Origin of the sequence: Mesonia mobilis DSM 19841 (assembly GCF_000423405.1) — a bacterium.
Taxonomy (GTDB): domain Bacteria; phylum Bacteroidota; class Bacteroidia; order Flavobacteriales; family Flavobacteriaceae; genus Mesonia; species Mesonia mobilis.
Genome location: NZ_AUHX01000001.1, coordinates 461372 through 519042, shown reverse-complemented (window position 1 = coordinate 519042; position 57671 = coordinate 461372). Strand labels below are relative to the sequence as shown.

Annotated in this window: 53 protein-coding genes and 1 tRNA gene (2 of these 54 running past the window's edge); 36 read left to right on the top strand and 18 right to left on the bottom strand. The window is 32.5% G+C overall.

Annotation, left to right across the window (positions count from 1 at the left end; translation table 11 throughout):
- From hisG to G551_RS0102290, 11 genes are all read left to right on the top strand, one after another.
- Positions 1-64, top strand: partial view of an ATP phosphoribosyltransferase gene (hisG, locus tag G551_RS0102340; protein WP_027884055.1) — the 3' end only. 788 nt of this gene lie to the left of the window's left edge; the window shows 64 of its 852 coding nt (coding positions 789-852); its start codon lies off the left edge, out of view; the stop codon is at positions 62-64.
- Between the two features lie 233 nt (positions 65-297).
- Positions 298-1581, top strand: a complete 1284-nt coding sequence (gene hisD / locus G551_RS0102335) for a histidinol dehydrogenase (protein ID WP_027884054.1) — start codon at positions 298-300, stop codon at positions 1579-1581.
- A gap of 166 nt (positions 1582-1747) precedes the next feature.
- Positions 1748-2803: a histidinol-phosphate transaminase gene (gene hisC / locus G551_RS0102330; protein ID WP_027884053.1), complete on the top strand. Its 1056-nt coding sequence runs from the start codon at positions 1748-1750 to the stop codon at positions 2801-2803.
- Positions 2804-2920: 117 nt separating this feature from the next.
- Positions 2921-4063: a bifunctional histidinol-phosphatase/imidazoleglycerol-phosphate dehydratase HisB gene (gene hisB, locus G551_RS0102325; protein ID WP_027884052.1), complete on the top strand. Its 1143-nt coding sequence runs from the start codon at positions 2921-2923 to the stop codon at positions 4061-4063.
- 57 nt (positions 4064-4120) lie between these two features.
- On the top strand, positions 4121-4753 hold the full coding sequence (gene hisH / locus G551_RS0102320; protein ID WP_051191196.1) for an imidazole glycerol phosphate synthase subunit HisH: 633 nt from the start codon (positions 4121-4123) through the stop codon (positions 4751-4753).
- A gap of 150 nt (positions 4754-4903) precedes the next feature.
- Positions 4904-5650: a 1-(5-phosphoribosyl)-5-[(5-phosphoribosylamino)methylideneamino]imidazole-4-carboxamide isomerase gene (gene hisA, locus G551_RS0102315; protein ID WP_027884050.1), complete on the top strand. Its 747-nt coding sequence runs from the start codon at positions 4904-4906 to the stop codon at positions 5648-5650.
- 230 nt (positions 5651-5880) lie between these two features.
- Positions 5881-6636, top strand: a complete 756-nt coding sequence (hisF, locus tag G551_RS0102310) for an imidazole glycerol phosphate synthase subunit HisF (RefSeq protein WP_027884049.1) — start codon at positions 5881-5883, stop codon at positions 6634-6636.
- A gap of 157 nt (positions 6637-6793) precedes the next feature.
- The gene (hisIE, locus tag G551_RS0102305) at positions 6794-7390 is read left to right on the top strand and encodes a bifunctional phosphoribosyl-AMP cyclohydrolase/phosphoribosyl-ATP diphosphatase HisIE (RefSeq protein ID WP_027884048.1); all 597 of its coding nucleotides are present in this window, start codon (positions 6794-6796) and stop codon (positions 7388-7390) included.
- Positions 7390-8031: a thiamine diphosphokinase gene (locus tag G551_RS0102300; RefSeq protein ID WP_036243113.1), complete on the top strand. Its 642-nt coding sequence runs from the start codon at positions 7390-7392 to the stop codon at positions 8029-8031. Before hisIE ends, G551_RS0102300 begins: the two co-directional genes overlap by 1 nt.
- 253 nt (positions 8032-8284) lie before the next feature.
- Positions 8285-8566 (top strand): GIY-YIG nuclease family protein, encoded by a 282-nt coding sequence (locus tag G551_RS0102295; RefSeq protein ID WP_027884046.1) that lies wholly within the window; start codon positions 8285-8287, stop codon positions 8564-8566.
- Positions 8567-8710: 144 nt separating this feature from the next.
- On the top strand, positions 8711-9388 hold the full coding sequence (locus tag G551_RS0102290) for a DUF2461 domain-containing protein (RefSeq protein WP_027884045.1): 678 nt from the start codon (positions 8711-8713) through the stop codon (positions 9386-9388).
- A 106-nt stretch (positions 9389-9494) separates the two neighbouring features.
- Here the strand turns inward: G551_RS0102290 and cysM are convergent, their stop codons facing one another.
- The gene (gene cysM / locus G551_RS0102285) at positions 9495-10379 is read right to left on the bottom strand and encodes a cysteine synthase CysM (RefSeq protein ID WP_027884044.1); all 885 of its coding nucleotides are present in this window, start codon (positions 10377-10379) and stop codon (positions 9495-9497) included.
- Entirely contained in the window at positions 10372-11160 is a 789-nt protein-coding gene (gene epsC, locus G551_RS0102280; RefSeq protein WP_027884043.1) for a serine O-acetyltransferase EpsC, read from the bottom strand. The genes cysM and epsC overlap by 8 nt, the downstream gene beginning before the upstream one ends.
- A gap of 152 nt (positions 11161-11312) precedes the next feature.
- On the opposite strand from epsC, the gene G551_RS0102275 reads away from it, so the two are divergent.
- Both G551_RS0102275 and G551_RS0102270 read left to right on the top strand, forming a co-directional pair.
- Positions 11313-12098, top strand: a complete 786-nt coding sequence (locus G551_RS0102275) for a tRNA pseudouridine synthase A (RefSeq protein WP_027884042.1) — start codon at positions 11313-11315, stop codon at positions 12096-12098.
- Positions 12099-12161: 63 nt separating this feature from the next.
- Positions 12162-12857, top strand: a complete 696-nt coding sequence (locus G551_RS0102270) for a TVP38/TMEM64 family protein (RefSeq protein WP_027884041.1) — start codon at positions 12162-12164, stop codon at positions 12855-12857.
- A gap of 2 nt (positions 12858-12859) precedes the next feature.
- On the opposite strand, the gene G551_RS0102265 is transcribed toward G551_RS0102270, so the two are convergent.
- Genes G551_RS0102265 through G551_RS0102255 form a run of 3 tightly spaced genes read right to left on the bottom strand, consistent with a single transcriptional unit; the run spans position 12860 to position 14901 of the window.
- A complete protein-coding gene (locus G551_RS0102265) occupies positions 12860-13375 on the bottom strand; it encodes a DUF3124 domain-containing protein (protein WP_027884040.1) in 516 nt (171 codons plus the stop codon).
- A gap of 11 nt (positions 13376-13386) precedes the next feature.
- Positions 13387-14472 (bottom strand): magnesium/cobalt transporter CorA, encoded by a 1086-nt coding sequence (corA, locus tag G551_RS0102260; protein WP_027884039.1) that lies wholly within the window; start codon positions 14470-14472, stop codon positions 13387-13389.
- Positions 14473-14493: 21 nt separating this feature from the next.
- Positions 14494-14901, bottom strand: coding sequence for a hypothetical protein (locus tag G551_RS0102255; RefSeq protein ID WP_027884038.1), 408 nt, complete (start codon positions 14899-14901; stop codon positions 14494-14496).
- Positions 14902-15082: 181 nt separating this feature from the next.
- Here G551_RS0102255 and G551_RS0102250 point away from each other — a divergent pair, with 181 nt between their 5' ends.
- From G551_RS0102250 to G551_RS0102240, 3 genes are all read left to right on the top strand, one after another.
- Entirely contained in the window at positions 15083-16444 is a 1362-nt protein-coding gene (locus tag G551_RS0102250) for an NAD-dependent succinate-semialdehyde dehydrogenase (protein ID WP_027884037.1), read from the top strand.
- Positions 16445-16563: 119 nt separating this feature from the next.
- A tRNA-Arg gene (locus G551_RS0102245) sits at positions 16564-16637 on the top strand.
- Between the two features lie 232 nt (positions 16638-16869).
- Positions 16870-18102, top strand: a complete 1233-nt coding sequence (locus G551_RS0102240; RefSeq protein WP_027884036.1) for a site-specific integrase — start codon at positions 16870-16872, stop codon at positions 18100-18102.
- 189 nt (positions 18103-18291) lie between these two features.
- Here G551_RS0102240 and G551_RS15280 read toward each other — a convergent pair whose 3' ends face one another.
- The 3 genes from G551_RS15280 to G551_RS0102225 form a co-directional block, all read right to left on the bottom strand.
- Positions 18292-18888, bottom strand: coding sequence for a DUF7010 family protein (locus G551_RS15280; RefSeq protein ID WP_229797285.1), 597 nt, complete (start codon positions 18886-18888; stop codon positions 18292-18294).
- 139 nt (positions 18889-19027) lie between these two features.
- Positions 19028-22018: a KAP family P-loop NTPase fold protein gene (locus G551_RS0102230; protein ID WP_156876740.1), complete on the bottom strand. Its 2991-nt coding sequence runs from the start codon at positions 22016-22018 to the stop codon at positions 19028-19030.
- Between the two features lie 24 nt (positions 22019-22042).
- On the bottom strand, positions 22043-23422 hold the full coding sequence (locus G551_RS0102225; protein ID WP_027884034.1) for an RNA-binding domain-containing protein: 1380 nt from the start codon (positions 23420-23422) through the stop codon (positions 22043-22045).
- Positions 23423-25003: 1581 nt separating this feature from the next.
- On the opposite strand from G551_RS0102225, the gene G551_RS0102220 reads away from it, so the two are divergent.
- The 8 genes from G551_RS0102220 to G551_RS0102185 all read left to right on the top strand — a co-directional run bounded on the left by G551_RS0102220 (position 25004) and on the right by G551_RS0102185 (position 31618).
- Entirely contained in the window at positions 25004-25345 is a 342-nt protein-coding gene (locus G551_RS0102220; RefSeq protein ID WP_027884033.1) for a single-stranded DNA-binding protein, read from the top strand.
- Positions 25346-25424: 79 nt separating this feature from the next.
- Complete coding sequence (locus G551_RS0102215) at positions 25425-25874, top strand: JAB domain-containing protein (protein WP_027884032.1); 450 nt, start codon at positions 25425-25427, stop codon at positions 25872-25874.
- Between the two features lie 15 nt (positions 25875-25889).
- Positions 25890-26087 carry a hypothetical protein gene (locus G551_RS0102210; RefSeq protein WP_027884031.1) on the top strand — a complete coding sequence of 66 codons (198 nt, stop codon included), beginning with the start codon at positions 25890-25892 and terminating at the stop codon, positions 26085-26087.
- 375 nt (positions 26088-26462) lie between these two features.
- Positions 26463-27095: a BfmA/BtgA family mobilization protein gene (locus G551_RS16120; protein WP_051191194.1), complete on the top strand. Its 633-nt coding sequence runs from the start codon at positions 26463-26465 to the stop codon at positions 27093-27095.
- Positions 27061-28095 carry a MobB family relaxase gene (gene mobB / locus G551_RS0102200; protein ID WP_027884030.1) on the top strand — a complete coding sequence of 345 codons (1035 nt, stop codon included), beginning with the start codon at positions 27061-27063 and terminating at the stop codon, positions 28093-28095. The genes G551_RS16120 and mobB overlap by 35 nt, the downstream gene beginning before the upstream one ends.
- On the top strand, positions 28092-29531 hold the full coding sequence (locus G551_RS0102195; RefSeq protein ID WP_027884029.1) for a type IV secretory system conjugative DNA transfer family protein: 1440 nt from the start codon (positions 28092-28094) through the stop codon (positions 29529-29531). Before mobB ends, G551_RS0102195 begins: the two co-directional genes overlap by 4 nt.
- 75 nt (positions 29532-29606) lie before the next feature.
- Entirely contained in the window at positions 29607-30728 is a 1122-nt protein-coding gene (locus G551_RS16115; RefSeq protein ID WP_027884028.1) for an RHS repeat-associated core domain-containing protein, read from the top strand.
- 11 nt (positions 30729-30739) lie between these two features.
- Positions 30740-31618, top strand: coding sequence for a hypothetical protein (locus G551_RS0102185; RefSeq protein ID WP_027884027.1), 879 nt, complete (start codon positions 30740-30742; stop codon positions 31616-31618).
- A gap of 111 nt (positions 31619-31729) precedes the next feature.
- Here G551_RS0102185 and G551_RS16920 read toward each other — a convergent pair whose 3' ends face one another.
- Complete coding sequence (locus tag G551_RS16920; RefSeq protein ID WP_084626361.1) at positions 31730-31966, bottom strand: transposase; 237 nt, start codon at positions 31964-31966, stop codon at positions 31730-31732.
- Positions 31967-32232: 266 nt separating this feature from the next.
- On the opposite strand from G551_RS16920, the gene G551_RS0102180 reads away from it, so the two are divergent.
- The 3 genes from G551_RS0102180 to G551_RS16340 are packed head-to-tail and all read left to right on the top strand — an operon-like array spanning position 32233 to position 34006.
- Positions 32233-32964, top strand: a complete 732-nt coding sequence (locus G551_RS0102180; protein WP_027884026.1) for a toxin-antitoxin system YwqK family antitoxin — start codon at positions 32233-32235, stop codon at positions 32962-32964.
- Positions 32965-32975: 11 nt separating this feature from the next.
- Positions 32976-33269 (top strand): hypothetical protein, encoded by a 294-nt coding sequence (locus G551_RS0102175; protein WP_027884025.1) that lies wholly within the window; start codon positions 32976-32978, stop codon positions 33267-33269.
- Positions 33233-34006, top strand: a complete 774-nt coding sequence (locus G551_RS16340) for a tyrosine-type recombinase/integrase (RefSeq protein WP_084626360.1) — start codon at positions 33233-33235, stop codon at positions 34004-34006. The genes G551_RS0102175 and G551_RS16340 overlap by 37 nt, the downstream gene beginning before the upstream one ends.
- 42 nt (positions 34007-34048) lie before the next feature.
- On the opposite strand, the gene G551_RS0102165 is transcribed toward G551_RS16340, so the two are convergent.
- The 6 genes from G551_RS0102165 to G551_RS0102140 form a co-directional block, all read right to left on the bottom strand.
- On the bottom strand, positions 34049-34366 hold the full coding sequence (locus tag G551_RS0102165; protein WP_156876738.1) for a hypothetical protein: 318 nt from the start codon (positions 34364-34366) through the stop codon (positions 34049-34051).
- 790 nt (positions 34367-35156) lie between these two features.
- Complete coding sequence (locus G551_RS0102160; protein WP_027884022.1) at positions 35157-35672, bottom strand: hypothetical protein; 516 nt, start codon at positions 35670-35672, stop codon at positions 35157-35159.
- On the bottom strand, positions 35672-36745 hold the full coding sequence (locus tag G551_RS16110; protein WP_027884021.1) for an RHS repeat-associated core domain-containing protein: 1074 nt from the start codon (positions 36743-36745) through the stop codon (positions 35672-35674). The genes G551_RS0102160 and G551_RS16110 overlap by 1 nt, the downstream gene beginning before the upstream one ends.
- Before the next feature lie 219 nt (positions 36746-36964).
- Positions 36965-37480, bottom strand: coding sequence for a hypothetical protein (locus G551_RS0102150; RefSeq protein ID WP_027884020.1), 516 nt, complete (start codon positions 37478-37480; stop codon positions 36965-36967).
- Between the two features lie 336 nt (positions 37481-37816).
- Positions 37817-38335 (bottom strand): hypothetical protein, encoded by a 519-nt coding sequence (locus G551_RS0102145; RefSeq protein WP_027884019.1) that lies wholly within the window; start codon positions 38333-38335, stop codon positions 37817-37819.
- A gap of 18 nt (positions 38336-38353) precedes the next feature.
- On the bottom strand, positions 38354-39397 hold the full coding sequence (locus G551_RS0102140) for a hypothetical protein (protein ID WP_027884018.1): 1044 nt from the start codon (positions 39395-39397) through the stop codon (positions 38354-38356).
- 863 nt (positions 39398-40260) lie between these two features.
- Between G551_RS0102140 and dndC the strand changes: the two genes are divergently transcribed.
- Genes dndC through G551_RS0102105 form a run of 6 tightly spaced genes read left to right on the top strand, consistent with a single transcriptional unit; the run spans position 40261 to position 46730 of the window.
- Positions 40261-41619 (top strand): DNA phosphorothioation system sulfurtransferase DndC, encoded by a 1359-nt coding sequence (gene dndC / locus G551_RS0102130; RefSeq protein WP_189394875.1) that lies wholly within the window; start codon positions 40261-40263, stop codon positions 41617-41619.
- Positions 41620-41622: 3 nt separating this feature from the next.
- A complete protein-coding gene (gene dndD / locus G551_RS15260; RefSeq protein ID WP_051191192.1) occupies positions 41623-43722 on the top strand; it encodes a DNA sulfur modification protein DndD in 2100 nt (699 codons plus the stop codon).
- Positions 43706-44104, top strand: a complete 399-nt coding sequence (locus G551_RS0102120; RefSeq protein WP_027884015.1) for a DndE family protein — start codon at positions 43706-43708, stop codon at positions 44102-44104. Before dndD ends, G551_RS0102120 begins: the two co-directional genes overlap by 17 nt.
- Before the next feature lie 8 nt (positions 44105-44112).
- Positions 44113-44913, top strand: a complete 801-nt coding sequence (locus tag G551_RS0102115; RefSeq protein ID WP_027884014.1) for a restriction endonuclease — start codon at positions 44113-44115, stop codon at positions 44911-44913.
- Positions 44914-44917: 4 nt separating this feature from the next.
- Positions 44918-45388 (top strand): hypothetical protein, encoded by a 471-nt coding sequence (locus G551_RS0102110; RefSeq protein ID WP_027884013.1) that lies wholly within the window; start codon positions 44918-44920, stop codon positions 45386-45388.
- Position 45389: 1 nt separating this feature from the next.
- Positions 45390-46730 (top strand): DGQHR domain-containing protein, encoded by a 1341-nt coding sequence (locus G551_RS0102105; RefSeq protein WP_027884012.1) that lies wholly within the window; start codon positions 45390-45392, stop codon positions 46728-46730.
- A 53-nt stretch (positions 46731-46783) separates the two neighbouring features.
- Here the strand turns inward: G551_RS0102105 and G551_RS0102100 are convergent, their stop codons facing one another.
- The 3 genes from G551_RS0102100 to G551_RS15255 all read right to left on the bottom strand — a co-directional run bounded on the left by G551_RS0102100 (position 46784) and on the right by G551_RS15255 (position 50170).
- Positions 46784-47569, bottom strand: a complete 786-nt coding sequence (locus G551_RS0102100) for a DUF2971 domain-containing protein (RefSeq protein WP_027884011.1) — start codon at positions 47567-47569, stop codon at positions 46784-46786.
- The gene (locus G551_RS0102095; protein WP_027884010.1) at positions 47566-49785 is read right to left on the bottom strand and encodes a ParB N-terminal domain-containing protein; all 2220 of its coding nucleotides are present in this window, start codon (positions 49783-49785) and stop codon (positions 47566-47568) included. Before G551_RS0102095 ends, G551_RS0102100 begins: the two co-directional genes overlap by 4 nt.
- Before the next feature lie 91 nt (positions 49786-49876).
- Positions 49877-50170 (bottom strand): helix-turn-helix domain-containing protein, encoded by a 294-nt coding sequence (locus G551_RS15255; RefSeq protein ID WP_051191190.1) that lies wholly within the window; start codon positions 50168-50170, stop codon positions 49877-49879.
- A 711-nt stretch (positions 50171-50881) separates the two neighbouring features.
- Here G551_RS15255 and G551_RS15250 point away from each other — a divergent pair.
- The 3 genes in view from G551_RS15250 to G551_RS0102075 are tightly spaced (at most 17 nt apart) and all read left to right on the top strand, a layout consistent with a single transcriptional unit that may run on beyond the window.
- A complete protein-coding gene (locus G551_RS15250; RefSeq protein WP_084626358.1) occupies positions 50882-53839 on the top strand; it encodes a SusC/RagA family TonB-linked outer membrane protein in 2958 nt (985 codons plus the stop codon).
- A gap of 17 nt (positions 53840-53856) precedes the next feature.
- The gene (locus G551_RS0102080) at positions 53857-55239 is read left to right on the top strand and encodes a RagB/SusD family nutrient uptake outer membrane protein (protein ID WP_036243106.1); all 1383 of its coding nucleotides are present in this window, start codon (positions 53857-53859) and stop codon (positions 55237-55239) included.
- A gap of 1 nt (position 55240) precedes the next feature.
- Positions 55241-57671, top strand: partial view of a M16 family metallopeptidase gene (locus tag G551_RS0102075; protein WP_169558805.1) — the 5' portion only. It continues 392 nt past the right edge of the window; 2431 of the gene's 2823 nt are visible here — the first part of the coding sequence; it begins with the start codon at positions 55241-55243; the stop codon falls past the right edge of the window.

Below are 57671 nucleotides of genomic sequence, written 5' to 3'. Positions count from 1 at the left end.
CGAGTTAAAAACTAACGGCGCCGAAGGAATTCTTATTTGCCCAATAGAAAAAATGGTATTGTAAAATTGAGTCTGTCGAAGTGTATTTTGAGATTAAATACAAATGCGATAATAAAAAATTAGAACGTGTAATGCTGAACTTCTAGGTCATCCCGAGTGGAGTCGAGGGACAGCATCACATCAACAATATAGAATTAGAGATAGTAGGATGAGATCCCGGATCAAGTCCGGGATAACTAAGAATTAAAAAATAGAATTTGTCACCTCGAGCATAATCAAGAGGTAAAAAATATAAGTATGAAAATCATAAAAAATCCATCATCAAAAAACTGGGAAGAAGTTTTAAAACGCCCCACGCAAACGGTAGATGATATTGAAGCAACGGTAAACGAAATCTTTACAGAAGTAAGATCTAAAGGTGATCAGGCTATCGAAAAATACACGAGTTTATTTGATGGGATCGTGATTAAAAATATAGAAGTTTCTTCGGAAGAAATTCAGCAAGCAGAAAAAGAAATTTCAGCAGAATTAAAAGAAGCTATTCAATTAGCGAAAGAGAATATCACTAAATTTCACGCTGCTCAAAAAACCGATCGAGTTGAAGTTGAAACGCAAAACGGAGTAAAATGCTGGCAAGAAAAACGGCCGATTCAAAAAGTGGGATTATATATTCCCGGTGGTTCTGCACCTTTGTTTTCAACTATATTAATGTTGGCAGTTCCGGCGCAATTAGCAGGTTGTAAAGAAATTGTTTTATGCACGCCACCAGATAAAAAAGGCAATATCCATCCGGCTATTTTGTACACTGCAAATTTATGCGGAGTCACCAAAATCTTTAAAGTTGGCGGTATTCAAGCCATTGCAGGATTAACTTTTGGTACGGAAAGCATTCCGCAGGTTTATAAAATTTTTGGTCCGGGTAATCAATTTGTAACGGTGGCCAAACAACTAGCCACAAGATTTAATGTCGCGATCGATATGCCGGCAGGACCTTCAGAATTATTGGTGTTTGCAGATAAAACTGCTAACGCAAGCTTTGTCGCTTCAGATTTACTTTCGCAAGCAGAACACGGAGCCGATAGTCAGGTGATTTTGGTCACTATTTCTGAAGATATTTTAAAAGAAGTTGAAGAAAAAATTCAGCAGCAACTAAAAGAATTACCGAGAAAAGCTATTGCAGAAAAAGCCATTGAAAATTCAAAATTAATTTTAGTTGAAAATGATGAAATCGCTTTACAATTGATCAATCAATATGCTCCGGAACATTTTATTGTAGTCGCAAAAAATGAAGAATTTTTTGTCAACGGAATTCAAAATGCAGGTTCAGTTTTTATTGGCAATTACACACCTGAAAGTGCGGGAGATTACGCTTCAGGAACCAACCATACGTTACCCACAAATGCTTACGCTAAACAATATAGCGGAGTGAATTTGGACAGTTTTCAAAAGAGTATGACCTTTCAGAAAATTAATGAAACGGGAATTAAATCTATTGGAAAAACAATTGAATTAATGGCAGAAGCAGAAGGTTTACAAGCGCATAAAAATGCTGTAAGCTTAAGGTTAAAGAGTTTAGAATAATAATCAGGATGAGATCCCGGATCAAGTCAGGGATGACGATAATTAACCATTCGTCATGCTGAACTTATTGGTCATCCCGAGCGGAGTCGAGGGACAGCATCACATCATCTAAAGTATAGAGATATTAATTTCATCTCAAAAATATTCGAGTGGTAAAAGGACAAATATGAGCGAATTTAATTTACAAAATTTAGTACGAGCTAACGTACAAAAATTACAGCCATATTCTTCGGCGCGTGATGAATATAAAGCTTCAGGTACAGAAATGATTTTTCTTGATGCTAATGAGAATCCCTATGAAAATGGCATGAATCGTTATCCAGATCCGCAACAGCGTGATTTAAAATCGGCTTTAGCAAAACTGAAGAACGTAAAGGAAGAGCAAATTTTATTTGGTAATGGTAGCGATGAAGTTTTAGATTTAATCTTCCGCGCTTTTTGTGAACCCGGTGTTGATAATGTGATTACGCTTCCGCCAACTTACGGAATGTATAAGGTCTTGACCGGAATAAATAATATCGAAAATCGGGAAGTTTTACTCACTGAAGAATTTCAATTAGACATAAAATCGATATTAAAATTGGTCGACGAGCAAACCAAATTACTTTTTATTTGTTCGCCAAATAATCCGACAGGCAACGCTTTCGATGCTCGCGCTATCAAAACCATTTTAGAAAATTTCAACGGAATTGTAGTCATCGATGAAGCGTATATCGATTTTTCTTCTTACGAAACTTGGATCGGTTTTGTAGATCTTTATCCTAATTTAATCGTTACCCAAACGCTTTCTAAAGCCTACGGAATGGCAGGAATTCGATTGGGAATTTGCTATGCTTCCGCAGCAATTATTTCAGTTCTAAATAAGATCAAACCGCCTTATAATGTGAATGAATTAACGCAGCAAAAAGCTTTGGAGCGTGTTTTGGCGGTAGATGAAGTTTTTGATGAAGTAGAAAGCATTTTAGAAGAAAGAAACCGCTTGATGATTGCTTTACAGGAAATTAAATTCATCAAAGAGATTTTTCCGACAGATGCGAATTTTGTTTTGGTAAAAGTAGATGATGCCAATGAACGTTACCAAGAATTAATTGAAAAAGGGATTGTGATTAGAAACCGAACCACACAACCGCTTTGCGAAAACACTTTACGTTTTACCATTGGTACTTCAGTAGAAAATAAAAAGCTAGTAGAAGCTTTAAAATTTTTAAATAAAGAAATTTAGGTAAAAGGAAGTGATAATATTTTCCTGCAAGGTCTTTCCGACCTTGTAGGTATAGAAAACAAGGAATAACAAAAACCTACAAGGTTTTCAAAACCTTGCAGGAATAAGGAAAATAATATGAAAAAAGTTTTATTTATAGATCGAGACGGAACGTTAATTCACGAACCGGAAGATTATCAAATCGATAGCTTGGAAAAGCTTGAATTTTATTCTGAAGTGATTTTCTATCTTTCTAAAATAGCCAAAGAACTCGATTACGAATTGGTAATGGTCACTAATCAAGATGGTTTGGGAACAGAAGAATTTCCGGAGAAAGATTTTTGGCCTATTCAGCATTTTATAGAAAAAGTTTTTGCGAATGAAGGTGCAAAATTTAATGAAAGCTTGATCGATAAGACTTATGCAAAAGATAATGCGGAAACACGAAAACCAAATATCGGTTTACTAGAACAGCAAGGTTATTTAGAAGAGGGAAAATACGATTTGAAAAACTCTTTTATGGTTGGTGACCGCTTAACCGATGTTGAATTTGCTTACAATTTTGGCGGCAAAGGAATTTTTATCAATACCCACGTAGATTTAGGTGCCGATGAAATTCAGAATAAAAAAGAAGAAGTTGAAAATGCGATTGCTTTGCAAACCGATTCTTGGAAAGAGATTTATGAGTTTTTAAAGCTGAAGGATCGAACGTCAAGCATTAAAAGAAAAACCAACGAAACCGATATTGACATCGAGTTAAATCTAGATGGAACCGGAAAAAGCGAGATCGATACAGGAATTGCATTTTTCGATCATATGTTAGATCAGCTTTCGCGTCACGGTCAGATGGATTTAAAGATTCGGGTAAAAGGCGATCTAGAAGTCGATGAACACCACACGATCGAAGATACAGCGATTGCCTTAGGTGAAGTTTTTCAGCAAGCTTTAGGGAATAAATTAGGGATTGAACGTTACGGTTTTTGCTTACCGATGGACGATTGTTTAGCGCAAGTAGTGATTGATTTTGGGGGCAGAAATTGGTTAGTTTGGGAAGCCGATTTTCAACGAGAAATGATCGGGAAAATGCCCACCGAAATGTTTTATCACTTCTTTAAATCTTTTTCAGATGGTGCAAAAGCCAACCTAAATATTAAGGCTGAAGGAAAAAATGAACATCATAAAATTGAAGCCATTTTTAAAGCGTTCGCCAAAGCTATTAAAGCCGCAGTAAAGCGTGATACTGAAAAAATGATTTTACCAAGTACCAAAGGAATGCTTTAGCAGAACTGAGATTTTTAGAGGTGAGCGGTGAGAAATACCAATTTGAAATATAAAGGAATGAAAAGCAAAGAACAAAAGTCTTCCCCCGTGGGGGGAAACAAAGGGGGCTTAGTCATAATAAATTACGGCGCAGGAAATATTCAGAGCATCAAATTTGCGATTCAGCGATTGGGTTTTGAAGCTAAACTTTCTGATGATCCAGAAGAAATTCAGCAAGCCGATAAAGTAATTTTTCCCGGTGTAGGCGAGGCGAGTAGTGCGATGAAAAAATTAAAAGCTACGGGATTAGATCAACTCATTCCGGAGTTAACACAACCGGTTTTGGGTATTTGTTTAGGGATGCAATTAATGTGTAAACATTCTGAAGAAGGCGATACAAAAGGGCTTGGGATTTTTGATGTAGAAGTAAAACGTTTCTCTAATCAAGTGAAAGTTCCACAAATTGGGTGGAATCAAATTTCTAATCTTCAAACAGAATTATTTCAAGGTATAAAAGAACAAGAATTTATGTACCTCGTGCATAGTTTTTATGCTGAAAAATGTGACGAGATGATCTCAGAAACCACTTACGATGTCGCTTATGCTTCCGCTTTAAAGAAAAATAACTTTTTCGGAGTACAATTTCACCCTGAAAAAAGCAGCCAAGCCGGAGAGAGAATTCTAGATAACTTTTTGAATATAAATATTTGAGCTGTTTAATTTAAATCTGAAATAACAAAAATACGTCATGCTGAACTTGATTCAGCATCACATCCTGAATATGTTAATTAAATAAATATGTAATGCGATCCCAGATCAAGTCTGGAATGACAAAAAACCTAAACGAAATCTAACTTAATTATGAGAATCATCCCAGCCATAGATATTATAGACGGCAAATGTGTTCGACTTTCTAAAGGCGATTACAATACCAAGAAAATTTATAATGAAAATCCAATCGAAGTGGCTAAACAATTTGAAGCCTACGGAATTCAATATTTACATTTAGTCGATTTAGATGGTGCGAAAAGCAAACATATTGTCAACTATAAAATCTTAGAAGAAATCGCTTCTAAAACGAGTTTGAAGATTGATTTTGGTGGCGGACTCAAATCTAACGAAGACCTTCGTATCGCTTTTGAAAGTGGAGCGCAGCAAATTACCGGAGGAAGCATCGCTGTAAAAAATAAATCGCTTTTTAGTAATTGGATTCAAGAATACGGAAGTGAAAAAATCATTTTAGGCGCCGATGCAAATGACGAAAAAATAGCGGTTTCGGGTTGGCAAGAAGATTCAGAAGAAAATTTGATTCCGTTCATTCAGCAATACCAAGAAAAAGGAATTCAATATGTGATTTGTACCGATATTAGTAAAGACGGGATGTTAGAAGGTCCTTCTTTTGAATTGTATAAAAAGATTTTGACAGAAACTGTCACTTCGAGCGGAGTCGAGAAGATAAAATTGATCGCTTCCGGAGGAATTTCATCGTTTGGTGAACTTCCAAAACTTGCCGAAATGGGTTGCGAAGGAACCATCATTGGCAAAGCGATTTACGAAAACAGAATTAGTTTAAAACAATTAGAAAGCTATATTTTAGAAAGTCATTAATTAGAAATAAAAAACTGAATTGTCACACTGAGCTTGTCGAAGTGTTATTTCAACTTCATCTAGATAATTAATAACTTAAAATATAACAGGATGAGATCCCGGATCAAGTCCGGGATGACGAATAAACAATTGATGCCTACTCGAGCGGAGACGAGAGTTTTCTTGATAAAAATTAAAATAAAAGTGCTAAAAGCTAGTCGCTGAAAGCCGTAAACTGTAAATTATAAAAAATGCTTACCAAAAGAATTATCCCTTGTTTAGATATCAAAAACGGACGAACCGTAAAAGGTGTGAATTTTCTAGATTTACGTGATGCCGGAAATCCTGTAGAATTGGCTCAGTTCTATGCAGAAAATGGTGCCGATGAGTTGGTTTTTCTAGATATTTCTGCCACCGAAGAAAAGCGAAAAACTTTAGCAAATTTAGTACTTCACGTTGCTGAAAAAGTAAATATTCCGTTTACCGTTGGCGGCGGAATTTCTTCTGTAGAAGATGTAGATGTGTTGCTTCAATGCGGCGCCGATAAGGTTTCCATAAATTCTTCCGCAGTAAAAAGACCAGAACTTATCAATGAGCTTTCAGCTAAATTTGGGAGTCAGTGTGTAGTGGTCGCGATCGACGCTAAACAAGTTGATGGCGAATGGAAAGTGCATTTGGTAGGTGGTAAAGTTGCGACAGAACTTAATTTATTCGATTGGGCAAAAGAGGTTGAAAAGCGCGGCGCCGGAGAAACTTTATTTACGTCTATGAATAATGACGGCACTAAAAATGGTTTTGCTAATGAAGCTTTAGCCAAGCTTTCTGAAGATTTAAATATTCCGATAATTGCATCGGGTGGTGCGGGAAGGATGCAACATTTTGCAGACACGTTTAAAGAAGGCAAAGCCGATGCAGCCTTGGCCGCAAGTGTTTTTCATTTTAAAGAAATCGCAATTCCAGAGCTGAAAGAATTTTTAAATGATGAAGCAATTTTAGTGAGAATGTAATATTTATACGTCATGCTGAACTTGATTCAGCATCACATTCAGATGATAATATATTTAGAAAATATGATGATGAGATCCCAGATCAAGTCTGGGATGACGATAATAAAAAGATAATATAACCTCAAACGGAGTCGAGAGATAATTAAACCTATAAACGATGAACATAGATTTTAGTAAAAACAAAGACGGACTCGTACCTGCGATTATTCAGGATGCGAAAACGATGAAAGTCCTCATGTTGGGATATATGAATGAAGAAGCTTTTCTCAAAACCAATCAAACCAAAAAAGTCACCTTTTATAGCCGAAGCAAGCAACGTTTATGGACAAAAGGCGAGGAGAGTGGTAATTTTCTAAACCTGGTCGATATTAAATTAGATTGCGATAACGACACGCTTTTAATTCACGTAAATCCAGAGGGTCCGGTTTGTCACAAAGGAACTGATACGTGTTGGCAAGAAGAAAATAAACAAGATTATGGCTTTATTTCTGAATTAGAACAGATCATTGAAAACCGAAAAAATCAATCGTCGGCAGAGAAAAGTTATGTCGCTTCACTTTTTGAAAAAGGAATCAATAAAATAGCGCAAAAAGTAGGGGAAGAAGCGGTGGAAGTTGTGATTGAAGCCAAAGACGATAACGAAGATTTATTTTTAAATGAATCGGCAGATTTGTTGTTTCATTATTTAATTTTGCTGAATGCTAAAGGATATCAACTCAACGATATCGTAAAGGTGTTAGAAAACAGAAATTAATGCAAATACATCGAGAAAATTACAAGTTTGAAAGTGAAGTAGTATTGTTTATCAACGGTCAGTTTCCGCAGAAAATTCCCGATATTGCTCAGTTTCAAAAAGTATTTTGTACCGATGGCGCTTACCAAAATTTAGTAGATGTAGATATTCAACCCGATGTGGTTTCCGGTGATTTTGACTCAATTTCTATGGCTGAAATTTCTTCGGAAGTAAAGGTCATTGAAACTCCAGATCAAAATGCGACCGATTTCGAAAAAGCTTTACGAATCATTATTGACGAAGGTTTTAAAAGCGTTTCGGTTTTTGGTTGTAGCGGTTTGGAGCAAGATCATTTTCTAGGAAATTTAACTTCGATGCTCAAACATAAAAATGAAATCGAAATTCGTTGTTTCGACGATTTTGGGGTTTACTTCTTTGCTGAAAATGAAAACGAAATCTTAGGATTTCAAGATGAAATTTTCTCTTTATTTCCTTTTCCCGAAGCGAAAAATATCACTTCTAGCGGAGTCAAATATCCGTTAGTAAACGAGAATTTCAGCATTATTTCCCGAATAGGAACCAGAAATACGATCACAGAAAATCGGGCAACCGTAAGTTTTCAAGAGGGTGATTTGTTGTTATTTATTCAAGATCGGTTGTAACAATTTACTTAATGATCCCGGATCAAGTCCGAGATGACGCAAGAATGAACAAAATAATCATACTGAAATTTATTTCAGTATCGAATTAAAATAATAAAAGTGGTTGCGTAAAAATGTGGATGAGATTCCAAATCAAGTCCGGGATGACGATACTTTGAAAATAAAGAGAATTCTCTACGTCATGCTGAACTTGATTAACTACGTTGAATCTTCGATTTCAGCATCGCATCACATATATTTAAAACAATTTAGAATGAAAACTTCATATGTTTATATTTTAACCAATAAATATAGAACGACATTTTATATTGGGATCACGAGTGATTTGACTAAGCGAATTGCGGAACATCAACTAGGGAAAGGTTCTTCATTCACAGCTAAGTACGATTTGAAATTTTTAATTTATTATGAAGAATTCTTAGATATTCAACATGCGATTAAAAGAGAAAAACAATTAAAGAGTTGGAAGAAAGATTGGAAAATTGATCTAGTTAAAAAGAAAAACCCTGAATTAAAAACTATTGAATTTATTTAACTGGATGAGATCCCAAATCAAGTTTGGGATGACGAGAAGGGATAGATAATATTATTCCATAAAAATAAAGTTCAAATTTTTAGAAATGTTAAGCTGGCGCTTTAGTAGGAAGAAGTTTAATAACTTTGAAGAAAAAGACTTGTCATGAAATCTGTACCTAAAGAAGCACTCTCATTTTTACTTCAGCTTCAACAAAACAACGATCGTGATTGGTTTAACGACCACAAAGCCGAATTTAAATCGATCGAAAGTGAGATGAAAGATTTCTATAAAGAAATAGAATTAAAGCTTCAGCTTCACGATCAGATTGAGAAAACAAAGGCATTCAGAATTTATCGAGACATTCGTTTTTCAAAAGATAAAACACCTTACAAAACTAATTTCGGAGCAAGTTTTACCCGAAGAAAACCAGAGTTACGTGGCGGTTATTATGTGCATATTCAGCCGGAAAATAAATCGTTTATTGCGGTTGGTTTTTGGAATCCGCATAAAGATGATTTGTATCGAATTCGAAAAGAGGTTGAAATGGATGCAGAAGAAGTAAAAGAGGTTCTTCAGCAAAAAGAGCTTAAAAAATATTGGGGAGAAGTGGAGGGCGAACGCTTAAAAACCTCACCAAAAGGCTTTGATAAAGAACATCCTGCGATTGATCTGTTGAATTTAAAACAATGGACGTTCACGAAAAAATTTACCGATAAAGAAGTGATCGCTACAGATTTTGCTGAAACTATAGACAAACATTTTCAGGCCATTAGACCGTTTTTTGATTATATGAGCAGCGTTTTAACTACCGATTTAAATGGTGTTTCTTTAATCGATTGAGTTGTCTTATCGATCGGTGTCGAGAGTTTCAACTATATTGAAAAAAATCGTCATTCTGATTTAATTTAGAATGACGAATTTTTTAAATCTTATCAATTGAAGAAATTTATTCTTCAAATAAATCTGAAGAAAGGTAACGGTCGCCACGATCACAAACGATAGAAACTACGATGCCTTCATCTAGTGTTTCGATTAATTTTAAAGCTGCAGCTGTTGCTCCACCGCTACTCATACCGGCAAAAATACCTTCTTCCTTTGCCAAACGTTTTGTCATTGCACGCGCTTCATCTTCACTAACTTCAATGACCTGATCTACTTTTTTCGGATTAAAAATTTTAGGCAAATATTCTTGGGGCCATTTTCTAATTCCGGGAATTCGTGAATCGTCGGTAGGTTGAACGCCTACAATTTGAATGGCCGAGTTTTTTTCTTTTAAAAATGTAGAAGTTCCCATAATGGTTCCGGTGGTTCCCATTGAAGAGACGAAATGTGTCACTTTTTGATTGGTATCGCGCCAAATTTCTGGTCCGGTGGTTTTATAATGCGCTTTCCAATTATCATCGTTCGCAAACTGATTCAATCCTACAAAACCTTCGTTCGCCACTTTATTTTCAGCATAATCTCGAGCGCCTTCAATACCACGATCGCTAGAAGTCAAAGTAACTTTAGCTCCATAAGCACGCATGGTTTGCACGCGTTCTTTGGTAGAATTTTCAGGCATTACCAATTCAATATTTAAATTGTAGAGATTGGCGATAAGTGCCAGGGCAATTCCCGTATTTCCGCTGGTGGCTTCAATTAGTTTGGTATTTTTATCGATATCGCCACGTTCTACCGCACTTTTAATCATGTTGTAAGCAGGACGATCTTTAACGCTTCCTCCGGGATTGTTTCCTTCTAACTTAAAAAACAGTTTGACATTTTTATTTTTATTCATTTGTTGTGCTTCAACTAAAGGTGTATTTCCTATTAAATCTAATATACTACTCATGGTTTTGTCTAATTTTAATTTCGGGACTATGCGTCACGATCGAATTTTCTGGAATAGAAGCGGTCAACCAAACATTACCGCCAATAATACTGTTTTCGCCTACAGTAGTTTCGCCGCCTAAAATGGTTGCGTTGGCATAAATCGTAACTCGATCTTCAACGGTTGGGTGTCGTTTGGTGTTTTTTAAATCTTTTTCGACATACAAAGCTCCTAAGGTTACGCCTTGATAAATTTTTACTTCATTTTTAATAATAGCAGTTTCGCCAATCACGATTCCTGTAGCGTGATCGATAAAAAAGGAAGTCCCTATTTTTGCTCCCGGATGAATATCGACACCTGTTAAACGATGCGCATACTCCGTCATTAATCTTGGAACTAATGGAAAACCGAAATTATAAAACTCGTGCGCAAAACGATAGATCGCTACTGCAAAAAAACCGGGATAACACAAATAAACTTCTTCGATAGAATTAGAAGCAGGATCGTTGGTATGAATCGCTTCTGCATCTTTGGTGAGTTTACAAAGTAGTTCTGGTAATTTGGTAATGTAATTTTGCCACAATTTACTACAAGGTTTATCGTGTTCCCAACAGGCTAAATCGACCAGTTCTTCAAAATCTTTTTCTAATTCTTCCAGGTTTTTTTCAACAGGAATTTCAGCATCAAAAAGCGTATGAAATAACTTATTGGTAAAGTTTTCTGTAGCGGTTTTTAGCCGAAATTTAAGATGCGGATGTTGTTTCTGGTTTTGTATTTGAGCAATGATGTCGTTTTTATTCATCTATTGAAAATTCTAGCAACTCAAAGTTAAAAATAATTCTGTTGCATCGTTTAATATAGAAGCAACAAAATGTGTTGATTGAATTGTTTTAGACGAAATACTTTCATTTTCTTGACAGTTTTTAAATTGTGTTTATTTTTGAAAGAAAAGAAATGCAGCGCATCCGGTATTATTACCTTATTAAACTTCAATATTTAGGCTTTCGTTTTCACGGTTGGCAAAAGCAACCCGATGTAATCACCGTAGAACGTATGGTAGAACGTACGGTAGCTTTTGTTCTGGGAAGAAAGAATTTTAAGTTATTAGCTTCCGGTAGAACCGATGCAAAAGTATCTGTGAATCAAACTTATGTAGAACTTTTTGTAGATGAAAGTCCGCTTGATCTGGTTGAATTTTTACCAATTTTCAATAAAAATCTTCCGCCAGATATTCGTGCTTTAAGTATTACGGAAACCAATAAAGATTTCAATATTATTAATCATCCGAAGCAAAAAGAATATTTATATTTTTTCGCTTTTAATGAAAAATTTCATCCGTTTGCTGCGCCGTTTATGACGTATTTTAAGCACGAATTAAATATTGAATTAATGCAGCAAGGCGCTAAATTGTTTGAAGGAGAACACGATTTTTGGTCGTATGCCTTTCGACCTAAACCCGAAACGATAACGCAGGGAAAAATAGATTTTTGTGAACTTTCTGAAAATGATATTTACTCCGCAAATTTCTTCCCCGAGAAAAGTTACGTTTTAAAAATTAAAGGAAAAGGTTTTAAGCGTTACCAAATTAGGTTAATGATGGGTGCTTTGTTTGATTTAGGTAGAGGAGAGGTCGATCTTGATTTTATTAGGAAAACGCTAAATGCAGAAAATAGAATTAAACTCGAACACATTGCGCAACCTTCGGGATTAATTTTAAATGAAGTGCAATTAGAAGATTAATTTGATATTTATTTAGGAAATTTTCGTTTTTGGTTTGTTAATTTTGAGAAAAATTCAAAAAAATTGAAAGCAGCCAATATTGCCAAAAACAGTTCTCTATATTTTACACTTACATTAGTTGTTAGTTTAGTGATTCTATATTTTGTTTATCCCGATTTTCAAGATGCGATGAATGATTTATGGAAAGCCTTAATTTCTGGAGAACAAGAACAAATTTCTTCTACCATAAAAAGTTTTGGAGGCTGGGGGATTGCAGCCATCATCTTGATTATTGTCTTGCAAATGTTCTTGGTAATTTTCCCTTCGTGGTTACCTATGATCGCCGCCGCTTTGGTTTATGGTACCATTCCTTCAATTTTAATTTCTTCAGCGGGAGTTTTTTTAGCTTCAACCATTGGTTATTCGATAGGGATTGGCGTGAGTGAAAAAGCGCTACATAAATTTGTGAGTGAAAAGACGTTTGATAAACTAAAATATTGGGTTGGTAATTATGGGTTTTGGAGCATTGTTTTATTCAGGATCTCTCCGTTTTTATCGAACGATGCGATTAGTGTTTTAGCCGGTGGTGTGAAAATGAATTACCTAAAATTTATTAGCGCAACAATGTTAGGTATCGTACCGTTAGCAACTGCTATTGCTTTGTTTGCTGAAAATATTGAAACCTTAAAAACCGGTCTGTATTGGATTGGCGGCGCAGGGATCGTGATTTATGCAGTTTTTGTTTATATCGATCATCAAAAAAGAAAGAAAAAAGACTAAGTTTATTGAATGCGTTTGCCTTGACTGGTAAACGATAAACCTTGCTGACTTGTTGTAGAAATCATGACACTTTCAAAAAGTGGTTCAGTAGCATCTTTATTCAGCATCCAATCGAACATAAAATTTCCACCGGTTCCACTAGAAATTTCTTCTTCATTAATCACAATTTCAAGCGTTTCCATAGGGGCGATGTAAATCGTATTTTCTAAATAAGGCTTAATGAGTTTACCTTCGGTAGAATAATGATCGGCTTTTTTTAGGTAAAGCGTATCGGTAAGGCTCGTGTTTCTCATACTTACCATAACGGTTAGATTGTGTTTACGATGTTCAGAAAGGCTATACACTTGAGAATAAATAGATAGGTAAGTTTTGCCTTTGGTTAAAAGAGAATCTGCTTCAATTTTATTGGCTAATCTTTCTTTAGAATGTAGCGCAGGTATTTTATCTCGTGTCGAAACTTTTTCGGTACAAGAAAATAACAAAATTGATAATAAGATCAAGCTGAAAATAAACTTCATAATAAAATAGATTAAAGCCACTTTTTTCTTCTAAAATACCAAATCATTAAAAAGAATACGATAAGCATAGCTCCCCAAAGGTAAAAGTAACCGTATTGCAGTTGAAGTTCAGGAATATATTCAAAATTCATCCCATAAATACCGGCCATAAACGTTAAAGGAATAAATATACTTGCCATAATGGTTAGTACTTTCATAACTTCATTCATTTTATTGCTAATGGTCGTCATATACATATCCATAAGTCCCCAGATCATTTCTCGGTAAATCTCGATATTCTCTGAAATTTGCGTAATATGGTCTTGTAAATCTCTAAGGTAACTATGGGTTTTTTCGTCGATAAGATGATGTTCACTATTTTCAAGTCGGTTAATTACTTCACGTAACGGATAAATTGCTTTTCTAATACGTAAAACCTCGCGTTTAAGGTCTTGTATTTCTTGCGTCATATCTTCATCTTCTACCGCTTGCGTAAAAAGTAGATCTTCGATCATTTCAATTTTATCGCTAAGACTTTCAATAATAATAAAATAATTATCGACCACCGCATCGATCAAGGCATACATTAAATAATCTGAGCCAGAAGTGCGCATTCTTCCTTTAGTGTTATTAATGCGTTCTCTTACGCCATCAAAAACATCGCCATCGGCCTCTTGAAATGTAAGTACAAAACCATCACCGGCAACAATGCTTAAATGTTCGTTTACAAATTCATTTTGGCTATCGTTGTAAAGCATTTTTACGACCACAAAAATATAATCGTCGTAATCGTCAAATTTTGGACGTTGTTGGGTGTTTACAATATCTTCAATAATTAATGGGTGAAGTTTGTAATGTTTTCCCAGCTCTTCAATTTCTTTGGTGTGATTAAGTCCGTTAATGTTGATCCACGTAATGCTATCTTGACCTTTGTAATGAAAAGCATCAGAAACGCTTTTACTATCTTGGCGATGCACTTTTTCTCTATCAAAATTTATAATTTCAACAGAAGGAGTTTCGGTCACTTTATTACCAACATAGGTAACCTGTCCGGGAATTTGATTAACCGAAGTATTTTTTACTTTTTGCTTTTTTTTATGCTTTCTTCTCACTCTCATAAAAGTAAAAATAGCATAATTTTAGCAAACATAATCTTGTTCTAAGAGCTGAATACTGTCCTGAATTCTTTGGGTAACCAGATTCATCATTCGTTTATTTAAAGCTGAAGAATTTTTGATATAGGTAAGGTATTCATTTACCGTAAATTGACCAATGATCATCCCTTTTAAACTATTTCTAAATTTTTGATCTTTATGGATGGCATTGTCAATATAAATCAAGCGTCGTTCGATCGAAATTTCAAAAAAAACATTCTTATGCTTTTTAATGTAATTTTTAAAAGCTTCAATTAATAAATGATGCTGAAGTTTAATAACCGGTCGAAGCGTAGCATTCTGAAATCGCTCTTCATCAGACATGTTTTCTGAAACTTTTGCTGAAGGGATTTCTGGCCTAATGTGCAGTAAGTATTCGTCGCGAACATCCATAAGTAAGTGATTTTTAATAAATTTACGTAATCCTATTCATCTTTAGTTTTCGTGGCCTTAAACTTATGCACGTAGTTGTTAACAATGCTTCGCGTTAAATTACTCTTAATTGAAAATACTATCAACGCTAGGATTTATAAATTGAGTGGTTGAAATTAATTCAAAGTAAATACTACATAGAATGCTTACATCAATAAACCCTTATAACGGAGAAAAAATAGAAAAATTTAAAGTTCACTCAAAATCAGATGTGACTAAAAAATTAAAAAAAGCAGATAAAACCTTTCAAGATTGGAAACACGTTTCTTTTGATCGTAAAAAAGAGCTCATGCTCAATTTAGCCGATGAGTTAAAAACCAATAAAAAAGATTACGCCACGGCGATTACGAAAGAAATGGGAAAACCTATTACGCAAGCCATTGCAGAAATAGAAAAATGCGCTTGGGTTTGTGAATATTATGCTGAAAATGCTCAAGATCAACTTCAAAAAGAACTTATAGATACCGATGCTGAAGAATCTTACGTACGTTACGATCCGTTAGGTGTAATTTTAGCAGTAATGCCGTGGAATTATCCTTTCTGGCAAGTATTTCGTTTTATTGCGCCGGCATTAATGGCCGGTAACGTTGGCGTACTTAAACACGCAAGTAACGTTATGCGTTGTGCAGAAAACATAGAACAAGCGATCTTAAATGCTGGCTTTCCTGAAGGTTGTTTTCAAAATTTAATAATTAGTAGTAAGAAAGTAGAACAGGTAATTCGAGATAAACGTGTAAAAGCCGTAACGCTTACCGGTAGCAAACCAGCGGGAAGTTCTGTTGCGTCAATCGCCGGCGAAGAAATTAAAAAATCGGTATTAGAATTAGGCGGAAGTAATGCGTTAGTGGTTTTTGAAGATGCAAATATTACTGAAACGGTAAAAACCTGCGTACAAGCCAGATTTCAAAACACCGGACAAAGTTGTATTGCGGGAAAACGTCTTATCGTTCAAGAATCGATTTATGAGCAATTTTTAGAAGAATTTATCACCCAAGTACGAGAATTAAAAAGTGGCGATCCGATGGATGAAGATACGTATATTGGAGTTTTAGCTCGTGAAGATCTCGCGATCGAATTAGAAGAACAATTAGAAAAGTCGAAGAAAAAAGGAGCTAAAGTAGTACTAGGAGGTAAAAGAAATAAAGCCTATTTTGAACCCACAATTGTTATTAATGTCGATAAAAAATCTCCTATTTTCAAAGAAGAAACTTTCGGACCTCTAATCGCGGTAACCAGCTTTAATTCTGATATGGAAGCGATCGATTTGGTGAATAGATCTGCATTTGGTTTAGGAGTTTCTATTTTTACGGAAGATTATGAGCGCGCAAAAGCGTTAATTCCGCAATTTGAAGATGGAGCCGTTTTTGTAAACGATCTGGTAAAAAGTGATCCTAGATTACCTTTTGGCGGAACTAAAGAATCTGGTTACGGTAGAGAGCTTTCATCTCACGGAATTAAAGAGTTTTTAAACCGAAAAACGGTGTACATCAATAAATATGAATAAATTTTAAATTTTTTCTTTCTGAATATGAGTAGATTAATAATTCTTCTCAATTTTTTGAAGTAATTAGTGTTGTTTTATTCAGAAGTATTAATATATTTGCAACCGCTTACAAAGCAAAAGGTCGCATAGCTCAGCTGGATAGAGCACCTGCCTTCTAAGCAGGCGGTCCCAGGTTCGAATCCTGGTGCGATCACTTTTTAAGTATTCAATTCAAACTAAAACCCTGTAAATCGTATGATTTTCAGGGTTTTATGTTTTTATTGGTTATATTTATAATTAATAAAAACCGCTAAAAATGTTCGCAATTCGGTTCACAATTTGAATCTTATAAAATTGTGAACCAATTTAAGTGTAACTGTCTTAATATTAGACACCTGTATTTGACTTTCGTCTTTTTAAAAAATGTATAATTAAAGACGATAAAAATGAAAAATCGATCAACATTCAGCCTAATTTTTTGGATTTATTCTTCTCGCTCCAAAAATAACAAAGTACCAATTTATGCTAGAATTACTGTAGATGGAAATAGGGCAAATTTTAGTCTAAAAAGGAGAATTCCTGCTGAGAATTGGGAAGCTTCCCGAGGTATGATGAAGGGAAAACGTCAAGAGTCTAAACTTGTAAATAAGTATTTAGATCAAGTGAGATCAAATATTTATTTAGCTTATGAAGAGTTGTTGTCCGAACATAAAATGATTACTGCTCAGGCAATCAAAAATCGATATTTAGGAAAAGATGTATTTTACCGCTCATTAAAGGATTTATTTGAATACCATAATGAGATTTCTAAGCAATCGCTTTCTTCTCGTACTTTAAAGCATTATAAAGTTACCCAGAGATATTTGTATAAATTCTTGTCCGCTAAATTCAGTTTAAACGATTATAGATTAATAGATTTAAACTACACCTTTATCAAAGATTTTGAATTTTTTATAAAATCCTATCAACCTCAAGATCATCAGCGCAAAATGAGTCATAATACCGCCGTGAAACATCTTCAGAGATTGCGTAAAATGGTGACTATGGCTTATCATCATGAATGGATACCAAAGGATCCGTTTGTGAGATTTAAATCATCATTTATAAAGAAAAGGAGGGAGTTTCTGACTAAAGAGGAATTGGATTCTATCGAGAATTTTCAATCTTCTATAGATAGACTTAATATAGTTAAGGACATTTTTCTTTTTAGCTGCTATACAGGACTTTCGTATATTGATATAACTAAACTTTCAATAGATAATATAGGGATGGATTTTGAAGGGAATCAATGGATCGAAACGGAACGTCAAAAAACCAAAACAGCGCTTAAAATTCCTTTGCTTAATCAAGCCAGAAATATTTTAAAATCTTATCAAAATCATCCAAAAACTGCTCATTCAAAAACTTTATTACCTCATTACTCGAATCAAAAACTGAATAGTTATTTAAAGGAGATATCTGATTTTTGTGGAATTAAAAAGAATCTGACCTTTCACGTAGCTAGACATACTTTTGCAACAACCATTACGCTGACTAATGGAGTTCCTATAGAAACAGTTTCGAAGCTATTAGGTCATACCAAGTTAGCGACCACACAAATTTATGCGCGTGTGATTGATAATAAAGTTAAGGATGATATGTCATTCTTAAATACAAAACTTAATGGTAATGTTGAATAGGAGAAATCTAATCAAAACTCCAGAAAAAATTAGAATATTAAATTTTCTAATTCTAATCAAAGGACAAAATACTTTTAGTTAGTAACTGATATCCGATTTGTTAACGACTTGTAAATTAAATAAGCAAGATGATTAACATCTAATTTATTTAATTTGAAAATAAATAAATAATCTCAACTAAAATAATATTTACCCTTTTCTTATTTTGAAAAATAACAACAATAATGAGATGGAAGTAAATAAAGCGATGATCCAAATTATTTCGAAAGGAAGGTATAATTTTAAGAAAAGCGATCCTACAGAAATCAATATGGCAATAATGGCATAAGCTATCTCATCATATAACCACGCATAAGGAAATAAATGGGCTCCGGTAATGATAGAATAAACCATTAAAAAATACTCTGGAGATATTAAAAATATAAAAATAAGAATAGGAAAGTAAGCAAGCTGGGCAAAATTTAACCATAAGCCTAAAGGTTGTAGGTGATTAGAGGGAAGCTTCCATTGCGTATTGAAAATTTTAGATCCCAGAAAAGCCAAGGGTAACATTAGTCCGGCAATCATAAAAGTATAAATACTTTTATGATATGGAGAGTTGGTGAAATACCAGATAAATGTTATGAACAACCAAAGTAAGCTACCGGCGCATAAAAAAATCAATTCCTTTTTTGAAGCTTCTTGTACTTCTAACTTTAGTTCCCTATAACTTTTATCGTTGATGGGAGGAGTAATATTGGTTATTAAAAAGTATAAGTTAGTATAGTAGATACTACTAACCTGCATACATTGTCGGTTTAATGTCAATGGTGGTAATAGGTTTTTTATAATTATCGAAATAGTGATTAACTCATTCTCACACTATTTTTTCTAAAATACTGTAAATTGTATGACTAACATCTTTCTTGCCATAATTTTCATTATTTCAAGTTGATTTAATTTTCGAATCATAACTGGTTGGTTGTACTGAAATAATTTTTATGGACTCATCAATATCCTCAACTGTTATCGATTTTTGTTCTAAATCTATTTTAGAATTAATGTTATTATTGGAAAGCATTTCTTTATAATGTTGGAACATCTCGGGTATAGATTTGTGATAATTGCCTGATTGTAATCTAATAAAAGTAAAAAGTGTACCACCTATATTGTATCTTCTTAATTCTATAAACCCAGAAATAACATTAGTATTCATATCTGTATATGTTATGTTCCAAAGGTCTTTATTATCTGATTTTAATACTATTTCAACAATGGTTTCTGCTTCATCTTGGGCAAGGTTATTAAAATCTATTACTCTTTGAAGCTTTAGTTTAATGAAATTAAAACTTGAGAATTCAAATCTAATATATCTACTAAAATCGGTATAGCTTTCTAATTCTAAAAATTGAACATATTCTTTCAGTTCTGATGTTATAGGATTTGGTAAATTATTATTTATAAACTCTTTGTACTTTTGTTTCGATCCAAACAATTGTGCTGCATAGTCCGATGTTTTAAGCATTTTGGTAGTCCAAGCATCATTTTGTATCATTTGAGCACACAATAAAGTAATATCATTTTTAGACCAAAAGTCTATTGTAATTAGATTAATCTTATCAGCTGTATGAAATTTTCGAACATCATGATAGGCATGATAAAAAGAATAGTCATGGATGTCCCATAAATTATTTTGCTTATCGTCTAATAACTTTTTATATAAAGAAAGTGACAGATCTTTAAGATCATCTTCTGTGGTTCCCCAATCAGAAAAATCAAGTCTAATTCTAGACTCACTTATGAGTGCTAAAAATTGGATTTTACTTTTAAGTTTAAAATTATCCTTATCGATAAACTCACTAACTATATATTTCCAAATATTTGGTTTATCATTATCTGTCCAAAAATCATTATTTCCTATTTTAAACTTTAATTGACGCACAATAAATTCAGATAACATATTCCATACAGAAGTTGAATTAAAAGAATAAAATTCTGCATCGTTAAAAATATATAGCAATATTATTATTGCTCTTAAAGCCTCATTTTTATCAATTGTATTAAAGTATTCTAGTCTATTTAAAATACTATTCGTATGACCTTCATTCAATAACTTATTTAAGTTCTCAAAGTTATTATCAAAATTAAATATGCTTTTAAATTTAACTTCACTTAAATCTTTTTCTTGTATTTTTTGTTGAAGTAGTTTTCGAAGATTATTTTCAAACTTTATTGAGGTATGACTGTCAGTAATATTTTCTTTACCAAAAAGCACAATTAATGTTTTTATTAATAAAATATTTTGCTGTTTAGTTAAATTATTTGTTTCGTTAATCTTTGTTTCTTTATCAATATCTTTAGAGATTTCATACTTGCTAAAATCTATATTAAGCTTTTGATTTAAATGAAAAACCTTATATCTTCTCATTACTTTAAAAGTATCACCTTTATCAGAATCATCTTCGGTTTCTACCAATTCACAAAGTTTTTTTTCTGGATTATAAGGAATTATGGTTGACCAATTATTATTTAAAAATTTTATTGCGTAAGGAAACGTCATTTTTAAATATGTGAAATTTAAAAAATCATTTGTATTAAGCTCATCTGGTAAGGATTTAAAATCAAAAACCAATTGATTTACTAAGCGTTTTACACCTCTATAATTTGAAATATAATCATCAAATAAATTATCCTCTTTATAGATACAAGCTTCAACATTTCTAATAAATTCTCCTTCAAAACCTAAATCTGTTTGTTTCAATAAACCTATGAAATCAGTTTTTAATTGGGATTTTTCAATTTCTGGCAAGTAAACTTCTAATTGAAAAAATTTATCTACAAATGTATGGTCAGCAATATCATTTTTCACCAATAAAGATTCAAGTACATAATCTTTATCTAAAGCTATAAGAAAAATGAAGTTTTTAAAATTAGCAGTATTTCTAACTAACTTTAAGACTTGTAAAACTTCACTATTTGAAAGTCTATCAAGATCATCTATAAATACTATATATTTCTTGTCTAATAGATTTAAAGTATCATTAATTTTTTTATAAGTATCGTAAGAAGAAGAATCAGAAAATATACTCGAATTAGGTTTAAAGAATTCAGAAATACTTTTATTCTTGTACAGTTTTAAAAGCTTATCAGAATAACTCAAAAATTGATTTGACAATCTCCCACTATACTTATTTATTTCGGTACTTAACTGTTTGAAAAACTCTGAAATAATATCAGTTTCGCTGTGATTTAGATATGGTAAAAACTTTAAATGAATTGTATGTTCATTACTTTTCTCTTCTAACTTCTCTTCAATTAGGCTAATCAAACTTGATTTACCATTACCCCAAGGACCAACAATTCCAATTGTAAATGAATTTTTAAAGTTTGATCTTTCTAAATATTCGACAATTTTTGCCGCTCTTTTGTGGTAGTTTAACTTGTCATCGCCTTTTAATAAAACAGGGTCATCAGAGATAAACGGATTAGGCTTTCTTTCAAGCTCTTTTTTACTTAATAAATTTATAACAGTCAGTATAATTGCAAGAACTAACAATACTCCTAAAAAGTCAACGTAGAATAATTTTGAAGAAAATAATATGAAGTCCCATCCATCTTTATCAATTCCCCACTTCAATACTACATAAATCAAGCTAGACGCAACTAATGAATGAATCAAAAAGATTGAAGGCTGATACTTTTTTAAAGCTATTTTGTATAAAATATACATTACAGCTACAGCAAATAAAACAACAAAAATAAATTTAGGAATTTGTAATATTAGCTTTTCATCGATAGTAAAATATTTAGAAATTATTCTATTAACTGTAGATGATGCTAAATAGAACATTAAGATTCCTAATACATAAACAGATGAAATCTTAAACATCCTATTTTCAAAAATCTTATCGAAGAAACGTTCTATTTTTATTGTCATTTTTCTACCCACCTTTTTACCCACTTAAGGAAGTATATAATTAATTTGCCAATGACCTCCTTTTGCGCTACCAACTCTTTCTATAAGACCTAAATCTTTTAGGGCATCAAGGTTGTTATCAATAGCAGTAGCACTTAAGCCAACTTTATCTTCAAGTTCTCTTTTAGAAACTTTACTATTTTCGTGAATAGCTTTAATGATATTAACTCTATTATCAGTAAGATTATCAACCCACTTATCTACCCACTTATTAAAATCAAAAGGTCTTCTAACTGTTACAGTAAACATTCCTTCAGTATTAAATTCAGGTTCAGTTAAATCAGCTTCAATCATTAAGTCTCTCATTCTTCCAATACCTGAGCCCACTTGTTCAACCATTCTAATTCTCTCAAATAGACCAAATATTAAAGGATTTCTACTTAAGCTTCTTTTACCAAATTCATTTTTAGGAATACCACTGATTAAACCTCCAGGATTAGAAATCTCAACTCTATCATTAAATACCTCAATAGTAATACGAGCTCCTTTATCGTAATAATCTCTATGCGCCAGGGCATTAATTATAGCTTCTTTGAAAACGGTTTCCGGAATTTCCCAAATTTCTTTTCTTGGTTGGGAACCTTCTCCCTCAATATCATAACGTACATCTAATTTCTTCTTCAACCAAGACATTGCTTGCAAGTATTGATTGTATAAAGAGCCTATCATTATTTTATCGTCTTCAATAAACCGTTTATAAATACCATCAAAAGCGATACAACGTATTACGGCTTTTTCGAAAAAATGTTCAGGATTTTCGGCAAAGAATAATGTGGCTCCATTTTTTAAGAAACCTTCTTTAGTAATTAGTTTAAGGTTATTGAAAACTTGTTCGTTTGAAACTGTAGCACCTAACCCAGCTAAAACTCTAAACTGATTAATATTATTATCAGGAACATCTTGATCTATATCAATTGCCTTACAAGGTGCTTCATCAAAATAAATTTTATCTGCTTGCTGAAAAAAATCTCTCATTTCTTCAACGGTAGTCAATTTTTGCGAATTTGGACCTTGACGAACATAAATTGCACCGGATAAAACATATGGCTTATTTTCTCCAGAAGGCACTTCAATAACTACAACATCTTTGGAGTCTACAGTTACAGTATAAATCTTACAATGTAAAGCGGGTGAAATTTCATTAATTGAATTTTGAAGCGCAGAACGTTTAGCATTATTAAAAGTAACTCCTTGAACAACATTGTTGTCGTTTACACCTAAAAGAAGTGTTCCTCCAGCTGCATTAGCAAAAGCACAAATTTCTTCAGTAACATCTTTAATTTTACTTGGTATACTAACCTTAAATTCAATATTATAACCCTCTCCGGAGGCAATAAATGATTTAATGTTTTTTTCGTTTAACATAACAACAAATCTATGAAATCATTTTCAAGTTTCTTTTAAATTCTTTTGTCCTTACTTTCCTTATCAAAAACAACCAAATTAAAGAGTTGACGTATTATGGCCTGTAAAGGGTTACCATGGCGTTATTCTAATTCCTGTGCGTTAAAGTTTGTTGGGGCATGGGTTTTGACTCCTTGAGTGCACTCGGAGTAGCAGGTACTTAAAAGTATTTCGTTAATAACATTGCATTTTTCACCGAAATTTCTTCCAGTGCTTTTTACACTTAAATTTTCAAAATAATAGAAATTACAGTTATCATATTTTTGGATGGTTTGGTACCAAATACTAGTGAAAGCAAATGTAATGTTTCTTGCTAGAATTAGTTCATAAAACCTTTGGTTTAGTACGATTTACCTAACAGTTTTATTAAACTGGTTTTGTCAAAATTTACAGGACTAGAAAGCAAAACACCTTTGTTAGGGGCGATGTTTAATTTTGTATAAGTCTCAAAATCTCGAATGAAATAAATGAATAATTAGTAAAGCACTACTGCAAAAAAAGCTGTGAGTCACTAAAACGAAAAAATTGGGTAGGATCAAACCAATAGGAACACCTATTCAAACTAAATTCACTTCAATACAAAGACTAGATCAGTATATCCACTCACCGCATATGGTTCTTAATATCTACAGCACTTTACCCAACTATTTGAACAAAAAGGCTAGTGTTGTACCTAAAGAGTTTAGAAATTTGAATTGATATTTGTCTATATATGTGGAATAAGTATTATCCAATGATAGCATAAATTCTTATTCTTTTACAAGAAAAAATGAAGAATGGTAGTTCATAAAATTTGATACGGTCCTATCAAGTTTTGAGTAATTTTCAAAGAATACATATTAAATAAATATTTAACAGGGAGGTATGTCTTGAGATGAATTATGAGTTTCTCACAAGAATCCACAGAAAAATAGGAGTTCAAAGTAGACTTACATTTTAGTTTTCAATTTAGATATAATTAGCAATTCAATATTTCAATTTATTTACTAAATGTTAGATTATTTTTTCAATCCATTAATAAACTGTGTATATGAATTGGTTTTAAAAAGTTATAATTTTTCTAATCTGTTACTCCTATTATTATTTATTTCTCCCCGGTGCATAATTCTTATTCATTTATCACTAGAAGTCAAGTATTCGATTAGATAGACTTTTATAGGAAAGTTATATACTTCCATTTACTTCGCTTCCGGTTGTTTTTCAATTTCAATGGTTTTGTTGACTTCCCGGCTGCTCACTGTCCCTCCCTTTTTTACTATGCAAAATACCAGGAATTGGAAGTTAGTCCAGATGGCATAAGCCAGTCATTCTTCCTTTTTATACATCTTCCCTAATTCCAATTCCTGAAAACGTATCAGCATCAAAAAAGGAAACAGCTCACAGCTCTATGGGAAGTAAATCAAAAAAATATCATTATGAAATCATTTCAAAACAACAACATCGGAAGCGAAGTAAAAATCAAAAAGGAAAACGCTTCAGATATAATAAGTAAATCAATGTTTAACCTTTCTACACTAATGGTAGAATCTAAATTTTAATGTTATGAGTACGATCAAAAATCAAGTTCAATTAATCGGAAATGTGGGGAACACCCCGGAAACCATCACTTTTGACAGTGGTAAAAAAGCGGTTCGTTTATCGATGGCAACTAATGAATATTACCAAAAGGATGGTGAGAAAGTGCAGGATACCCAATGGCACAACCTGATCGCCTGGGGAAATCAGGCGGATCTTATCGAAAAATATGTCGGTAAAGGAAAAGAAATAGCCATTCAGGGAAAATTGACCTCCAGATCTTATGAAACCCAAACGGGTGAAAAAAGATATGTAACCGAAGTTGTGGTGCAAGAAATTTTATTTCTTGGAAATCAAGCTGCGGAATAAGTAAAAAATAAAGAGGGCATTTCCAGTCTAAAGTAGTGCCCTCTTTTTCATTGTTAACCTTTTAAAAAATAAAAGTATCATGAAAACCAAAGTTAATGAAATTCAAATCAGCTACCACGGAAATCAAACGATAAATTCCACTTTTAAAATTGGTTGTTCACAAGATGCTGCACAACTGGCTTTTGAACATTGGGATCAAAACCATATCGAAATGCAGGAGCATTTTAAAATTCTATTGCTCAATAATTCAAATATCGTCAAAGGTATTTACGAGGTTTCAAAAGGTGGAATTACCGGAACCTTAGTAGATCTTAGAATCTTATTTGCCGTTGTATTAAAAAGTTTGTCTACAGCGATCATACTTTTACATAACCACCCAAGCGGTACTTTAAAACCTAGTGAAGCTGATCGACAGCTTACGCAAAAGATTATCAAAGCGGGAGAGTTATTGGATGTCAAAGTTCTTGATCATCTTATCATTACTCCTAAAAAAGAGTATTACAGTTTTGCCGATCAGGGAGTTTTGTAAATTAAAATTTCGTTTATGATCTATTTAAATTATACGAATCTCGATAGCGAAACACAGGAACACTTAATTTCAATTTCTAAAAAGGAAGTGCATCGACGTTATGGTAAAGAATTGATGAGTTATGCTCAGAAAAACCATGTGAATTATGACCAACTCCTAGAAGAGGAAGCCATACGAAACCTATATACTTATCATTTTGTATTTAAGATGTAATTGCTAAATAACAACAAAAAAGCCCTTATTTAATGAGGGCTTTTTTTAATGTTTAATAGACTGAAATTCGTATCTTTAAAGCATTAAAAGATAGAAGTTTTGGTCCTTTTATTTTTTGATTTGACTTTCCTGAACGACCAAATAAATAAGTTTTAATTCGTGGTTTTCGGTGACTGCCGGAGGTTTGAATTTTTGTCCCCCACGGGGACGAAAAGGAAAAGCAAGAGGATAACACGCAGAGCGGTGTTATAGCGATATGTTTTTTCTGAAATCGCCTAGGGATAGGGGGTGCGGTGATTGGTCAGATTGTGTACTTGCCTGTTTTTGCAGCAAATACCTTCGTGAGCCTTAAATATCGGGTAATTTTTACAGCAAATGGAACCTAAACCTTTTAAAAAGTACAAGTTTTCAGCGATTAATTTTAAAAAAGAGGTGGCGGATCAGTTCCGGATTTTCTCCAAGAAATTAAGGACTTCTCATAGTGATAGTCTCCAGGCTATGCTTCGATTTTTTGACACACACCAGCTTTCTCCTTATGAATCTTTAGGGAATAATATGGATACCTTGGAGCGTAGGTTAAAAAAAAGAATGAATGCAATGATCGCTATTATTAAAGATATTGAAAAAAGGCAAACCAAGCCTACTCAGGCTATGCTTCAATTGCTTTTCGAACAGGTAGCGGCTACCGATGAGAATACCCCGGATATTCAGGAAAGAGAATTATTCAACCCGTCTTCCTGTAAGGAAATTCCTGAATTAAAGGTGGAAAAGGAAGCTCCAAGCCGGGAGGTTCCGGAAGTTTCCTCTTGGGAAATCGCCTATCATAGTGAACAGGAGAGAAGTAAGATGCTTTATGAATTATATTCGGCTATTTCATCTAATGTTCGCTACATCAAACCTGGATTAGGGAAGAATTATTTCCGTTTGGAAATGACCCCGAAACAATGGGAGAAAATTCAACAAAAAATAGAGTATGTATATCACCATCACACCACAGAAACTCGGTAGTCATTACCTGCAAAGTGCCAGTGATTTTGTAGACTATCTGGAAAAAGAAAATCAAGGGAAAACCCAAAATGAAATGGAGGCGTTTTTTGATCCATATGATGATAAAATTTCTGCAGAAGAGGTGAAAGTGTCTATCGATCAAAACACGGCTAAACTAAAGAAAAAAGAGCCTAAATTTTATTCGATCACAATCAATCCCAGTGCGAGGGAACTGGCACATATTGCTGATAAGCCTTCCGCCTTAAAAGCTTATACCCGAAGCCTTATGGAAAACTATGCCAAGGCTTTTCATCGGGAAATAGAGGGACGTAAAATTACTAAGGATGATATTCTCTATTTTGCAAAATTAGAACACCAGCGTAGGTATAAAGGTACCGATAGGGCTGTTCGGGAAAATCGACCTTATATTCAAAAAATTGCTCGTTTACAGCATGAGATGGTACTCATCAAAAAAGGGGAGATGGAAGGAAGTATTCAAACGAAACAGCAAAGCATTCGGGAACTTCAGCAAAAATCGCCGCATCAACAGCAAGGGAAGATGATCGAGGAGGGAATGATCAAGGAAGGGGATCAGCGCCATATTCACGTGCTGGTGAGTCGAAAAGATCGATCTAATCGGTATAGTCTTTCTCCTGGGAGTAGGTACAAAGCGTCAACGACTATGCTTCACGGGAAAGAAGTGAAACGAGGTTTCGATCGGGATCAATTTTTTAAAGCGGCAGAAGAAGTTTTTGATCGGAAATTCAATTATCGAAGAAATTATGTGGAAAGCTACCAAGCTCGAAATACTTTTTTAAAACATCCGGAGAGGTATTTTAAACAACTTCTTCGGCTTCCTGCACCAGAGAAGAAAATAGCTTTCCAACTGCTAAAAGAAAGAGGAGTGAAATTACCCTTAACAACTATTCCCTTGACTTCCTCTCAGCTCGCCGGAAAAATTATGGCGAAGCTTAAAAAAGGGATTACAAAAGCCATCCATTCCGGATCTATTGAATTATGAGTATAGATATTGCTTACCTTTTCGTTTATGTAGCTCCTCTTTTGTTTTTGGGAGTGATTTGTTGGGGACTCTTTACCGAAAGAAGCACCTCAAAAGTCCCTGAAAAATATCAAGTAAAACTTAAGCTTCGAGGAGGACGTTTTAAAATTCAGGATATTAGAAAAGGGGTTTCGATCATCGGAGCTGCAGGAAGCGGAAAAACCTTTAGTGTGGTTTATAATTTGTTGCTGCATTTTAGCAAGTATAAATTTTCTGGGGTGATTCACGATTATAAAGATCAGGAACTTACCGAGATTGCTCTACCTTTATTTGAGGCTGCAGGAGTGCGCTTTTATCCTGTTTCTTTTGATCGGGTTCAATACCGAGTAAATCCCATCGCTCCTCGGTATTTGCCGAATGAAGAGAGTGTCAATGAAGTGGCGAAAGTTTTAATGGAGAATCTGTTAGAACAAAATCTATCTTCTTCGAGCGGAAGCAATCGTTTTTTTACAGATGCAGTGGAAGGGTTACTGGCAGCACTTATCTGGAAACTGAAATCAAGGTATCCGCAGTATTGTAGTTTACCCCATCTTATCGCTGTGTTTCAGTATTTGGATACAAAGAGTCTGGTGGCTTTTCTAAGTAGTGATCTCACCGCAAAAAGTATGGCAGGAGCATTTATCAATGGGATTGATTCTGAAAAGCAAACCGCAGGAGTTAAAAGTACACTTGCTAATGCGTTTAAAAAAATCAGCTCTCAGAAAATGTTTTATATGCTCTCCGCTGATCAGATTCCCTTAGATATCAATGCAGTTGAACATCACGCCGTGATTTCCATTAGTAACAATCCGCAATACGAATCTGCTTATTCCCCGATTATTGCCACTATTATTCATACCATTACCAAGCAGATGAGTGTTCGCCAGCGGGAGGGATCTTTTCTATTGATGGAAGAAGCTCCCACCATCAAATTACCACATATGCACCGTATTCCGGCAACTCTTCGGAGCTATAATATTGCAACGATCTATGTGATGCAGGATAAGATACAAAATGATATGCTTTACGGAGATAAGGCGAGTAAGGCGATTCTGAGTAATCTATCTTATCAGTTTTTCGGAAAGGTGAATGATCCCGATACGGCAAAGTATTATGAGCGCTTTTTTGAAATCATTAAATCTCCTACCAAGAGTGTGAGCAAAAGTAGTGGATTAACTTTACAAAGTAGGGTAACCAAAGGGGAGAAAGAGGTTTCGAAACGGAGGGCTCACGAGTTCTTTAAACTCAAAGCCGGGGAGTTTATCGCTTTTGCTGATGGGAAGGATCGAAAAATAAGATTTAGCTTAGAAAAAATCAATATTGAGGATAGGAGAACAAAATTCGAGGTTAGTTTAGAAAGACAGACAATTATTTATAGAAGTATTTATGAAGATCTAAACAATATTTTTAAAAATTAAATTTAACTTTAATTTTGGTTTTTATTGATAAATATTTATATTTCTATTTTATTATAATAAAAATTTAACTTTTTGATGTTAAAAGCTGCTTCGCTTTACTATTCAGTTTTTTTTCTACTTATAGTAGGTGTTTTCTGTTATTTAATTCTAAATTCTTATACTTTTTTTTTAAGAATGGATGACTATTATGACATGCAAGATAGGATGCTCTTACCCGGACGCCACGGGAACACCTCGGACTACCGCTATGGGTTTAATGGGAAAGAGGCTGATAATGAAATTAAAGGGGAAGGTTTACAAATTGATTATGGTTTTAGAATCTATGACCCCAGACTAGGTAGGTTTTTATCTCAAGATCCATTATTTAAAAGCTTCCCATGGTATACTCCCTATCAGTTTGCAGGTAATAAGCCGATTGAATCTGTAGATTTAGATGGTTTGGAAGAGTTAGATTATAGAGTTTTACAAAAAGATGAAGAATTTGTTTATCTCAGAGTTAGTGTTGATAGGGAGGTTCACTATAATTCAAATCAAGGTAAATTAATAATTCATAATTTGGACAGTAATGAAAAATATGATGATTTTGGTTATAAATATCAAGAATTAGATGAGATGTTTTCAACAAATAGTGAAAAAAATCCACATGTAAGACCTTTTAATTTGATTAATGGAAATCTCAATGAGAAAGGAAAATATTCAATTGTTGTAAATAAAGCTGATTATAAAAAATATGTTGATGATGGAATAATTATAGGAATTTTACCATCACCAAACAGAGTTACGGGTGGAATATCTTTACAAACAGTAGATGTAAAACTAAAACGGAGAAAATCGAGTATAATTATAGTAGGAGATATAGAATCAAATTTTATTTCTTTAGATATAAAATTTGACTCTAATACTGCTGATTTTAAGGAAACAAGTGATTATCGCTCAAATATTGACAATGTAATTAAAGAAGCTGGAAAAGATAATATTATTGAAATTACTACTAATGCTGCATATCCAGAAGGCACTACAGAGAGTACTAAAGTAAGCGGTGATTTGACAGCAGGAGAAATGCTTGATAATAGAGGAGAAGCAATCAAAAAAGAATTAATCAAAAAAGGGGTTGATGAAAATCGAATAAAGCTAAAAAGAGGTAATGTTAGTAGTGGAACTACAAATACTGATTTTGAATTTAAGAAGAAAAAATAATAAATGGGCAAATGAAATTATATTTAATTCTATTAAGTTTATTATATAGTGTTTGTGCTTCTTCACAAAGATTTGTGTTACAAAACAAAGACTATTCGCTATCTATTGAAAAAGACACAATTTTTCATCCATTTCAGTTTAAATATGATCCAATTACAGGATTAAAAAGAAAAGTGATTAGATCAGGAGGTCTTCAAAATAAAAATATTTTTGTGGTTGATTCAATTTATAATGGTTATAATAAATTGAGTTCTGTAAGAACTTTTGTGAATACTAATGTGTATATCGAAAAATCTTTTGATAAGAATGTCGATTATATTGATGCTATTAAAGTTGTTGTTATTGATAAAGAATTTTGTTTTAGGATTTTGTATAATTCTGACATTGAAATTACAGAAATCAATGCAACTATTTTAGACTTTGACAATTATATGGAAGTAAAAGAATATTTATATGAAAGTAATCTTAAAAATGCAAAAAAACCGGGAGACTTATCTTTTAATTTTAAGGATATAGGTTTTTTTAATATAACCTTTAACGAAAAAAATAACATGATAAATAGTATTGTTTTTGTTGAAGACATAAACGAAACGATATTAAACTTTGGTTTCATATTATCGTTTTATAAAAACGAACTTTCTTTAAAAAGTAAAGGTGATATTTTTACTACACAGAATAACACTTTTTATTTTTATTCAGGATTAGTTTATGAATATTATTCTAATAGTAATATTAAATCTAAAAAAAAATTTATACTTACTGAAGATTTAAAAGTATGTAAAGATGGTGAGTGGTTATATTATTCAAAGCGAGGTAAGTTAATACGTGTGGAAAAGTATAATTGCGAGGCAATTCCTGAAAATGTTGAATTAAAAAAAATCCCCCGCTAGCGCTGGGTCTGTAAATTAAACTCTGTCTGATCTTTCAATTCTACTGGGGCTAGCCCCAGTGGAATTGGCGTTTATATCCAGTAGTATTCTGTCTCCAAATTAAATATAAAATTACTGGATTGTAAGGCTCCATTTATGCAAAGGAGCTGTCCACTTCTTCTCGATGTTCCTTGTAGCCAAGTAGATCAGCTTTAGCAGTGACATATCATTAGTAAATGCTCCTTTGATTTTGGTAACTTTCCTGATTTGGCAATGGAATTCCTCTACGGTATTGGTGATGTAAATGATCTTTCTAACGGGTGTTGTGTACTCAAAATACTGTGAGAATTGTTCTGAAGACTTACCCATTTTCGGACAGCTCTAAATTACACAATTGTTTGTTTTTTACTGGGTCTATTCGCAATGTAAATTATTTATATACCTGATTTGTTTTTTTTCTTCTCATTGATTCATGTAGATGATATTTGTTGTAATCTTCCCTGAAGTCTTTAGAAAAACCAATTGACACATTCTCAAAATCCTATACAGAAAAAATAAAAAATTTAAATTTAATTATTAAGAATAATCCAAATTAAAAATTTTTTATTAATTTACTTTCCATAACTTTTTTATATATGATGTACAAAATTACTTTTGTTTCTATAATTCTGCTATTATTTGCTCACACCATTCCCAGTACTCAAAAAAAAATAATTAGAGAAGGTAAATATGATATAGAATGTTACATAGCCTCTAAGAATTTAAAAAAATATAAGGAGCATAAAGTATATTTCTGGTATAAAAGTAGAGAAGTACACAATAGTAAGGGTATGTCTGGCGGTCAAGTATTAGATGGAGAGTTTAAAAAGTTTTTTAAATCTAATCAATTAGCAGAGCAAGGCTACTTTGATATGGGATTAAAAAAGGATCGTTGGTATACTTGGTTTGAAAATGGACAAACTAAATCGATCACTAATTGGAAAAAGGGGCTTCGACATGGAAATTATAAAGAGTTTGATTCTTTAGGAAACCTAGTGCTTACCGGGAAATTTAAAAAAAATGAAAAGCATGGTAAGTGGATCAATTATAAATTTAATGATACAATAAAATACAAACGTGGTAAAATTATTATTAAAAAAATAGATAGCACTAAATCGGGTGGTTTCTTTAGGAAACTTTTCCGTTCTAAAAAGAGGGATTCATTACCCTCTTCAAAAACTGATACTTTAAAAAATCGCGGATTTTTTAAAAAATTATTCTCTAAAAAAAATAAGGATACAGAAATTAACAAACCTAAAAAAGAAGAAAAGGGTTTCTTTAAAAGGATATTCGGCAACAAAGAATCTGAAAAAGCTAAGAAAAAATAGGCATTTTTCTTATGAAAAAAGAAATAGCAATACTCCCATTATTTCAATTATTTATAAAAAACAGTGAGAATGGTAAACGTCTAAAGAATAACGGAGAGAAAATTAAAACTGGTACAATAGCCAACTATTACTATACTTATAATAATTTAAAGGCTTTTTGTGATCAAAAAAACATTGAACTTCGAATTTGTGATTATGCTAAATTAACTAAACGAGAGCGAATTTCTGAAAAGAATTACTGGAAAAAGTTCTATAAAAATTTTACTGGATTTTATATAAAAAAGGATGTTACGATAATTATGTAGGCGCAAATATTAAACACATTCGTACATTTTTTAACTGGTTAGCCAACGATCAAGCTATTTCTACGGGTTCTTATCATAAGTTATTTTATGTTCGCAAAGAAACTATAGAGATTTATGTATTATCACCAGATCAATTAAAATTTTTAATCCACGATAAAGGTTTTCACAACTCCCTAACTTTAGCAGAACAACGCATTAAAGATGCCTTTGTATTTGGTTGCACCACGGGGCTACGCTTTTCTGATTTATATAATTTAACCAATAAAAACGTTGAAAATCGAAACGGAGGTTTTTACCTAAAAACGAGATCCCTTAAAACGAAAGTAGAAACAAGCATTAAACTTCCAGCATATGCTATCGAAATTTATAATATATACAGAACTAATAAAAAAAAAGATAAACTTTTTAAACCTATTAGTTTGTTTATATTTAATCGTACATTAAAAGAAATTGGAAAAAAAGCTCATTTTGATCAACCTATTAATTATCATCGAGAAAAGTTAGGTAATTCGTTTATCAAAGATAAACGAGATTTAAAATTTTACGATAAAATGAGTTCACATATGATGAGAAGAACCGCCATTACCACCTTACTTATTCTGGGTATGCCAGAACATTTGGTAAGAAAAATTAGTGGACATAGTCCTTCAAGTTCTTCTTTTAATCGTTATGTAAATTATGCGCAAGTGTACATAGATAATGAAATAGATAAAGTACACGAACAACTTTTAGAGTAATATTAAGGTGTTTTTCGAGAATTATTTTTCATACAATTCAATTTAATTTCCATCGGTATCAGCAAATAACATTCTGGAGAAAATTGAGGTTTTTACAATTTCAATTTTTTTGATACCGATATCATTTAGAATTTCATAAAACCCTTCAAAATCATCAATTTTGAAAGGTAATTTAATATTTCTTGTAGCGTCATTTTTATTATCAACAGATATTAATTCATAAACCAAATCACCTTCTGTATAAGAATAAATCCTAGTACCGTTATTATTATTAATAGATTCAGTGAAAATTATTCCTAATTCTATATAAATAGATAAAAATTCTTTTAAATTTGAAGATTTAATTGTAATCTTATTCAATTTCGGATAACATGAAAACATTAAATTATATTTTTAAATAATTATTATTCAATTGCTGAAAGCCTAAATGTATCCACTGATTACCTGGTAGGCAAAACGGCTCTGGAACTCGATAAACAAGCTTTAAAACGTATCTAGGAAGTATCTAAACTTAACGACGGGGAAAGGGATAGGATCTTTATGGTGATCGATGCCCTTATCCGTGACTTTAAAGCTAAAAAAGCGTATTCTTCTTGAAAAACAAAAAAGCTACCTCTTTTGGGTAACTTTAGCTTCTTATGTTATTCATCTACAATATCTGGAAGATTTTATATCTTCTGATATTCATCATCTGTATAATTATTAGAAGTGTCCCAAGCATCTCTATATTTTCTATATGGATATTACTTTAATAAATAAAAATACATTTCATTGTTCATGTATTTTCTTGCAATGTCATAACCATATTTAGTTTCTATCAACAATTCAAATATTTAAACACTAATTAAATTATATGTATTATCAGTAAATAATTCGTTTAGGAAAAAGAAAATATTTTTTAAAATTATTTCATTTCAACTTTTCCCCTTCAAATAATTGCAATATTAATTCGTTAGTATATTCTCCTGATCTATCAAAATCTATTGAGAGTATAGAAAACTTTTGATATTTGTAAAACTCTGGAACTCTAGCTTTTAATTGTTATAAAATATAGTGCATAACTTTTTTATTTTCTGCTGCTTCCTTTCCAGTATTAAGGCTTACAGTACAGTACCTACGCATAAAAAAGCTACCCTTATTTGGGGTACCATTAATATCCAATAAAATTGGATATTTTATTTCTAATTATATAGTCGAATATTTTTTCAGAAAATAAAAATTCATCCTTCTCAATCCTTAGCAAATTATCAGAATTTTCAAAATTCTCCTTTATTTCGTCATTTAAATTATTAGAAATAATATAAAATTGATAATCTTCTAATAATAATTGTTCTAAATGCTTTAAAATAACATACAGACTCCCAAAATCTCTAGACATACTACTTATGTTTACAGTACACTGAGGGTTATATATTTTATCTATCGTTTTTTTCCAGAAATGTTCGGGATAACCATAATTTTCTATTTCTCCATTGTATTGAATGTAAAAATTATCGTAAATAAAAATCTCTTCACCTCCTTCATTAAACTGATTATTTATCGAAAATTCACTATTAAATAATGAATTAGATTTTTTCTTTTTATAAAAATTCAAATCAGAAAAAAAATTACTCGTCTTAGATACTTTTTTATTGCGAACTATTACTGTTAAATCAAATCCTGACATTATTTTTTTGGTTCTATTTTATTTATTAAATCTGCTGTATTATCAATAATATTTTCTTCTTTAACACCCCAATCAATTAAATTCTTTTTTTGTTGATTAGATAATGTTTCCCCTGTATAATATATATATTCCATATTCTCTTCAGCAGCTGCTTTTACTTGTTTCTGGACTTGCCATTTTGATATTTTAGATCCTTTTTTAACTTCAATCCAAATAGCATTATCAATATTAATATCTATATCTGTTCTTGAATTAAGTCCTAAATTTGTAATATCAGCATCTATTGCTTTTATTTTATTCGGATGACTAAATTCAATAATATTGGCTAAGTTAGCAACAAATCTATCTCCTGCATCAGTAGTTTTAGGCATCCATATTTTTGCAGTTTTGTAAATTCCTTTAGCACTTTTAGAACCATATTTTATTATTATTCCACTTGCAAAAGGCACTACAGATGCTACGGTATAAGAACCTGCACTAAGCCCGTCATCAGTATCCCCTGTTCGAAGATATTTAGCTGTATAATAAGTAGCCAAAATAGGATCCATAGCTGTATCGACGCCAGGCACTGAACCGATTAACTCTAATCCCATTTCCGTTGGATCTATAATAGCGTATTGAGCCAAATCAGAAACACCATCCAATACCATCAAGGTTTTCTCCTGCTCAGTTAATCTCTTCTCCTGAATGTTACCATTATTCATAGTAGGAAGAGTTAAAGTATGGCCGGTACCTTCTAAAATTTTCTGCATTCCAGTAACACCCTTACTCTTCTTCTTTCCTCTTCCGTATTTCCACCATAAATATATTCTGGAGGTCCAAATTCCTTCAAACTCCGAACCTTCTAAGTCAGTACCATCAATCAATCTGTTCTCTGATAATGCATAAGGCGAGTTATGCGGATATCCGGATGCAAGAGGATCCACAGCAAAGAACCTTCCAACCCTTGGATCGTGCATTCTGAACTTATAATTTATACTGTTTCCTTCACCTTTAACCTCGTTGTCCATCTCTTGCCCTTGGAAGCCGTAGCGGTAATCGCCGGTGTTTCCGTGGCGTCCGGGTAAGAGCATCCCAAAAGGATAAAACAATTTTTGTGAAAAAATTAGGCTTAAAGATAAAAATTATCCAATCGCTTCTCCTAAATAAAAGACATGAGCTTATTTAAAAAATCATAACTGTACTTTGAAGTATAAAAAAAACAACTGTTTACGATAGATTTTTAAGCGAGCTTCTATTTTGTATAATCCTCATTAATTGTTTATAAATTCTTATTAACATTTTTTATACTTTCAGCGCATTTTTTTTTTTAATTTATCATACTTGACTTCATCTACACTGCTATACCCTAACAATACATAATTTTTATTATTACGTTTATTAATATTTAATACTATTGACTTACTATTTAAAATCCTGTCATCTATATTGTCTATTATAAATTTATAATCATAACTATATTCTGGATAATCAGGCAGATAATATTTAATCTCTACCCTTAAATAAGAACTGGAAATTAAACCTGATTTATCAACAATCATATAGTCCAAATATTTTTGATGAATTAATGAATCTTTAGTTATAAATTTGGAATATTCCTTTTTATCCGTATTAATTGGTAACTTTGTACCTTGTTTAAATCCTTCAAAATATAAAACAATAGAATCCTTAGATTTTCTGGAAATATTTACATATTCGTCTTTAGTTTCACCACCACATAAATCAAGAAATGATATATGGGAATTACTTCTATCTAAAAATTCAAATTTTATATTTTCTTGCTCTGTAGAACACGAAAAATACACCAAAAGCTTGAGGAATATTGAATGTATGTAATTCTAAAATATTCAATTTTTATACTTGCAATCTTTTCTTTTGAAAAAAGGTTATTTATAATTTCAAACAGAAACGATTGTTTATTGGCTTAATTTAAAACTGTACAGGTGGCTCACTATGTTCCAAATAATGATATGCTTTTGTAATGTAGAGTAGTTTAATCTAATTAAATATCTGGATGAAGAAGATAAAACAACTACCCTTAAAGTTATCAATAATATGCTTACTAAAAAGAAGTTTAAAGACTTCTTTAATAAAATGTTGCTTCACTTCAGAGAATAAATAGACTCGCTCGTGCTAACTGGAAATTAAAAATTAGAACTATCTATCATCTTGTCTCTTATTTTCTGTTCCCAATTTCTAAACCAAATATTTTTTTTCATATTAGGAATCAAATATTCTATCAATTCCATTAATTTATCAAAAAAAAATACAATATCTTTTTGTAATTCTCTTAAACTAATCAGATAACTAGATTTTAAAAAAATCTTTTCTGTAATATTAACTATTTCTCTATTCTTATGAAAATCTATATTAGTTTCTATCCCCTGATTACTTAAATAATAAACAAAACTATTTACGTTTTCTAAAAAAAGAAAATCAACATAGCCAATCAAATCATCAAGAAAATAAGGAAAATCACCCCACATTTCGACAGGTAAGATAGTTGAGTTCAATTTTAAAGAAAATTTAATATTTTCCTCAGAAAAAATATCTGCAATATCACTAGATATTGATGAAAAATCATCTAATCTTTCATCATATATAAACTTTTTATGTAAATTATTTTTCGATAGCTTTTCTTCCAAAATTAAATCATATTTCATATAATAATCAATTTAAGGTTACTTATCAACAGGAAACGATGATATTTTACCTTGAGAGTTAATAATAATTCTAGCACTATTTGTTGGAACAATATCTCCAGATTCATCTATTATTTGACCTACTCCATCTGGTAAATCATCAAAATCATAAGCTTTACCTATTTCGAACTCACCACCTTCAACTTTAGATTTTATCCATTCAGCTGCTGCATTATTATCTAACCATTGCCCTTGTCTTGAGCTTTGGTTCGGAGCTTTAGCTCTATCCTGTAGTTTTTGTGTAATCTTACTTCCTTGACCATGTCGTGTGAAAGTATGACCAAAAGTTGGTTTACTTTTCCAGCTCCAATTTATATTCTTAAGGATTTTAGGCGCAAACCTATATTCATCTCCATCAAGAAAAAACATTGCAACTTCGAACAAAACAGCCCCACCAGCCTTTCCATCACCTCCAAATGCTTTTCTAGTAGTTGTATAAGCATCTTTTACTACAGCTTCGGATCTTTTAACAACAGGCTCTGTAACTCTTATAAATTCATCAATTTCATCTTGTCCCATATTGGGATCTACTGTTGCTAAGCGAGGTTGCATTAAAACATCTTTACCGGCATTAATAATCGGCTGAGCATCTCTATAAGCCTCTCCGGTAGAGATATAAATTGCTCCCTCTACTGTTCCTTTTAGTTCTTTTGCACCATGTTCAACAAATCCCTGACTTACATCGTTAATATATTTATCAAAAGATTTTGCTACTTTAATTAATTTTGTATAGCCATCTGATATGAGGGGGCCCAACAAAATTTCTTTACCTTCTAATTCAATTCCATCAATAACCCGATTTTCACTAAAAGCATAAGGCGAGTTCCAAGGATATTTAGCACTCAAAGGATCAATAGCAAAGAACCTTCCCACCCTTGGATCGTGCATTCGATACTTAAAGTTAGAACTATTTCCTTCACCTTTAACCTCGTTGTCCATCTCTTGCTTTTGGAAGCCGTAGCGGTAATCGCTGGTGTTCCCGTGGCGTCCGGGTAAGAGCATCCCCAAAAGGATAGTAATCATTGAACGTCTAAAACATTTATTTCAAATAACTTATATCAACTTTAAAAATTAAATAAAAGCTGATTATAACCTAATTTGGTTATTTTTCATACATAAATATATAATTAAAATTTTATTTTCTTTACTGGAATTTATTAAAATGTGAGAAATATCTCATCAAGAAATGTACGATATTCTCTTAAAGAATTTAAATGTTAATTTAAAAATAATACATTTTTAGAGTTAAAAATATGCTTACTTATAGTTATTACTTTTTCTGAGTACTCAAGAATTTCTTTAAGCTTTTTAATGATGATGCTCTAAGTATTAAAAAAAATAGGGAAGAGGTTACTTATAGAGTACAACTTTCTAAAAAAATAGTGAAATGGTAGAAATATCTGACTAGTTATGGTTTTCCGTAAGTGCAAGTTATCAAGAGTCATTAATTTTACAGTACAATTTTTAAAAATATAAAAATGGGAAAAAAAGAGGAAATATTGTGATTTCTTATGATATCGATCGACATCATACAGACGTGAAAGAAGCGATGCAAGCATTAGGGTATTACGATAACTGGTATTATGGAACTGGTAAAACCTACGCTATGCCCAATACTACCTTATGGCATAAATCAAAAAATAGCGATCAGGCAATATTAGATTTAAAAGGGGATTTGTAATCGTTTAGGTATACGGTTAGATAAAGCAATAGCTGTATTGGCAGATGAATTTGTAGGGGTTTAAAAGCTTATAGACTTCTTTATAAGCAAACCATTTGCAGTGAATAAAGTGAATAACACTGTTAAAAAAACACCTATATTTGCAAGCTAAATGTTGTCACTACGACAACTTTTTTTCTACCTTTAACGAAGAAAGAAAGCGGCAATGAAAAGAATACCTAGTGCGAGAATAGAAAATGTAATTTCAGAGATTATCGATCAATATGCCTTTGCCGATCGCTCTGAAAGACCTTGGATCATAGGCTTTAGTGGCGGTAAAGACTCAACAGTATTATTAAGTTTAGTTTGGATAGCATTAAAACGAATTAGAGAAGAACATCCAACACCATTTCAATTAAGAAGGCCGGTATATGTAGTATGTAATGATACGATGGTAGAAAATCCTATTATCGCTTCGTATGTAGAAGATGTACTATCACAAATTGATAAAGAAGCAAGAGATCAAGATTTACCAGTATTTGTAAGAAAAACGACGCCAAAATTAGAAGAATCTTTTTGGATTAATGTATTAGGTAAAGGCTACCCGGTTCCTAACAATCAATTTAGATGGTGTACAACAAAGCTAAAAATAAAACCTACTTCAGATTTCTTATTAGAACAGATAGATGAAAAAGGTGAGGCTATTGTACTTTTGGGTACTCGATATGAGGAAAGTAAAACTCGTGAACGTTCTATGAAAAAGCACGAGATAAAAGGTAAACGTTTATCAAAACACAACTCTACTGCTAATACCTATGTTTATGCTCCTATAAAAGATTTAATGCTAGAAGAAATTTGGTATATTATAAATTCAGTTCCTTCTCCTTGGGGTTTCGATAATTCGGTACTTTTTAAAATTTATGCAGATGCTAGTGCAGACGACTATGAATGCCCTACAGTAGTCACAAACAAAGAGCATACTTCTTGTGGGCAAAGTAGGTTTGGATGTTGGACGTGTACAGTCGTTAAAAAAGACAAATCCATGTCAGCATTAATAGATAACGGCCAAGAGTGGATGTTACCATTATTAGAATTTCGTAATAAACTACAAGATGAGCGTAACAACCAAGATAAACGGATGCCTAGAAGTAGAAATGGTAACGAAGCCATTACCGATGATGGTCGAAAATATGGTCCGTATTATCCTTGGTATCGTGCTCATTTATTAAGACGTTTATTAGAAATTCAAAGAGATTTGCAAGAAGAGCGTCCGCATATCAATTTAATTACTAATCAAGAGTTAATAGCCATCCAAGTAACTTGGAACCGTGATCTTATTTTTGATTATAATGTAGGTAAAATCTATCGGGAAATTTATAATAAAGAAATAAGTACGCAAAATTCTCAAAATTTGAATGCGATCGAATCTCGTATTCTCAAAGAAGTTTGTGCCGAAGAACCGGAATACTACCATCTTATTGATAATTTATTGAGTTTACAGGAAACAAAGAGTTTAATGCTTTCAAAATATGGGTTACATAATGATGTTGAACGTCGTATAGAAAGTTTCGTAAATCCAAAGTAAATTATGAGAATTAGCAATATTACCTTTCATAATTTCCGAATTTATAAAGGGCAAAACACTGTCAAATTTACGGAAGATAAGCTGAAAAATATCACTATAATCGCCGGGAAAAATGGTTTCGGAAAAACCACATTTTTAACTGCACTTATTTGGGGCTTTTATGGACGATTGATGGCGCAGGTAGAAGATAAATATCGCAAAGAAATAAAAAACTCTGGCGGCTACGAGCAATACTTACAAGAAACTTTTAATAAAAATGCTAGACAGGAATATGTTCAAGGGCAAACAGAAGACAAAGAATTTTTTGTAGAAATAACACTTACCAATCTCTCAATTCCCTCAATTCCTTGTAGAACTATAACAATCAAACGTTCTTTTAATTTAGAAAATAATGAAGAAAATTTAAGCCTTCTGATTGATGGTGATGAGAATGAATTAACGAAAGAAGTAGGTTACGAAGTTTTTATTAATGATTTTATTTTGCCTCGGGAAATTGCTAAATTCTTTTTTTTCGATGCAGAGAAAATCGTGAGCCTAGCAGAAGCTAAATCTAAAATGGAGCTTAGAAATTTAAGTAAGGCTTACTCTGAGGTTTTAGGAATTAAAAAATATGAGGAGTTAAAAAAGAACCTCGAAAGTTTACTCTCTAGATTAAGAAGAAATGGTGCTTCTCCAGAACAACAACAAAAATTAGAACAATACAAAACAAAAGAAGAAGAATTATCAAATCTCATTAATTATAATCAAGAACAACAAGATGAAATTGATTTAAAAATTACCACTCTTCGTCAAAAAAATGATGAGCTTCAAGAAAAATTAATTCGGGAGGGAAATAGTATTACCTTGGAAGAGTTAAAGGCTTTAAAAGGGGATCGGGATCAACTTAAAAATGAATCTAAAGAAATTAAAGCAGAGTTAAGAAGGTCTTTAGATTTAGCTCCATTAATAATTTCAGGAAAACACCTTTTTCGCCTAAAAAATCAATTAGAGTTAGAACAGAAAATTAGTGAAAGCTCGCTTAATAAAGAAATTCTAGATAAAGAAATTAACCATTTTGCTCAGGGCCTATTAGAAAAATTAAATACGTTAAATTTAGACCAGCAGCAATGGAAAGCTTTACAGGAAAAGATAAAAGAATCTGTACAGCAACAGCAAAATAAGGAAAATGAAAGCGTAGAAGGCAATATTTTATTAGAATTTACAGAAGAACGTTATCGTGAATTTCAAGATTTATATTCAACATTAAATTCTACATATTTAGAACAATTTAATCATATTGTTCAAAAAGAAAAAAACAATCGTATTCTATCAAATACAGTAGTAAGAAAAATTAAACAAGCTGAAGCTCGTAAAGGGAATCACTTAGCAAAAAAATACCGAGAAGCAAAAGAAGAAAATCAAGAACAATTAAACCGCTTAGATGAACAAAAAAATAAGTTGGTTTTAGAGTTTGGAAAACTACAGCAACAACAAAATTCTAACTTAAAATTGTTATCAGAATTTGAGATGAAGTTTAACCTTGCTGAAACCGATAAAAAGAAATTTACGGTCACTCAAAAACTTCTTGATAAAATAAATTTGATTATCAATCGCATTAAACAAGATAAAAAGTTCTCATTACAAAAATCATTATTATTAGGGTTACAAAGGTTAATGCATAAAAACCAATTTATTCATGATATTCAAATTCGTATAGAAGAAGATATCATGGATATTGATCTGCTAGATTATCAAGGGCAAATTATAGGCAAAGAAACTTTATCTAAAGGAGAACAGCAATTATATGCTACTGCATTACTAAAAGCTTTGGTCGATGAATCGGGTATAGAGTTTCCTGTATTTATCGATAGTCCTTTGCAAAAATTCGACAAATTTCACGCTGAAAATATTATTAAAGATTTTTATCCATCAATTTCGAAACAGGTAGTTTTATTTCCTCTATTAGAAAAGGAGTTATCAGAGGAAGAATACAAATCTATTCAACCTAATTTACAGCAAGCCTATTTAATTGAGAATCATCCTGATGGTTCGGTATTAAATAATGTTCCTAAGAATAGATTGTTTGTAGAATTTAAAAATAATACATATGTTTCCTCACATTAAAACGAGTAAGGCAAACCGAGAGGTAGTAGCTAAATTAACACAGCGTTTAAATTTAGGAACAGAAAATATGATTTCTCGTATCGCTTTAGTATATTCACTTTCTAAAGATAGAATACTTAATCTCAAAGACCTTAAAGATTCCGGAGGTAAAGAGTATGCAAAACAGGTATTACTGGGTAAAGAAGCTGATTATTATTTAGGCATGTTAGCATTACATTATCAAATACATATCAATAATCCAGATATGCCTAAATATGTGAAATTACACGTAGACGATGGTCTATCGCTTATTGATGAAATGTTAAGCAATCAGCAAAATTTAGAAGGCTTTGACTTTTTGGTAGAATTAATAGGGCAGGGCATCACACAGTTAAAGGAATAAAAACATACATGCAAAAGGGAGCTACGATAAAAAAGGCGATTTTAGAGGTACTTCAGAAAGAAAACCGTCCTTTACGGGTGAAAGAAATCTACAACCGCATTATTGAAGACGATTTATATCGTTTTAAAGCACAAGATCCCGAACACATTGTGCGTACACTGTTAAGGAGGCATAGCGTGAATATCGATTTTCCTTCTGCCAAAAAAAATAAATATTTTATTTTTTTAGATGATGGTACGTTCTGGATCAAAGATGTGCCTCATAAACAATTAGAGAAAACTAAAAATAAATCACAGGAACGAGAAAAAGAACAATACCAAGAAATTGTACAGCTTCATAAACGTTATACCACTAATTTTAAGAAAACGATTCTTAAACAATTGGCAAATATAGACCCTACTGATTTTGAAATATTCTGTAGAGAATTACTAACTGCTTACGGATTTAAAAATGTAAAAGTAACCCAAACTACTCGAGATGGGGGGATAGATGGATTTGGAGAGTTAAAAATTGGGCTGGCAACTATGCCGGTAGCTTTTGAGTGTAAACGCTGGAATAAAACAGTAGGCAGGCCAAAGATAAGCCAGTTTCGCGGTGATATTCAGGGCAAATTTCAACAAGGTATTTTTTTCACCACCTCTAGATTTTCTAAAGAAGCCAAAGATAGCTCTTTTCAAACCGGCGCAGTGCCTATTATTTTAATTGATGGTAACGGAATAATCGATTTAATGATCGATAAAAATTTTGGTGTAGAAAAAGAAGAGCTGCCGATTTATACCAGTGCAATAGATTTGATATTACAGAAATAGATATATGAAACATAAATTACAAAGTATATTTAATTTTAAACTTAAGGAAACCAAATATTTCTGGATAGCAATTATTTTAATTGGTACTATCGGAATTTGGTTGCCGTGTTTAATTGGTAATGGAGTGAAAAAAAGTGAAATACCCATATTGTTTACTACATATTATATATCTATTTATTTTTCAGGTTGTTTAGATAGTGTGATAAATAAAATCAAGTTTTTGCAGAAACCATCTCATAGCGAGGAAATAATTAATAGATTTTTGACTATAATATTTATGATTATAGTTGCGATTGCATTAGTGGTTGCAACCATACTTTTAACTGCGAATGAATACTTTTTTTTAGCAATTACCACATCAGTAATTGGTACACTGATCTCATTGGGGTTATGGTGGAATAATAATTGGGAAGGTGAAACTTTCTATCAAGATGTTAGGAATGACGTTAAAAAGAAGCATAGTGAAAATTGGTAGGATGAAAAATAATTATATACAAGCATTACCGGTAAAACAGAATAAACAAGATTTCCTAATTGGTGTTTATTCTATTAATAATATTTTCAAATTTACTCGTTATACTCAGCGATTAATAACTGGTTTCGATGAAAATGATCAGCCTATTTATAACAAACAAATTCAGCGGAAAATTGAGAAAGCAAGAGCCAATAAGATTGCGGACTTTTTAATTAATGATCCTGATGCCACTTTCCCTACAAATATAGTTTTACATATACCTGAAGAAGTCATTGATGAATACAATGAAAATGAAAAGAATAATTTTGTTGATATAAAGCTTGATCAAAAGGTTTTTTCGGAAATTGAAAAAAAAGGGGGAGATGTATTTATTTCGATTATTGATGGGCAACACCGAATTAGAGGAATAGAAATAGCTATAGAGAGATTGAAAAGTGATATAGAAATTTTAATAACTACTTTAAGGGGGAAATCATCGCCAGAATTAGAAAAAAAGTTAAATTATTTCAAAGAACGACTTCAAGATTTGTTAAACATTGAACTAGTAGTTACATTCTTTATTAATAAGACTTTAGAATATCAAGCTATGATATTTTCAACTATTAATCGAACTCAAAAAAGAGTGTCACAAAGTTTGGTGTATAGTTTATTTGGTTTAGACACAGATGATACGCCTCAAAAAACAGCTTTAGAAATTGTATTAAGTTTAAATGGTCATCCAAAATCGCCTTTCTATAAAAGAATAAAGCTTTATGGAGGTAGTTATGGAAGAAATAATAATCCACCGTTGTCACAAGCAACAATGGTTCGCTCTATTGTAAATTTAATATCTGAAAGTTTACGAGAATCTGAAAATGATCGTTATAAAAAACGAAAAGATTTACTTAAAAGAAGTGAAAAATCAAATAGAATATTACCTTTTCGTAAGTATTATGCGACAGATAGAGATGGTTTTATATCAGATATTCTATTCTTCTATTTCAATGAAGTAAGAAATGTATTTGAGCAAGATGATAAATATCTTTGGGATTTTAAAGATAATAATAGACCTTCTAATATTTTGCATACTACTGTTGGCTATTATGCTCTATTAGAAATTTTAGTTGATATTTTAAATGAAACTTCAATAAAAGAAAAATTAGATTATGAAAAAGCTCATTCTCTCTTCTATGAAAATTATCTTAATAAGATTCAAGAATTAGATGTTAGTGATCAAAACCGATATTCATTTAATCAACGAGGGAAAAAATATTTTTATTTAGATATGTCGTTAAAAATTTGGCCACCTTCAAATAATGATGATAAAAGACTAATCGAACTTAGAAAATTAGAAAATGAATAAGTTTGAATAAAAATTCGATACCACAACACTTTCATTATACTATACTATCAACTTTAATTTGATAATTGGTATTCTCGAATATTTATTTGATATTTTTCTATATCTAGTTCAGCTTTATAGTATTTAGGGTTTAAATTATTTTTTTTGCATTCGGAAATTATTAAACTTATATTTTCCTTTCTCATAGAAGAACCAAATATTATTTCTTTTAAAGAAGAAGGGTCATAAATTTCCTTTCCTGAACTTTTTCGAATGATTCGATATTCATCCTCATATTGCCAATCAATGGCTTTTGTAAAAAAAATCTTATCCACTATTTCTTGATCAGTATGAAGCCATGACCATATATCTTCGTAGTGAGATTGATACCTCACTTTTTTATAATTTCTAAATATTGATGAATCATTTTTACTCCATTCAAAACCAAAGCATACACCCTTATGATTATGGGTATAATGTGACCACATCAATATATTATTATTTTGTGTACTTAGTGATAATACACCTTTTTCATTATGTAATTTTTGCATGCGATGCGTTCTTTTCTTTGCAAAGGTTTTAATATAATCTTCATCAATTCTTTCCGATATTAAATTTATAGCATTACTCATCGTAATGCCTTCGTATTGCCCACTCTTCTTTAAACGCATTGCATGTTGGACGCGGGCTTGAGCCATTTGTATTTCAGGAATGCTTCCGTCATATCGTAAATGGACTTTTCCATCAAATGGATCATTAAATCCTTCAATTCCAGAAAAATAAAGCTCTTTATTTCTAATTATTTCTAAAGTTCTTTCTTTACTTTGTTCTTCAAAATTTCTAAATTTATATAAGATCATATTTTATCTTTATAACACTCAACCACTTGCTCAAAGGCATATCCCCCATATAGTTTACTAAGTACATTTTTTGAACGATCAGTTAATTGTTCTGCATTGGCAAAATGTTCTGTAATTATTTCAATTTCATTATTATTTAAATATTTATCAAGTTGAAAATAGTCCTGAGCTACTTCGTACATTTTAAATAAAATTTCATTATCACCCTCTGCAATTTTTTTTGTTACTGCAACCCCATAGGATTTTTGCAACCTATCCAACGATCGCAATTTAGAACCACCATTAATTCTATTTGAAATTTTATTTTTAACCATGTCAATAAAGTCAGCCCCTTTCATTGCATTAGTAATTCCAGGTTTCATTTTATTTCCATTCATAATTATTTCGGACCAAATTTGAAAGTCAAGTACAGAACAATCTAGAGCTTCAGGAAATTTTATTTTTAATAAAAATTCACTATTAAAAAAATTTATATCACCTAGTGTATTTATTATCTCTAGTTCATTTTCAATATTTATATCTCTCAGTTTACCACTTTGTTTCATCAAATAGATAAATAGCATTTCTTGACCAACAACAGTTCTTAAAACATTCCCATTTTGACTTTTAGCTAAACTTTTTGCCCAATTTGTAAGAGTTTTAACACGGGAGGTTTCACTTATCTCATATTGTTTGATAAAGTTTTTTACTTGTTTATCAACTTTGTCATTTCGTCTTCTAAGTGAATTTTGAACTTTTAAAGTTTCATGAGTAGCTAAAATAAAATTGAAAATTAGTTTTCTATCATTTTGACCATGATCTAAAATTGAATTCTTGATATTCTTAGTAAACCATAAGTTATTAAATACGTAGGTTGGTAATGAAATATATATAGAGCATTTTTCGAGTAATAAATTTGTTATAGAATTTGAACTAAACTCAAATGCCGAATCTTTACTACAATCTTGATTATAAATATTTAAAAGTAGTTTCACAAAATCCTTTCTGTCTTTTTCTTCTTCATCATCTGCAGCGGTCCCAATCAAAAATTCAGACTCAACATCGCGAATTTCTTCTAAATTCCGGTATTTGATATCCATTAAATTTTTGAATATATCAATTTCTTCATTAGACAATCCTGATTTAGCTAAGCGGTCGACAATAACTTCTCTTTCCTTGTCTGTAAGTTCTTCCGTTGATTCCTTTTTCTCAATTTCTTCTAGAATTGAATTATTTAACTCATGGCATAAGCTTCTAATATCTCTAGTTTTATCAACATCTTTAAATCGTAAAAGTATATTTCCAATTATATTCCTATGAATTGTCATAATATTACTTACTTCCCAAGGAAATAGATTTCTATGATTAGATAAGAAACCTCGTGATTCTTCGTCATCTTTACCGGATTCTTCTACTAAATAACGGCTCAGAATATTCTCTTCATTTAATAGAAAATCTTCTTGTTGAAGCATTTTCTGATAGTAATCAGAACTGTCATCCCCTGGATCATTAGAACCGAAAATCTTAGCTGTAATTCTACGATGTATATTTCTGTCATCTATAAATATTAGCTTTTCTTCTGATACTAATCTTGGCGTATTGTTAACATCAATGAATAAGGCTCTTGTAGCTTGTATTAAGTCAAGATTGGGTGAATTTTTGAAGACAACGAAAGTTGCTGGTATACTTATCCCATCATAGTGAGCTTCATTTTTACTGTCATAGAAGCTTCGGATAGCTTTAACTCTATGCTGCCCATCAATGACTAAGGCGGAAATTTTGTTTTTATCCCACTTTAAAGTAATAGGATGATCATATAAATATAAGTCTGTTTCACCATATTCTTTAATGACATCTATTCCAGCAATATCATCAAAACTATTCTGAGAATTATTAAAACTTTGGCTCGGTTCACCACTAGTTTTAGGTAGAAGGATAATAGTAATAGCTGGAAAAAATTTTATTTGTCTATGATTAGTATCTAAATATTCATTCTTAATTTCTTTTACTCTTTTGTCAGAAATATTTCTCTGTATAATTTTATTCATCCCCCATTTAGCATCAGCCTTCAGATCATCAACTAATAAAATATCTCTATTTTTCAGTAATTGAGAAATGGGTATAGAGGTGGTAAATACATTTGTGTCAAATTCAGAATTTAATTTTTGTAAGGAATGAATGCAATAATAGGGATTAGAGTGATCATTCTGTTGTCTAGGTTTAATATTTAGAGACATTTTTTTGATTTAGGAGGTTAAATTCGAATCCTATGAAAGTTCAAGAACTAAATAAAAATTCTATAAATGATTAGACTATTTAGTCTTGAAGCTATTTATCTTTTTTAAATTTATTGGCTAGCCGAATATATTTGATCATATCAAAATCCAATAGTTCACGTATAGTTACATTTAATTCTTTAGATATTTGAAGTAATGTACTAAAACGAGGATTTGTATTACCCCTTTCTATTTCACCTATGGTTTTTTTTGCATTACCAGTTCTTAGACTTAATTCTTCTTGAGAAATTGGTTTATTTGTTTTAGGATTTAGTATTTTTTCTCTCAGTTCTCTTATTCTGTATCCCAAAGCATTATTTTCATCTTTAAAGTTTAACTTTTTCATACTTTAAAGTTGAAAATTTCTTATAAATATTTAGGATACCTATAAGTATCCTAAATATTTTTTCGCTATATTTGTCTTACATACATATATTTGCAATTCTTCAAATATGAAAATATTAGAAGCTATTGCTTTGAGTCTCGATCTGAAAACTGGTAATTTTTAAGTACACGAGAGGATAAGTAACTTAGCTCACGACCGCGGCGTGGGCTCACTTATTCGTGTACAGGTATACCAGTGCCTCAGATCGATAAGTTGAGACCTGCGCCTTTTTCTTTTTTTAATAAGACAGGCCATAAGGGAGTTAATGAAGCTAAATAAGTTAGAACTTAACAGAGCTGAATTACAAAACCTGTGTTTATTGTTACAGTAATCATCTTTTAAAAATCAATTGTAAAACTTTATTCGTAAGGAAAAGTCTGGGATACTTCCTAGATACTCCATAGATAAGCCCATGGAATGTGCACGGTTTTTATAATAAAAAACCAATCAAAACACATTTACAGAGTGGTTTCATTTCAATCAATCGCAGTAAGAATTATAGGTATGTGTAATGGCAAGAAGAGTACCTGCGCCCGGGTCGGGTAAACTGTTTAAAACAAAAGCTTATGAGGTAAAATTATATCCATAAAAAAGCCCTCTCTATACTTTGGCGATACAGAGAAGGCGTGTATTAACTAAACTCAAATATTTAACTAATAACATTTCAAAAATATGAAATTTTTATTCAGATCCTGCCTTAGGCTAAGTATTTTCTTAGTGCTAAGCAGCTGGGCTATTCCTTGCACGGGGCAACAGCAAATATCGGGTACCGTAACCAACACCGATAAGATGCCCATCCCCGGGGTAAATATTACCTTTAAAAATAAACCCGGTGGTACAACCACTAATTTTGATGGAGAATATGAGCTTGACACACAAGCACAAGACAGCTTGGTATTCGCTTATCTAGGCTATCAAACGCAAACGATTGCGGTCGCCAATCAAGCACAAATCAATATTACGTTACAAGAAGAAGAAAACTCGTTGGGTGATCTCGTGATTAATGCCGGTTATTATACCACTACCGAGCGGGAACGCACGGGGAATATTGCCAAAGTTACCGCCGAAGAAATAGAGTTACAACCTTTGGTAAGCCCTTTAGAAGCCCTGCAGGGTAGAATGGCAGGAGTAGAAGTAAACTCTGGAGGTAACTTACCGGGATCAGCGCCGACAATTCGAATACGCGGGCAAAACAGTTTACGAACAGAAGGAAATTACCCCTTGTACATCATCGATGGGATGCCCATTAATTCAACGCCTTTAGAGAGCAACAGCAACCTCAGTTCTTCAGGCATCGATCCGTTAAGTACCCTTAACCTTTCTAATATAGAGAGCATTGAAGTACTTAAGGATGCAGATGCAACCGCCATTTATGGCTCAAGAGGAGCTAATGGGGTAGTGTTGATTACTACAAAAAAAGGAAAATCGGCAAAAATAGAAGTGCAAGCACGCGTATATACAGGAATCTCTACTTTTCCTAATCGTATTGATATGCTCAATACCTCTCAGTATCTTCAAATAAGACGAAGAGCTTTCGAAAATGATGGGGTAGAGCCGGATCAATACAATGCCTACGATCTGGTACTCTGGGATCAGGAAAGAAATACCGATTGGCAGGAAGAGTTTTTTGGGGGGAATGCACCTGTTACCGATGCCAATATAAGCGTATCGGGAGGTAATCAAACAACAAGTTTTAGAGTTGGAGGAGCTTATTTTAATCAGGGTACTATTTATAGAGGAGATTATAACTATGAGCGGTTTACTGGTAATGCTCAATTAAATCATCATTCCAAAGATCAAAAGTTTACCCTCAATTTTAAAACAAATTATGGGGTTACCCAAAATGAACTGGTCGGGTATTTAGACCTTACCAATACGGCTTTTAATTTAAGCCCAAATGCACCTTCACTATTTTTAACCAATGGAGAACTAAACTGGGAAGAGTGGGGTGAAGCAGGATTAAATAATCCATTATCGGGCTATTATAACCGTAGCCAAACCCGATCTAACAACAGTATTTCAAATTTAGGCCTTTCTTACAGTCCTTTGGAAGGCTTAGAAGTAAAGACAAGCTTAGGGTATACTTTCTTTACCAGTAGAGAATTGGTAAAAAGACCCAAAAAGTCTTATAACCCGTCCAGTTGGGAAAGTTTAGAACATCGCTCGACACATTTAGATCAAGAAAGAGCGTCTTGGATCATTGAACCACAAATAAACTACAATAAAAAAATAAGTAAAGGAACGATAAGTGCTATTGTAGGAGCTACTTTTCAAAAAAGTATAGATTTTGGAAGAGGTTTATATGGTGAAGGTTACGTGACCGAAAGCCTGATCGGAAATTTAACCGCTGCCGACCGCGTAAATTCAGTATCCTATAGAACTCAGGAATATCGTTATGCTGCTATTTTTGGGAGACTGGCTTATAATTGGCAAAAGAAATATTACCTAAACCTAACCGGTCGAAGAGATGGCTCTTCTCGTTTTGGTCCTGGTAAACAATTTGCCAATTTCGGTGCCGTAGGTGCCGCTTGGATCTTTTCTGAAGAAAGCTTTATGGATTCTTTAAAGTTTCTATCCTTTGGGAAGTTGAGAGCAAGTTATGGAAGCACGGGAAATGATCAAATTGGAGATTACGGTTATTTAGATGCCTATGAGGCCACTTCCGGTCCCGGAGGCCTTTATCCGATAGGCTTAGCTAATCCCGATTATTCGTGGGAGGTGAATAAAAAATTAGAAGTAGGGATCCAGCTTGGGTTCCTGAAAGATCGTATCAATGTTGGAGTAAGCAGGTATCAAAACAGGTCATCCAATCAATTGGTGGGTTACCCTTTGCCTAGTATTACTGGCTTTACTACCGTTCAGGCCAATTTAGGAGCCACGGTCGAAAATAAAGGATGGGAAATAGAATTTTCTAGTTTAAACTTTCAGCAAGATAATTTTAGTTGGCGAACTTCATTCAATCTTACGATTCCGGAGAATAAGTTAATTAGTTATCCCAATTTACAACAATCTTCTTATGCAAATACCTATCGAATCGGTGAGCCTTTAAATATTGGTCTACGCTATCATTATGAAGGGATTGATGATGAAACAGGGCTTTATCAGGTGAGAGATGTGAATGGTGATGATCAAATAGATTATCAGGATCGTACTTTAATTAAAAATAATTGGCGTCAGTATTTTGGAGGTCTTTCGAATACCTTAAAAGTTCATGACTTTTCATTGCAATTCTTATTTCAATATGTAAAGCAGGAAGGTACAATTTCAATGGTAGATGCCGGAAGCTTAGGAAATCAAAGAAGTATTGTTAGCCGGGCATTAGAGGGGCAAGGGCAGTTTCAAACCATTTCTCAATCTTACGAATCTTCGATTGCCTATTCTAATTACTTAAATACTGCTTTGCCCTATTCTGATGCTTCTTTTCTTCGGTTAAAAACACTTAGCCTGTCTTATCAATTACCCGAGCGCTTTCTCCCAGTAGTGGGCATTTCAGGCTTTACGGTTTTTGCCAATGCACAAAACCTGTTTACTTGGACTCCTTATGAGGGCTTAGACCCGGCTATGCCTAATGGAGGAAGAAGCTTTTCAGCCTTAAGAACAATATCTGCCGGGGTCGAACTTAATTTTTAATACTAAAATTTTTATTTATGAAATATATAATCATATCACTTCTCTGCCTATCCTTATGGGCTTGTGAAGATTTTGTAGAGATCGATCCGCCCAATACGATCGTGACCAGTGAAGTAGTTTTTGATAGTGATGAAACTGCCTTAAGTGCTGTTAAAGGTATTTACAATCAGCTTTATCCACGGGCATTTAGCTCAGGAGGGGAAAATAGTGTAACCGTCTTAGCAGGTTTATCTGCCCATACGCTTACAAATTTACGGGTAACCAATTTAGATTATATAGAGTTTAAAGATCATGCTTTAATGCCCGATAACATCAGAAATACGGCATTATGGTCGAGTGCTTATAATATCATATATATGTGTAATTCTGCACTAGAAGGAATCCGGAATTCATCAGCAATCAATGAAGAACTTGCTCAACACCTAGAGGGTGAAGTTAGGTTTATACGCGCTTTTTCTTTTTTTTATTTGGTCAATCTCTATGGTGAGGTTCCTTTAACATTAACAACAAACTATCAACTTAATGCCAGTTTAGAAAATAGTTCAACAGAAGCGGTCTACGAACAGATCCTTTTAGATTTAGAGCTGGCCTTAGCTCAATTGCCTATGAGCTATAGAGAGAATGATCGCATTTATGCGAATTACTATACCGCTTCAGCATTAATGGCTAGAGTGTATGTATACCTTGAAAATTGGCAAGAAGCAGATTTTTATAGTACTCAGCTCATAAATAATTCTGATAGTTATGCACTTGAGGAAGACTTAGATGATGTTTTTCTTGCCAATAGTGATGAAGCGATCTGGCAAATAACCCCTAGAGGATCAGGAAGCTCTATGACCTATACGAATGAAGGGGGGACATTCTTGTTTCATCCGGTATTGAGTTCGCTCACGAGAGTCTCTTTATCCAATGAATTTGTAAGCAATTTAGACACTAATGATTTGCGCTATCAGCATTGGGTGGGGTATCATAGTGGTACAGAAAATTACTATGCCCATAAATATAAAGATAGAAGTAGTATCGATAACCTAACGGAATATTCGATGGTTCTGCGATTAGCAGAGCAATATTTAATTAGAGCAGAAGCCCGAGCAAGACAAAATGATTTACAGGGAGCGATAGCAGACCTCAATATGATCAAAAATAGAGCAGGTATTGATCTGCTCTCAACATCTGATCCGGCAATAACGCAACAAACATTGCTTGAGGAAATTCTTGAGGAAAGAAAAGTAGAACTATTTACAGAATGGGGGCATCGTTGGCTCGATCTTAAACGCACAGGGAACATCGATGATTTTTTTGAGGGGGATTCTAATTGGGAAGCTAATGATATGCTATATCCTATTCCTGAAAATGATCTTATCACCAATCCAAATCTACTACAAAACCCGGGCTATTAAAATGACACAGTTAAGAGTTTTAATTTTGTTGATGATTAGTTTTTTCAATATAGCTAAAAGTGTTGGTCAAGAAAATGAGCAGGGAGATTTAGGTAATTTAGCTTTGGATCAATCGATCACTTATGGGAAACTAAAGAATGGGTTAACGTATTACATTAAACCCACGGAAAATGAGTCTTCAAAAATTTATATGAGACTTTATCTAAAGGCAGGTTTTGATAAGCAGGATGGAGATCAACTGGACATCGCTCACATGCTTGAACATTTAGCATTTAGAAATGGGATAAGAGATGATGAACAGCTTTTAAATCAATTAGGGATGACACGCAAAGATCAATTTGCCAATACGTCATTTAAGTATACCGAATACTCTTTTGATATTCCCAATACAAATCCAAAAGGATTAGACACAGGTTTTCAGTTTTTTAAAGATATCGCTGTTCATACAGATATGTCTTCAAAAGCAATAGATAGTGAAAGAGGAGCCATCAAGGAAGAGATTTACTACCGTAACGGGGATAACTTGCCACAGTTCTATTTAGAGACTAAATTAGATTCGTATTTATTTCCGTCAATCCACGATTACTCAGAAGTAATAGCACATTATAATTCTTTCGATGCAGAGGTAGTGAGACGCTATTATAGGGATTGGTACCGTCCCGAACTGATGGCTGTAGTTGTTGCAGGTGCTATAACACAACCTGAAAAGATTGAAGAAAAGTTAAAAGAATTTTTTAAAAGTCTGAAAAATGAGAAGGGAAATCGGGAACTTCTGGATAAAGACTCATTATTTTTTAAGTCAAAACCTAACTTCAAGTCCATTCAGAAACAACCATCAACTCAAGAATTTGTTATTGAGAAATCAGAGTTGACTTTATTTTATAGAGATTCAATTACCTATCATAACTTAGGTAATTACTTAGGGCTCTCAAGACTTCAATATTGGGGTATGCTGCAACAAATTCTAAATCACAGAATACAAGAGGCTTTACAAGTTTATAATCCTAAATATCAGGCAGTCATTAGTTATTCTGAAAATGAGATGTATCCGATGGGTCTGCATTTAAAACTTTCAATTCTAAATAACTACGAACAAGAAGCGCTTCAACAGGTCATCGGTATTATTAAAAATTTAAAACAAAATGGTATTGAAGAAGATGAATATAAAAAAATTATGAATAGTCTCATGCCACCATCGAGGGCTTCTGTAAATAAGGATGATTTCTACTGGATAAAGGAAATACGCAGACACTTTGTAGCCAATGAGGCTTTACCGGAAGAAAAAGAGAAATTTCTGACTGAAAATTTAAAAAAAACATCACTTTCAGATTTTAATTCATTTATTCATCGGAACCTAAAATTATATCCCGATGATTTAGGGATTATTTCAACTGCTAAAATTGATTCATTAACTTTAAAAAAATGGATAGAAACTTCACCAGTTCCAAAACGTAAAGAAAGATGGGCCAAAAAAGATATTGAATGCTTAAAAATTGAGGTAAATTCTAATCAAAAAAGTGTGCCCATTGATTACCGATATGATAAAAAATTGAAAGTTGGTGAATATACCTTAGCTAATGGTATAAAGGTAATTATAGATCACCAACAAGTTCAGGATGATGTAACTCGACTGCACGGCTTTACCGGTTATGGAGCAGCTAGTTTCTCACCAAAAAATTATTACTCTGCCATTAACAGCCCTGATATTATTAATAATAGTGGAATAGCTTGTTTAAATAAATTTGAACTAAAAGACTATCTGTCAACGACAAGTTTATGGAAATTACCACAACCCTATATCTCTTATCAAGAGAGTGGTATTAAAGCAGTATCCGAAACTAAGGATTTGGAATTAATGTTGAAGTTGACTTCCTTGTACTTTACTCAAGTGAATAAAGATAAGGAAGCTTATAAGGATTGGAAATTTCTTCAATTGCAAAAATTTTCTAACCCACCGTTTAGTTTAGGTTCCGCTAGTTTAAAAGATACAATCCGTAATTTAACGGGTGACTTTACTAAAAACCCTATCGGTAGGCAACGATATCAGGGTATATTCAAAACCGATTTTGACAATGCCTATGATATCTACAATAAATTGTTTTCTAATGCTAAACGATTTACATTTTTAATCACCGGGTTGCAGGATATCAGTAAAAATTTAGCCTTGATAAATAAGTATCTTGGAAGTATTCCTACAGAAGAAAAATTACATTTTCAAAATGTAAGAAATCTAATAGAGAGTACATCATTAACTCAAGGGGAACCAGTAATATTTCCTCAAAATGATAATCAAAATAACAGAACCAGCTTAGTAGTGAGTTTCTTAATGCCTAATAAATATAGTGTTAGTAGTAATCAAATTTTTCATTTGGAAACTCAATTAGAGCTGTTGGCTAGAATCATAAAGGCTAAAATTACTGAATTAAGATATA

Coding starts and splice junctions, on each gene's coding strand:
- hisD (WP_027884054.1), top strand. CDS start 298: ATGAAAATCATAAAAAATCCATCATCAAAAAACTGGGAAGAAGTTTTA.
- hisC (WP_027884053.1), top strand. CDS start 1,748: ATGAGCGAATTTAATTTACAAAATTTAGTACGAGCTAACGTACAAAAA.
- hisB (WP_027884052.1), top strand. CDS start 2,921: ATGAAAAAAGTTTTATTTATAGATCGAGACGGAACGTTAATTCACGAA.
- hisH (WP_051191196.1), top strand. CDS start 4,121: ATGAAAAGCAAAGAACAAAAGTCTTCCCCCGTGGGGGGAAACAAAGGG.
- hisA (WP_027884050.1), top strand. CDS start 4,904: ATGAGAATCATCCCAGCCATAGATATTATAGACGGCAAATGTGTTCGA.
- hisF (WP_027884049.1), top strand. CDS start 5,881: ATGCTTACCAAAAGAATTATCCCTTGTTTAGATATCAAAAACGGACGA.
- hisIE (WP_027884048.1), top strand. CDS start 6,794: ATGAACATAGATTTTAGTAAAAACAAAGACGGACTCGTACCTGCGATT.
- G551_RS0102300 (WP_036243113.1), top strand. CDS start 7,390: ATGCAAATACATCGAGAAAATTACAAGTTTGAAAGTGAAGTAGTATTG.
- G551_RS0102295 (WP_027884046.1), top strand. CDS start 8,285: ATGAAAACTTCATATGTTTATATTTTAACCAATAAATATAGAACGACA.
- G551_RS0102290 (WP_027884045.1), top strand. CDS start 8,711: ATGAAATCTGTACCTAAAGAAGCACTCTCATTTTTACTTCAGCTTCAA.
- cysM (WP_027884044.1), bottom strand. CDS start 10,379: ATGAGTAGTATATTAGATTTAATAGGAAATACACCTTTAGTTGAAGCA.
- epsC (WP_027884043.1), bottom strand. CDS start 11,160: ATGAATAAAAACGACATCATTGCTCAAATACAAAACCAGAAACAACAT.
- G551_RS0102275 (WP_027884042.1), top strand. CDS start 11,313: ATGCAGCGCATCCGGTATTATTACCTTATTAAACTTCAATATTTAGGC.
- G551_RS0102265 (WP_027884040.1), bottom strand. CDS start 13,375: ATGAAGTTTATTTTCAGCTTGATCTTATTATCAATTTTGTTATTTTCT.
- corA (WP_027884039.1), bottom strand. CDS start 14,472: ATGAGAGTGAGAAGAAAGCATAAAAAAAAGCAAAAAGTAAAAAATACT.
- G551_RS0102255 (WP_027884038.1), bottom strand. CDS start 14,901: ATGGATGTTCGCGACGAATACTTACTGCACATTAGGCCAGAAATCCCT.
- G551_RS0102250 (WP_027884037.1), top strand. CDS start 15,083: ATGCTTACATCAATAAACCCTTATAACGGAGAAAAAATAGAAAAATTT.
- G551_RS0102240 (WP_027884036.1), top strand. CDS start 16,870: ATGAAAAATCGATCAACATTCAGCCTAATTTTTTGGATTTATTCTTCT.
- G551_RS15280 (WP_229797285.1), bottom strand. CDS start 18,888: ATGCAGGTTAGTAGTATCTACTATACTAACTTATACTTTTTAATAACC.
- G551_RS0102230 (WP_156876740.1), bottom strand. CDS start 22,018: ATGACAATAAAAATAGAACGTTTCTTCGATAAGATTTTTGAAAATAGG.
- G551_RS0102225 (WP_027884034.1), bottom strand. CDS start 23,422: ATGTTAAACGAAAAAAACATTAAATCATTTATTGCCTCCGGAGAGGGT.
- G551_RS0102220 (WP_027884033.1), top strand. CDS start 25,004: ATGAGTACGATCAAAAATCAAGTTCAATTAATCGGAAATGTGGGGAAC.
- G551_RS0102215 (WP_027884032.1), top strand. CDS start 25,425: ATGAAAACCAAAGTTAATGAAATTCAAATCAGCTACCACGGAAATCAA.
- G551_RS0102210 (WP_027884031.1), top strand. CDS start 25,890: ATGATCTATTTAAATTATACGAATCTCGATAGCGAAACACAGGAACAC.
- G551_RS16120 (WP_051191194.1), top strand. CDS start 26,463: ATGGAACCTAAACCTTTTAAAAAGTACAAGTTTTCAGCGATTAATTTT.
- mobB (WP_027884030.1), top strand. CDS start 27,061: ATGTATATCACCATCACACCACAGAAACTCGGTAGTCATTACCTGCAA.
- G551_RS0102195 (WP_027884029.1), top strand. CDS start 28,092: ATGAGTATAGATATTGCTTACCTTTTCGTTTATGTAGCTCCTCTTTTG.
- G551_RS16115 (WP_027884028.1), top strand. CDS start 29,607: ATGTTAAAAGCTGCTTCGCTTTACTATTCAGTTTTTTTTCTACTTATA.
- G551_RS0102185 (WP_027884027.1), top strand. CDS start 30,740: ATGAAATTATATTTAATTCTATTAAGTTTATTATATAGTGTTTGTGCT.
- G551_RS16920 (WP_084626361.1), bottom strand. CDS start 31,966: ATGGGTAAGTCTTCAGAACAATTCTCACAGTATTTTGAGTACACAACA.
- G551_RS0102180 (WP_027884026.1), top strand. CDS start 32,233: ATGATGTACAAAATTACTTTTGTTTCTATAATTCTGCTATTATTTGCT.
- G551_RS0102175 (WP_027884025.1), top strand. CDS start 32,976: ATGAAAAAAGAAATAGCAATACTCCCATTATTTCAATTATTTATAAAA.
- G551_RS0102160 (WP_027884022.1), bottom strand. CDS start 35,672: ATGTCAGGATTTGATTTAACAGTAATAGTTCGCAATAAAAAAGTATCT.
- G551_RS16110 (WP_027884021.1), bottom strand. CDS start 36,745: ATGCTCTTACCCGGACGCCACGGAAACACCGGCGATTACCGCTACGGC.
- G551_RS0102145 (WP_027884019.1), bottom strand. CDS start 38,335: ATGAAATATGATTTAATTTTGGAAGAAAAGCTATCGAAAAATAATTTA.
- G551_RS0102140 (WP_027884018.1), bottom strand. CDS start 39,397: ATGATTACTATCCTTTTGGGGATGCTCTTACCCGGACGCCACGGGAAC.
- dndC (WP_189394875.1), top strand. CDS start 40,261: ATGAAAAGAATACCTAGTGCGAGAATAGAAAATGTAATTTCAGAGATT.
- dndD (WP_051191192.1), top strand. CDS start 41,623: ATGAGAATTAGCAATATTACCTTTCATAATTTCCGAATTTATAAAGGG.
- G551_RS0102120 (WP_027884015.1), top strand. CDS start 43,706: ATGTTTCCTCACATTAAAACGAGTAAGGCAAACCGAGAGGTAGTAGCT.
- G551_RS0102115 (WP_027884014.1), top strand. CDS start 44,113: ATGCAAAAGGGAGCTACGATAAAAAAGGCGATTTTAGAGGTACTTCAG.
- G551_RS0102110 (WP_027884013.1), top strand. CDS start 44,918: ATGAAACATAAATTACAAAGTATATTTAATTTTAAACTTAAGGAAACC.
- G551_RS0102105 (WP_027884012.1), top strand. CDS start 45,390: ATGAAAAATAATTATATACAAGCATTACCGGTAAAACAGAATAAACAA.
- G551_RS0102100 (WP_027884011.1), bottom strand. CDS start 47,569: ATGATCTTATATAAATTTAGAAATTTTGAAGAACAAAGTAAAGAAAGA.
- G551_RS0102095 (WP_027884010.1), bottom strand. CDS start 49,785: ATGTCTCTAAATATTAAACCTAGACAACAGAATGATCACTCTAATCCC.
- G551_RS15255 (WP_051191190.1), bottom strand. CDS start 50,170: ATGAAAAAGTTAAACTTTAAAGATGAAAATAATGCTTTGGGATACAGA.
- G551_RS15250 (WP_084626358.1), top strand. CDS start 50,882: ATGAAATTTTTATTCAGATCCTGCCTTAGGCTAAGTATTTTCTTAGTG.
- G551_RS0102080 (WP_036243106.1), top strand. CDS start 53,857: ATGAAATATATAATCATATCACTTCTCTGCCTATCCTTATGGGCTTGT.